Source organism: Stenotrophomonas sp. FR024, assembly GCF_047500745.2.
Classification (GTDB): domain Bacteria; phylum Pseudomonadota; class Gammaproteobacteria; order Xanthomonadales; family Xanthomonadaceae; genus Stenotrophomonas; species Stenotrophomonas maltophilia_A.
Window position 1 is genome coordinate 55739 of record NZ_JAXAXM020000012.1, and the last position, 55971, is coordinate 111709.

57 protein-coding genes, 5 tRNA genes and 1 pseudogene (2 of these 63 only partly in view) are annotated in these 55971 nt (G+C 65.1%); 20 read left to right on the plus strand and 43 right to left on the minus strand.

Going from position 1 to position 55971, the window contains the following annotated elements; all coding sequences use genetic code 11:
• From ACMZ91_RS14020 to ACMZ91_RS14050, 7 genes are all read right to left on the minus strand, one after another.
• Positions 1-21: the 5' end (the start) of a cation diffusion facilitator family transporter gene (locus tag ACMZ91_RS14020; protein ID WP_049398424.1), read on the minus strand. It extends 882 nt beyond the left edge of the window; the window shows 21 of its 903 coding nt (coding positions 1-21); it begins with the start codon at positions 19-21; its stop codon lies off the left edge, out of view.
• A gap of 28 nt (positions 22-49) precedes the next feature.
• A complete protein-coding gene (locus ACMZ91_RS14025) occupies positions 50-2338 on the minus strand; it encodes an Orn/Lys/Arg family decarboxylase (RefSeq protein WP_149908564.1) in 2289 nt (762 codons plus the stop codon).
• A gap of 20 nt (positions 2339-2358) precedes the next feature.
• The gene (gene adiC, locus ACMZ91_RS14030) at positions 2359-3711 is read right to left on the minus strand and encodes an arginine/agmatine antiporter (RefSeq protein WP_197612278.1); all 1353 of its coding nucleotides are present in this window, start codon (positions 3709-3711) and stop codon (positions 2359-2361) included.
• Between the two features lie 76 nt (positions 3712-3787).
• On the minus strand, positions 3788-5221 hold the full coding sequence (locus ACMZ91_RS14035) for a DcaP family trimeric outer membrane transporter (protein ID WP_049461603.1): 1434 nt from the start codon (positions 5219-5221) through the stop codon (positions 3788-3790).
• A 517-nt stretch (positions 5222-5738) separates the two neighbouring features.
• Positions 5739-6581 carry a thiol:disulfide interchange protein DsbG gene (dsbG, locus tag ACMZ91_RS14040; protein WP_049422839.1) on the minus strand — a complete coding sequence of 281 codons (843 nt, stop codon included), beginning with the start codon at positions 6579-6581 and terminating at the stop codon, positions 5739-5741.
• A 30-nt stretch (positions 6582-6611) separates the two neighbouring features.
• Complete coding sequence (locus tag ACMZ91_RS14045) at positions 6612-7415, minus strand: TlpA disulfide reductase family protein (protein ID WP_049461604.1); 804 nt, start codon at positions 7413-7415, stop codon at positions 6612-6614.
• Positions 7416-7495: 80 nt separating this feature from the next.
• Positions 7496-8563, minus strand: a complete 1068-nt coding sequence (locus ACMZ91_RS14050; RefSeq protein WP_032129381.1) for a GlxA family transcriptional regulator — start codon at positions 8561-8563, stop codon at positions 7496-7498.
• A gap of 186 nt (positions 8564-8749) precedes the next feature.
• Here ACMZ91_RS14050 and ACMZ91_RS14055 point away from each other — a divergent pair, with 186 nt between their 5' ends.
• From ACMZ91_RS14055 to ACMZ91_RS14075, 5 genes are all read left to right on the plus strand, one after another.
• Positions 8750-9163 (plus strand): heavy metal-responsive transcriptional regulator, encoded by a 414-nt coding sequence (locus ACMZ91_RS14055; protein WP_032129382.1) that lies wholly within the window; start codon positions 8750-8752, stop codon positions 9161-9163.
• An 89-nt stretch (positions 9164-9252) separates the two neighbouring features.
• Positions 9253-9328, plus strand: a tRNA-Ala gene (locus tag ACMZ91_RS14060).
• A 54-nt stretch (positions 9329-9382) separates the two neighbouring features.
• Positions 9383-9458, plus strand: a tRNA-Glu gene (locus ACMZ91_RS14065).
• Positions 9459-9504: 46 nt separating this feature from the next.
• A tRNA-Ala gene (locus tag ACMZ91_RS14070) sits at positions 9505-9580 on the plus strand.
• A gap of 49 nt (positions 9581-9629) precedes the next feature.
• Positions 9630-9705 (plus strand) — tRNA-Glu (locus ACMZ91_RS14075).
• 165 nt (positions 9706-9870) lie between these two features.
• Here ACMZ91_RS14075 and ACMZ91_RS14080 read toward each other — a convergent pair.
• Positions 9871-10287, minus strand: coding sequence for a GNAT family N-acetyltransferase (locus ACMZ91_RS14080; RefSeq protein ID WP_010484960.1), 417 nt, complete (start codon positions 10285-10287; stop codon positions 9871-9873).
• 77 nt (positions 10288-10364) lie between these two features.
• Between ACMZ91_RS14080 and ACMZ91_RS14085 the strand changes: the two genes are divergently transcribed.
• On the plus strand, positions 10365-11321 hold the full coding sequence (locus tag ACMZ91_RS14085) for an SOS response-associated peptidase family protein (protein ID WP_414578474.1): 957 nt from the start codon (positions 10365-10367) through the stop codon (positions 11319-11321).
• 45 nt (positions 11322-11366) lie between these two features.
• Here the strand turns inward: ACMZ91_RS14085 and ACMZ91_RS14090 are convergent, their stop codons facing one another.
• Positions 11367-11564 carry a hypothetical protein gene (locus tag ACMZ91_RS14090; RefSeq protein WP_414578476.1) on the minus strand — a complete coding sequence of 66 codons (198 nt, stop codon included), beginning with the start codon at positions 11562-11564 and terminating at the stop codon, positions 11367-11369.
• Between the two features lie 69 nt (positions 11565-11633).
• Positions 11634-12014 carry a response regulator gene (locus ACMZ91_RS14095; RefSeq protein ID WP_032129385.1) on the minus strand — a complete coding sequence of 127 codons (381 nt, stop codon included), beginning with the start codon at positions 12012-12014 and terminating at the stop codon, positions 11634-11636.
• A gap of 132 nt (positions 12015-12146) precedes the next feature.
• Here ACMZ91_RS14095 and ACMZ91_RS14100 point away from each other — a divergent pair.
• The 3 genes from ACMZ91_RS14100 (at position 12147) to ACMZ91_RS14110 (ending at position 14397) form a co-directional block, all read left to right on the plus strand.
• A tRNA-Leu gene (locus ACMZ91_RS14100) sits at positions 12147-12232 on the plus strand.
• 70 nt (positions 12233-12302) lie between these two features.
• Complete coding sequence (locus ACMZ91_RS14105) at positions 12303-12845, plus strand: GNAT family N-acetyltransferase (protein WP_032129386.1); 543 nt, start codon at positions 12303-12305, stop codon at positions 12843-12845.
• A gap of 115 nt (positions 12846-12960) precedes the next feature.
• A complete protein-coding gene (locus tag ACMZ91_RS14110) occupies positions 12961-14397 on the plus strand; it encodes a GGDEF domain-containing protein (protein WP_049461922.1) in 1437 nt (478 codons plus the stop codon).
• On the opposite strand, the gene ACMZ91_RS14115 is transcribed toward ACMZ91_RS14110, so the two are convergent.
• Both ACMZ91_RS14115 and ACMZ91_RS14120 read right to left on the minus strand, forming a co-directional pair.
• Positions 14394-16220, minus strand: coding sequence for a methyl-accepting chemotaxis protein (locus ACMZ91_RS14115; RefSeq protein ID WP_049461921.1), 1827 nt, complete (start codon positions 16218-16220; stop codon positions 14394-14396). The genes ACMZ91_RS14110 and ACMZ91_RS14115 overlap by 4 nt on opposite strands.
• Before the next feature lie 254 nt (positions 16221-16474).
• Complete coding sequence (locus ACMZ91_RS14120; RefSeq protein WP_495497667.1) at positions 16475-17077, minus strand: GNAT family N-acetyltransferase; 603 nt, start codon at positions 17075-17077, stop codon at positions 16475-16477.
• A 95-nt stretch (positions 17078-17172) separates the two neighbouring features.
• Between ACMZ91_RS14120 and ACMZ91_RS14125 the strand changes: the two genes are divergently transcribed.
• The gene (locus ACMZ91_RS14125) at positions 17173-18261 is read left to right on the plus strand and encodes a DUF5694 domain-containing protein (protein ID WP_049461920.1); all 1089 of its coding nucleotides are present in this window, start codon (positions 17173-17175) and stop codon (positions 18259-18261) included.
• A gap of 39 nt (positions 18262-18300) precedes the next feature.
• Here the strand turns inward: ACMZ91_RS14125 and ACMZ91_RS14130 are convergent, their stop codons facing one another.
• The 10 genes from ACMZ91_RS14130 to ACMZ91_RS14175 all read right to left on the minus strand — a co-directional run bounded on the left by ACMZ91_RS14130 (position 18301) and on the right by ACMZ91_RS14175 (position 28450).
• Positions 18301-18531 carry a hypothetical protein gene (locus ACMZ91_RS14130; protein ID WP_049400551.1) on the minus strand — a complete coding sequence of 77 codons (231 nt, stop codon included), beginning with the start codon at positions 18529-18531 and terminating at the stop codon, positions 18301-18303.
• A 62-nt stretch (positions 18532-18593) separates the two neighbouring features.
• Complete coding sequence (locus tag ACMZ91_RS14135) at positions 18594-20783, minus strand: PAS domain S-box protein (protein WP_414578478.1); 2190 nt, start codon at positions 20781-20783, stop codon at positions 18594-18596.
• A 207-nt stretch (positions 20784-20990) separates the two neighbouring features.
• Positions 20991-23378, minus strand: a complete 2388-nt coding sequence (locus ACMZ91_RS14140; RefSeq protein WP_049461918.1) for a Tex family protein — start codon at positions 23376-23378, stop codon at positions 20991-20993.
• A 207-nt stretch (positions 23379-23585) separates the two neighbouring features.
• Complete coding sequence (locus ACMZ91_RS14145; protein WP_005410085.1) at positions 23586-23801, minus strand: hypothetical protein; 216 nt, start codon at positions 23799-23801, stop codon at positions 23586-23588.
• A 721-nt stretch (positions 23802-24522) separates the two neighbouring features.
• On the minus strand, positions 24523-24975 hold the full coding sequence (locus ACMZ91_RS14150) for a hypothetical protein (protein ID WP_049462153.1): 453 nt from the start codon (positions 24973-24975) through the stop codon (positions 24523-24525).
• Positions 24972-25175 (minus strand): PspC domain-containing protein, encoded by a 204-nt coding sequence (locus tag ACMZ91_RS14155; RefSeq protein ID WP_014037612.1) that lies wholly within the window; start codon positions 25173-25175, stop codon positions 24972-24974. The genes ACMZ91_RS14150 and ACMZ91_RS14155 overlap by 4 nt, the downstream gene beginning before the upstream one ends.
• A gap of 67 nt (positions 25176-25242) precedes the next feature.
• Positions 25243-25617, minus strand: a complete 375-nt coding sequence (locus ACMZ91_RS14160) for a YfeK family protein (RefSeq protein ID WP_414574497.1) — start codon at positions 25615-25617, stop codon at positions 25243-25245.
• Positions 25618-25672: 55 nt separating this feature from the next.
• Positions 25673-26740: a class III poly(R)-hydroxyalkanoic acid synthase subunit PhaC gene (phaC, locus tag ACMZ91_RS14165; protein WP_049462151.1), complete on the minus strand. Its 1068-nt coding sequence runs from the start codon at positions 26738-26740 to the stop codon at positions 25673-25675.
• Positions 26737-27813, minus strand: a complete 1077-nt coding sequence (gene phaE / locus ACMZ91_RS14170) for a class III poly(R)-hydroxyalkanoic acid synthase subunit PhaE (RefSeq protein WP_049462150.1) — start codon at positions 27811-27813, stop codon at positions 26737-26739. Before phaE ends, phaC begins: the two co-directional genes overlap by 4 nt.
• Before the next feature lie 22 nt (positions 27814-27835).
• Positions 27836-28450: a CDP-alcohol phosphatidyltransferase family protein gene (locus ACMZ91_RS14175; RefSeq protein ID WP_032130352.1), complete on the minus strand. Its 615-nt coding sequence runs from the start codon at positions 28448-28450 to the stop codon at positions 27836-27838.
• A gap of 344 nt (positions 28451-28794) precedes the next feature.
• Between ACMZ91_RS14175 and ACMZ91_RS14180 the strand changes: the two genes are divergently transcribed.
• The gene (locus ACMZ91_RS14180) at positions 28795-29445 is read left to right on the plus strand and encodes a class I SAM-dependent methyltransferase (protein ID WP_049462149.1); all 651 of its coding nucleotides are present in this window, start codon (positions 28795-28797) and stop codon (positions 29443-29445) included.
• Positions 29446-29611: 166 nt separating this feature from the next.
• Here ACMZ91_RS14180 and ACMZ91_RS14185 read toward each other — a convergent pair whose 3' ends face one another.
• The 5 genes from ACMZ91_RS14185 to ppsR all read right to left on the minus strand — a co-directional run bounded on the left by ACMZ91_RS14185 (position 29612) and on the right by ppsR (position 33861).
• Entirely contained in the window at positions 29612-30976 is a 1365-nt protein-coding gene (locus ACMZ91_RS14185; RefSeq protein WP_049462148.1) for an MATE family efflux transporter, read from the minus strand.
• A gap of 118 nt (positions 30977-31094) precedes the next feature.
• Entirely contained in the window at positions 31095-31724 is a 630-nt protein-coding gene (locus ACMZ91_RS14190) for a DUF2239 family protein (RefSeq protein ID WP_049462147.1), read from the minus strand.
• A 125-nt stretch (positions 31725-31849) separates the two neighbouring features.
• Positions 31850-32338 (minus strand): NUDIX hydrolase, encoded by a 489-nt coding sequence (locus ACMZ91_RS14195; protein WP_049462146.1) that lies wholly within the window; start codon positions 32336-32338, stop codon positions 31850-31852.
• Between the two features lie 42 nt (positions 32339-32380).
• Positions 32381-32890, minus strand: a complete 510-nt coding sequence (locus ACMZ91_RS14200; RefSeq protein WP_032130357.1) for a DUF1249 domain-containing protein — start codon at positions 32888-32890, stop codon at positions 32381-32383.
• A 149-nt stretch (positions 32891-33039) separates the two neighbouring features.
• On the minus strand, positions 33040-33861 hold the full coding sequence (gene ppsR / locus ACMZ91_RS14205) for a posphoenolpyruvate synthetase regulatory kinase/phosphorylase PpsR (protein ID WP_006452040.1): 822 nt from the start codon (positions 33859-33861) through the stop codon (positions 33040-33042).
• Positions 33862-34006: 145 nt separating this feature from the next.
• Here ppsR and ppsA point away from each other — a divergent pair, with 145 nt between their 5' ends.
• The 3 genes from ppsA (at position 34007) to ACMZ91_RS14220 (ending at position 38324) form a co-directional block, all read left to right on the plus strand.
• Complete coding sequence (ppsA, locus tag ACMZ91_RS14210) at positions 34007-36385, plus strand: phosphoenolpyruvate synthase (RefSeq protein WP_049462145.1); 2379 nt, start codon at positions 34007-34009, stop codon at positions 36383-36385.
• A gap of 160 nt (positions 36386-36545) precedes the next feature.
• On the plus strand, positions 36546-37319 hold the full coding sequence (locus tag ACMZ91_RS14215) for a hypothetical protein (protein WP_049462144.1): 774 nt from the start codon (positions 36546-36548) through the stop codon (positions 37317-37319).
• A gap of 111 nt (positions 37320-37430) precedes the next feature.
• On the plus strand, positions 37431-38324 hold the full coding sequence (locus ACMZ91_RS14220; RefSeq protein WP_049462143.1) for a mechanosensitive ion channel family protein: 894 nt from the start codon (positions 37431-37433) through the stop codon (positions 38322-38324).
• An 87-nt stretch (positions 38325-38411) separates the two neighbouring features.
• Here the strand turns inward: ACMZ91_RS14220 and ACMZ91_RS14225 are convergent, their stop codons facing one another.
• The 5 genes from ACMZ91_RS14225 to ACMZ91_RS14245 form a co-directional block, all read right to left on the minus strand.
• A complete protein-coding gene (locus ACMZ91_RS14225) occupies positions 38412-39527 on the minus strand; it encodes an alkene reductase (RefSeq protein ID WP_049462155.1) in 1116 nt (371 codons plus the stop codon).
• 139 nt (positions 39528-39666) lie between these two features.
• Positions 39667-40542 (minus strand): EcsC family protein, encoded by an 876-nt coding sequence (locus ACMZ91_RS14230; protein ID WP_049462142.1) that lies wholly within the window; start codon positions 40540-40542, stop codon positions 39667-39669.
• A gap of 159 nt (positions 40543-40701) precedes the next feature.
• Positions 40702-41274 carry an oligoribonuclease gene (gene orn, locus ACMZ91_RS14235; protein ID WP_049462141.1) on the minus strand — a complete coding sequence of 191 codons (573 nt, stop codon included), beginning with the start codon at positions 41272-41274 and terminating at the stop codon, positions 40702-40704.
• A 74-nt stretch (positions 41275-41348) separates the two neighbouring features.
• Positions 41349-41873, minus strand: coding sequence for a tRNA adenosine(34) deaminase TadA (gene tadA / locus ACMZ91_RS14240; protein ID WP_032129512.1), 525 nt, complete (start codon positions 41871-41873; stop codon positions 41349-41351).
• A 75-nt stretch (positions 41874-41948) separates the two neighbouring features.
• On the minus strand, positions 41949-42308 hold the full coding sequence (locus ACMZ91_RS14245; protein WP_032129513.1) for a winged helix-turn-helix transcriptional regulator: 360 nt from the start codon (positions 42306-42308) through the stop codon (positions 41949-41951).
• A 78-nt stretch (positions 42309-42386) separates the two neighbouring features.
• Here ACMZ91_RS14245 and ACMZ91_RS14250 point away from each other — a divergent pair, with 78 nt between their 5' ends.
• The 3 genes from ACMZ91_RS14250 (at position 42387) to ACMZ91_RS14260 (ending at position 43925) form a co-directional block, all read left to right on the plus strand.
• Complete coding sequence (locus ACMZ91_RS14250; RefSeq protein ID WP_134950669.1) at positions 42387-43154, plus strand: NAD(P)H-dependent oxidoreductase; 768 nt, start codon at positions 42387-42389, stop codon at positions 43152-43154.
• Positions 43155-43222: 68 nt separating this feature from the next.
• Positions 43223-43660 (plus strand): acetyltransferase, encoded by a 438-nt coding sequence (locus tag ACMZ91_RS14255; protein ID WP_049398283.1) that lies wholly within the window; start codon positions 43223-43225, stop codon positions 43658-43660.
• A gap of 58 nt (positions 43661-43718) precedes the next feature.
• Positions 43719-43925, plus strand: a complete 207-nt coding sequence (locus ACMZ91_RS14260; protein WP_005410107.1) for a hypothetical protein — start codon at positions 43719-43721, stop codon at positions 43923-43925.
• A gap of 21 nt (positions 43926-43946) precedes the next feature.
• Here ACMZ91_RS14260 and ACMZ91_RS14265 read toward each other — a convergent pair whose 3' ends face one another.
• Positions 43947-44453: a GNAT family N-acetyltransferase gene (locus ACMZ91_RS14265; RefSeq protein WP_049462139.1), complete on the minus strand. Its 507-nt coding sequence runs from the start codon at positions 44451-44453 to the stop codon at positions 43947-43949.
• Positions 44454-44711: 258 nt separating this feature from the next.
• On the opposite strand from ACMZ91_RS14265, the gene ACMZ91_RS14270 reads away from it, so the two are divergent.
• The 3 genes from ACMZ91_RS14270 to ACMZ91_RS14280 are packed head-to-tail and all read left to right on the plus strand — an operon-like array spanning position 44712 to position 47387.
• Entirely contained in the window at positions 44712-45368 is a 657-nt protein-coding gene (locus ACMZ91_RS14270; protein WP_495497668.1) for a hypothetical protein, read from the plus strand.
• A gap of 40 nt (positions 45369-45408) precedes the next feature.
• Positions 45409-46062 carry a hypothetical protein gene (locus ACMZ91_RS14275; RefSeq protein WP_414577166.1) on the plus strand — a complete coding sequence of 218 codons (654 nt, stop codon included), beginning with the start codon at positions 45409-45411 and terminating at the stop codon, positions 46060-46062.
• A complete protein-coding gene (locus ACMZ91_RS14280; protein ID WP_414577168.1) occupies positions 46059-47387 on the plus strand; it encodes an XVIPCD domain-containing protein in 1329 nt (442 codons plus the stop codon). Before ACMZ91_RS14275 ends, ACMZ91_RS14280 begins: the two co-directional genes overlap by 4 nt.
• Positions 47388-47441: 54 nt before the next feature.
• On the opposite strand, the gene ACMZ91_RS14285 is transcribed toward ACMZ91_RS14280, so the two are convergent.
• The 10 genes and pseudogenes from ACMZ91_RS14285 to ACMZ91_RS14330 form a co-directional block, all read right to left on the minus strand.
• A complete protein-coding gene (locus ACMZ91_RS14285; protein ID WP_414577169.1) occupies positions 47442-48710 on the minus strand; it encodes a hypothetical protein in 1269 nt (422 codons plus the stop codon).
• Between the two features lie 97 nt (positions 48711-48807).
• Positions 48808-49812 (minus strand): XVIPCD domain-containing protein, encoded by a 1005-nt coding sequence (locus ACMZ91_RS14290; protein WP_414577171.1) that lies wholly within the window; start codon positions 49810-49812, stop codon positions 48808-48810.
• Between the two features lie 57 nt (positions 49813-49869).
• On the minus strand, positions 49870-50406 hold the full coding sequence (locus tag ACMZ91_RS14295; protein ID WP_010484878.1) for a hypothetical protein: 537 nt from the start codon (positions 50404-50406) through the stop codon (positions 49870-49872).
• A gap of 732 nt (positions 50407-51138) precedes the next feature.
• Positions 51139-51687, minus strand: coding sequence for a DUF4189 domain-containing protein (locus ACMZ91_RS14300; protein ID WP_080356529.1), 549 nt, complete (start codon positions 51685-51687; stop codon positions 51139-51141).
• 39 nt (positions 51688-51726) lie between these two features.
• A pseudogene (locus ACMZ91_RS14305) lies at positions 51727-52167 on the minus strand (TrbL/VirB6 family protein); the annotation flags it as partial.
• 42 nt (positions 52168-52209) lie between these two features.
• Complete coding sequence (locus ACMZ91_RS14310; protein WP_080356582.1) at positions 52210-52758, minus strand: DUF4189 domain-containing protein; 549 nt, start codon at positions 52756-52758, stop codon at positions 52210-52212.
• Between the two features lie 322 nt (positions 52759-53080).
• Positions 53081-53620, minus strand: coding sequence for a DUF4189 domain-containing protein (locus ACMZ91_RS14315; protein ID WP_080356581.1), 540 nt, complete (start codon positions 53618-53620; stop codon positions 53081-53083).
• 39 nt (positions 53621-53659) lie between these two features.
• Entirely contained in the window at positions 53660-54805 is a 1146-nt protein-coding gene (locus tag ACMZ91_RS14320) for a TrbL/VirB6 family protein (protein ID WP_010484868.1), read from the minus strand.
• Positions 54806-54866: 61 nt separating this feature from the next.
• A complete protein-coding gene (locus ACMZ91_RS14325) occupies positions 54867-55718 on the minus strand; it encodes a hypothetical protein (protein WP_010484866.1) in 852 nt (283 codons plus the stop codon).
• Positions 55715-55971: the 3' portion of a VirB4 family type IV secretion/conjugal transfer ATPase gene (locus ACMZ91_RS14330; RefSeq protein WP_414577175.1), read on the minus strand. The gene runs 2191 nt beyond the window's last position; the window shows 257 of its 2448 coding nt (coding positions 2192-2448); its start codon lies beyond the right edge, outside the window; the stop codon is at positions 55715-55717. Before ACMZ91_RS14330 ends, ACMZ91_RS14325 begins: the two co-directional genes overlap by 4 nt.

Consider the following 55971-nt stretch of genomic DNA (forward strand, 5'->3'; position numbering starts at 1 on the left):
TTGCTCGCGCGCAGTATCCATCGTTCGCCGAGGGGCCGACCGTTGCCGGTCAGGCCTTCAGCACCTCCACCTTGTACGAAACCGCATCACCCTCCTGCTCGATGATGAGCCCGTGCACGTCCGACTCGAAGCCCGGGAAACGGGCGTTCTGCTCCCGGGCGATGCGCAGCGACTGGATGATCGGCTCGTCGCTGTCACCAAAACGCTCACCCGGCATGATGGTCGGGATGCCCGGCGGGTACGGCACCAGCATGGTCGCCGCAATGCGGCCACTGATCTGCTCGATGTCGACCCGTTCGATCTCGCCCTTCACAAGGTGGTTGTAGGCATCGGCCGGGGTCATCACCGGCGTCGGCAGATCCACGTACATCTCGCGCATCACCTTGGCCACGGCGAATTCCTGGTTGAACGCGTGCAGCGCGTCGCACAGGTCACGCAGGCCCCAGCCGGCGTAGGCATTCGGATAGTCGGCAGCCAGCGTCGGCAGTGCCTGGCTCAGCGGTGCGTTGCGGTCGTAGAGTTCCTTGAACGCCATCAGCTCGGTGACCAGGGTGCTCCACTTGCCCTTGGTGATGCCCATCGAGAACAGGAACAGCACCGAGTACAGGTTGGTCTTCTCCACGGTGATGCCGCGGCCCCACAGGAACTTGCTCAGCACCGCCGCCGGAATGCCCAGCTTGCCCATGCTGCCGTCCATCGCCAGGCCCGGGGTCAGCAGGGTCACCTTGATCGGGTCGATCAGAACATAGTCATCCACCAGGTTCTCGAAGCCGTGCCAGTGCGCATCCGGCTGCAGGTACCACTCCTCGCGCTTGGCCACCATCGGTGCCGGCGTATCGCCCTTGTCCAGGCTGCGCTCGACCTGGGTCGGCTGCCACACGCTGAACCACCAGTCGTCGCGGCCGAGATCATCGCGGACATGCAGCATCGCGCGGCGGAAGGCGATGGCTTCATCGTGCATTTCCTGTACCAGCGAACGGCCGGCATCGCCTTCCATCATCTTCGAGGCCACGTCACAGGCCGCGATCACTCCGTAATGCGGGCTGGTCGAGGTGTGCATCATGAACGACTCGTTGAAGCGCTCGGCATCCAGGTCGCGCTGCGCCGAGTTGCGCACGTGGATCATCGAGGCCTGCGAGAACGCGGCCAGCAGCTTGTGCGTGGAATGCGTGGTGAAGATGATCGCATCCTGCTCGCGCGGCTTGCCCTTGGCCATGCCGTAGTGGTTCTCGTAGAACGGATGGAACGCAGCGTAGGCGTACCAGGCTTCGTCGAAATGCAGGAAGTCCACCGCGCTGCCGATCTCGTCGGCGATCTTCTCGGCGTTGTAGCACAGGCCATCGTAGGTGGAGTTGGTGACCACCGCGATGCGCGGCTTGGAGCCGGCCTTGTAGGCCTTGCTGGCCAGCGGGTTGGCGGCGATACGCTGCTGCAGCGACTCGGGCGTGAACTGGTCCAGGCTGATCGGGCCGATGATGCCATGCGCGTTGCGGCTGGGAGTGAAATACACCGGCACCGCGCCGGTCATGATCAGCGCGTGCAGCAGCGATTTGTGGCAGTTGCGATCGACGAACACCACATCGCCACGGGCCACCGTGCCATGCCAGACGATCTTGTTGGCGGTGGAGGTTCCATTGGTGACGAAGAAGGTATGGTCGGCACCGAAGTTGCGTGCGGCCTCGTTCTCGGCGTCCTTGATCGGGCCGGTGTGATCGAGCAGCGAACCCAGTTCCGGCACCGAGATCGACAGATCGCTGCGCAGGGTGTTCTCGCCGTAGAACTGATGGAATGCACGACCGACCGGCGACTTGGTGAACGCCACGCCGCCGGCATGGCCTGGCGTGTGCCAGGAGTAGTTCGACTCGGCCGCATGGTGGATCAATGCCTTGAAGAACGGCGGCAGCAGGTTCTTCATGTAGTCTTCGGCCGCGCGCATCACCTGCCGCGAGATGAAGCTCTTGGTATCTTCGAACAGGAAGATGAAACCGTGGATGTACTTGAGCAGCTTGCTCGGCACCTTCTCGATGGTGCGGCGCTCGCCGTACAGGAACACCGGCAGATTGGCGCGGCGTGCGCTCTGCTCGCGCAGGAAGGCGGTCAGGCGCTGGAACTCGCCATCCACCTCTTCACTGCCATCGATCGAGATCAGCACCGCCGAGGCCGCCACGTAGGTGCGGGCACCGGCGCGGGCATCATCCAGGTTCAGGCCGCACAGCACGCGCTGGTCGTTGCTGCGCAGCTCCTCCACCAGGGCGCGGATCAGGATGCCGCCGATGCGCGGCGACTCGTAGTCGTTGTCGATGACAATGACCGGATAGTCCAGGGACTTGAAGTACACGTTGATTCTCCTTGTCTAACTCAGGAACGCTGGGCGCCGGCGCTGATGGCCGATGCCTCGCGGGCGCGCTGCCGCTGCTGGCGGCGCTCCTCGCTGAAGAAGGGATAGAACACGGTGATGAACAGCACGAACAGGAAGGCGTACTGCACGATGGTTCCCGACGAGCCGTAGATCGCCCACAGGCAGTACACGACGGTCAGGCTGGTCAGTGTCCAGAACGCACCGGTGTGGACCAGGGTGTGCGAACGCTCGACCACGAAGTAGCAGGCCACGCACGAGTAGATGTAGGGCAGCAGGGTCAGCACCACCGCCGCCGACGTGATCACGTCGAACTGGGCCGACGCGGTTTCCGAGGTGGAGGTGACCAGCACCGCCAGGGTCATCAGCACCGCCACGATCAGCACGCCCTTGACCGGCACGTCATCCTTGTTGGTCTTGCTGAAGATGCTCGGGAACAGGCCGTCATCGGAGGCTGCCTTGGCGCTCTGTGCGGTCAGCAGGATCCAGCCGCCCAGCGAACCGGCAGCACCGATGAAGGCACACAGGCTCACCAGCGCGCCGCCCCAGCCACCGACGGCCTTGGCGGCAGCCAGTGCGAACGGCGCATCGGACACCTGCAGCTCGCCATTGGGCACCATGCCCATGATCACCGAGGAACTGGCGATGTAGGCGATCGCGGCCAGGAACACACCCGCCAGGGTGGCGCGGGCCACGTTCTTTTCCGGATTCTCCACCACGCCGGCAGTCACCGAGGCCGATTCGACGCCGATGAAGGCCCACAGGGTGAGTGCCGCGGCACTGGAGATCGCGCCGAAGTTGGATTCACCGGACACGTTGTAGGCGCCCTTGAAGATGTCGGCATCGAAGAAGAACCAGCCGAAGATGGCGATGCCCAGGATCGGCACCAGCGCGAAGCTGGTGGTGACCGTCTGCACGCGGCTGACGAAGGCCGGGCCGATCATGTTGGCGAAGCTCAGCGCCCACACCAGCACAAGCACCGCGATGCAGCGCACCAGCGGCTCGGACAGGATCGGGAAGAAGTAGCTGAAGTAGCCCACCGCCGCGATAGGAATGGCGACGTTGCCGATCCAGTTGGCGAACCAGTAGATGGTATTGGTCTGGAAGCCCATGTAGGGCCCGAACCAGTCACGCGCATAGGCATAGGGACCGCCGGCCTTCGGTGCCAGCTTGCCCAGCTTGGCGAACACGAAGGCCAGCAGCAGCGCACCGGCGGTGGTGATCAGCCAGCCCCAGATCGAGGCGGTGCCGATCTTGGCCAGACTGGACGGCAACAGGAACACGCCTGAGCCCATCATGTTGCCGGCGACGAGGAAGGTGGCTCCGACCACCCCGATTTTCTTTGCTTCTGCCATGACAATCTCCTGTACTGGCATGAGCCCGGTACAACCGGGCGTGGGGACGGTTACGCTGGCGTACGACCGCTGGCGCCTATTTGATGAAGTTGTATTGCAGACTGCCCTGCACCCGGACCGTGTCGCCGCGCGCGCCGCTCTGCTGTTCCAGGCGGCCGTACAGCAGCTCCATGCCCATCGTCCACGACGGTGCCGGGCTCCAGATCAGGTTGAACACGCCGTAGCGGCTCTGACGGAATGCGTCGGCTGCCAATGCAGCATTCCGCTCCAGGGTCAGCTGGCCGAAGATCAGGTTCGAACGCCACAGCTCGGACCAGTAGTGGGTGTAGCCAACGAACCCACCGTGCAGGTCCAGCGCATCAAGGCGGCCATCGGCACCGACCACCGCGTCCAGCCCGGAGCCGGTCAGGTCGGCGGTGTAACGGCTGAGGCCGCGCCCGCCGAGGGCACCGAACAGCAGCAGGTCGCGCTCGCCCACCGAGGCCGAACCGCTGAGTTGCAGGCCACCGGCCATACGCCGGTCGCGCTCGCCATCGCCGTCATAGGCCAGGCTGCGTGCCACCGCACCCAGCTGCAGGTGGCCCCAGTCGCGCTCCATGCGCGCGGTCACCGTCACGTCGGGCAGGCGGTTCACTGCCGCTCGCTCATCGCTGGCGCCGGCCAGTTCGGTCTTCGGATCTTCGGCGGCGACGGTCAGGGTGTTGCCCTTGCCCATCGCAAAGCTGTGGTGGATGCCTGCCACCAGCAGGTAGCCGGCACCGCCGGGACCTGCGAAATCCAATGTGTCGGGCAGGCTGTCCGGATCCATGAAACTGGAATAGCCATAGCCGGCGTAGGTATTGCCGAGCTGGCCATAGGCATGGCGCAGCCGGAATTCGTAGCCGTCACTACTGCCGAAGAAGTCGTTCTCCAGATAGAAGCGCAGGTTGCCGTGCGTGGTCGGACGCCGCGCCTCGAAACTGAAGCGGGTCTGCTTGGCATGGATGTTGAAGTTCGAGACATCACGATGACTGCCACCGACCGGCATCGACGAGGGAATGAACTGATCCTCATCCCCCGCTGCACGCGAATCGGCGATGGCATCGAGCTTGGCGTAGCCGCCGATGCGGATCACCGTGTCAGTACCCGGAATGGCGAAGAAGCCCTTCAGGTCCGGATCGGTCGGGCCGGCCGCACTGTCCGGTCGCGACGCGGCGGTGGACGGATCGGCCACCGATTCGCGCTGCGGCAGCACCGGCTGTGCCACGCCCGGTACCTGGGTGGGGTGCAGCAGGTTGGCAGTACTGGCAGGCGCGACCACGGGGGCGGGTGCCTGTGCAGTAGCAGGCGCAACGGTTGCGTCGCGCTGCTCAAGGCGGTCCAACCGCTGCTGCATGCCCTCCAGTGCCTGCCGCATGACCGCAATCTCACGACGCAGCGCCTGCGCGTCCTCCTTGTCATCCACCTGTGCATACGCCGGCGTGATCGCCAGTGCTGTCACACAGGCCAGGCTCAGTACCGCCACGCGCATTGCATCCTCCCTGGACGACCCCTGTTCGCAGCACGCAGACGGGACGCACGCATGCGCCACTCCGGCCTCGTGCTGCCGTTGCTGGAAATGCGGATACTGCGTCGACGACACCGGCCAGCCTGCGCATGGCAGGCAACAGGACGATGACACTGTCCTGCCCGCACCGATGTCGACGCCATCAAGGCCGCGCTGCCAGAGAGGTGGCGACCGCAGCGGTCTGGGTAACAAGCACAGAGTGAGAGTGTTGTGAATGGCTGTGCCAGCCGACCCTGATCAGGGCGTGGCGAGCGCGGCATCCATCGCGCATTGACGCTGTATTCCATGCGTCACAGGCTAATCCGCCTGTCGTTTTTGGCCTTGATTGGAATCAAGGCGGGATGCTTGATGTCAGTCACGATTCAGACGTGACGATGAACCACTGTTGCGCGGGCCCGCAACCGCAATGCCCGCCATGGAATGCGACAGGCCCGCATGCTGCCATGCGGGCCTGCGCAGTGTTTCATGGGGCTGGCGCCACTCAGCGCGGGCCAAGCACCGTCTGCAGATCGGCACCCTGCGGCAGACCCGCACGACGCTGCACCTGGCCCTGTGCGTCCTGGAACAGGATGCCCGGTGTGCCCTGGAAGCCCATCTCGATCATCAGCACCTGATTGGCGTCGAGCTTGCCAGCGATCTCGCGGCTGATGTTCGGCAGCGCCTTGATGCCACCGCGATCAAAATCGTGCTCGTTCTGCAGCAGCGCTGCGCTCGGGTCACGCGCGGCAAGGATCGCCGCGGCCTTGGCCGGGCTGTCCTCGCGGATCACGCCGACCATGATGTGACGCAGCTGCACCTTGCCGGCATCGACCCACGGCCGTGCCGCTTCCCAGAACTTGTGGCAGTACGGGCAGTTGGCATCGCTGAAGGTGTAGACCACGCGCGGCGCATCGGCCTTGCCATCACGCACCCAGGCGCTGGCTTCCAGCTTGGTCCACATCTTGGCCGACATCGGCGAAGCCACCAGCTTTTCAACGGCCTCAGCGGCTACATCGTTGCCCTCCGCATCGAACAGGCTGCCGACCAGTACGTGCTTGCCATCAGCGGTGACATAGGCCGCTGCCGGCTGCTGGCCGCCGACCACGCCAGCGAAGCCCCGCAGGCCACCGGGGGCATCGAATTCTGCGACGACCTCGAAACCATGCTTCTCGATGCCCTTCAGCACCGCAGGACGATCGCCCTTGTTGGCCGTGGCTGTGGCGCTCGCTGCCGGTGCCGCGGCGGTCTTGCCCGGTGGCGTCTGTGCCTGGCTGCAGGCGGCCAATGCCAGCAGGACCGGCAGCAACAGCACCGCAGGGGCGGTGCGCAGGGAAGTCGACAACATGGGAACTCCGTAGTGAGATGCCCGCGCAGGCTACCGCAGCCGGCGCAGTTTGTGTTCAAGACCGGCTGCCGTCAGTTCGCCCAGGTGCAGTTCACGCAGGCGCCCTTCGGCGTCGAAGAACAGGGTCGAGGGATAGGCCTGCACGCCCAGTACCGTGGATGCCGCAGCGTCATCGTCCAGCAATACGTTGCCCAGCAGGAGCCGTTCGCGCGCAACGAAACCCTGGACCTCCTCAAGGGTTTCACCCTGGTTGAGGAACACGAACTGCACGTCCGCATGCGCCTGCTGCGCCGCAGCCAGGACCGGCATCTCGCGCCGGCAGGGCCCGCACCAGGTCGCCCAGAGATTCAGCACCAGCGGTTTTCCCCGGAACTGCTGCAGATCAACCCTGCCCCCCTGCAGATCAGCAACCTGCAGTACCGGCAAGGGCATCTGCCGCTCCTGCCATGCGGACAGCAGCTGACTGCCGCCCGCCCATAGCAGCACACCCGCCAACGCTGCGCCCAGCACCGGGGCGCGCAACGCCCGCCATGGGCGCACCCGCCACAGCCCCCATGCCGATCCCGCAACCAGGACAACCACCAGGTGGTAGCCACCATCGGCAATCTGCAGAATGCTCCACGGCGCCTCGCGATACAGCGCGAAGTTCAAGGCCACGAAGCTGATGCGACCACACAGCAGGCCCACCAGCAGCATGTCCAGAACCATGCTGGGTGCAGAAGGCAGCGGCACGCCGTCCTTCCTGCGTGGCCATAGACGTGCCACGGCCATGGCAATCACTACGCACACGAGAATCAACACCACCGGCATCGGCACCGGCCCAACGCTCGACATCAGACCACCTGTTCAATCGTCCACTGACTGCATGGTCGAAGTGTCGCGCTCCGGTTGCAAGCGCGACGATGCCGCCGACATCAGGCCGCGCTGCGCCCCAGTTGCATCACCGACGGCGATTGCAGCCCGCGCAGGCTGCCTGCCACCGACGGCATCAAGGGCCGCTCGCGACGCTTGCTGCTGACGTGACGCCGATAGTTGGCCGGCGTCATGCCAACGATGCGCAGGAACAGCCGGCGGAAAGCACTCTGATCAGCGTAGCCGACACCCCACGCCACCTCATCGATACCCGCCCCCTGCTGCAGCAGGGTCTGCGCCTTGGCGATGCGCAGCCGTTGGCAGTATTCGATCGGCCGCAGGCCGGTGGCCTTGAGGAACCGCCGCTGCAGTGTGCGCGGCTCCAGCCCGGAGACCTCGCAGATCGCGGCAAGGGTGGCGCCGCGTGCCGCCGTGGTGTGCAGCCAGCGCTGTGCCTTCAGCACATCACGATCGCCATGTGCGAAGTTGGCGCTGAAGCGCTCCAGGTCCTGCTGGATCGTGGCGGGCACGGTGATGCCCAGTTGCTGTGCGACCGCACTGGCCACGCCCTGCCCGTGCAGCCGGTACAACAGTCGCAGGCCAAGGAAGCGCCAGGCCTGGGCCCCGCCGACCGTCAGCAGGTCACCGTCATCCACCAGCGCCCGCTCGCTCGGCACCCAGCTCGCGGCCTGCGCCTGCAGGCCTGGATGGCGCCCGAGATCGGGGCCACTGACCGTACGCCCGGCCAGCAACCCGGCACGTGCCAGCACGCTGACGCCATCACTGGCGGCGGCCAGCAGACTGCCGCCGTCATAGTGCGCACGCAGCCAGTCCAGCAGGACCTCGTCCGCGCGCAGGCACGCGCCGGCACTGATCTGGCCGGGAACCGCGATCACAGCCGGGATGGCCGCATCGAGCATTTCCGCACCCGCAATACGATGCACCCCGGTCTGGCTGGCCGGCACGATCCAGCGGGTGACCAGCACCCGCTTGAACGGCCGACGCTGCTGCTGGGCAAGGCGATTGGCAACGTGCGCCATTTCGGCCAGTACGGAGGCGGCAGACGGATCACCTCCCGGGTATTCAACCACCGCGATCTCGACGAATCCTTCGTTCCTGAATCCTTCCACAGACCACCTCCTCGGTTCGTTGCAGGCCATCGAACGGCCGGTTCAGGCGAAGGGTAGGAACTGGTCCATCGGCGGGGCTATGAAGAAAGTTGCAAAGTGCGCTGAATGCGCGCACCCGGGCCAAGCCTTGACTCTCGACCAGACTCCAGGCTTCACAATGGTCGGCAGCCCCTGCAGGAATCCGCCATGAACATTGGACAACTGGCCCGCCAGGCGGGCGTACCGATCGATACGGTGCGCTACTACGAACGACAGCAGCTGCTGCCGACCGCGGCCCGCTCGGCGGGTGGCTACCGCATCTTCGGCGAGCAGGACCTGCGCCGGCTGCGATTCATCCGCCGCGCCAAGGCGCTGGGCTTCAGCCTGGAAGAGATCGGCGAGCTGCTCGCATTGAGCGATCGCCATTCGCAGGACATGGGCAGCGTGCGCGACACCGCGCAGGCGCGCCTGCAGGACATCGCACAGCGGATGGCGGAGCTGCAACGCATGCACACTGCACTTTCGCTGCTGGTCGACGCCTGCCCAGGTCACGGCGCGCTGGACCAGTGCCCGATCCTGGCGGCACTGACCGACGACGCTGCACAGGCGAAAGGCGACTGACATCGGCTTCGCAACGCACGTGAAGAAAAGTGCAACAAATGCTTGCCAACCCCCTGGGGCAAGGCTATTATTTCGCTCCTCAGCGACGTGGGGCCATAGCTCAGCTGGGAGAGCGCCTGCATGGCATGCAGGAGGTCAGCGGTTCGATCCCGCTTGGCTCCACCAATCTTTCGGCATTAGGCCGTCGAAAGGTCGCTAAAGAACATTGATGAGAATTGCGTCCCCATCGTCTAGAGGCCTAGGACATCACCCTTTCACGGTGGCGACCGGGGTTCGAATCCCCGTGGGGACGCCAGTTTCAAAACGGACTCTGCTCCCGGCAGATCATCCGGAGTTTCATTGGGGCCATAGCTCAGCTGGGAGAGCGCCTGCATGGCATGCAGGAGGTCAGCGGTTCGATCCCGCTTGGCTCCACCACTTTCGACATTAGGCCGTCGAAAGTTCTACAACTTGAAGTTTTTCGTGCGTCCCCATCGTCTAGAGGCCTAGGACATCACCCTTTCACGGTGGCGACCGGGGTTCGAATCCCCGTGGGGACGCCAATTCTTTAAAACCCCGGCTTCGGCCGGGGTTTTTCTTTGCCTGTGATTCCTGGGAAGGCCCTATCCACGCATGGCGCGGATCTACTGCAGGGCCGGGATGGATCCGGCGGCCGGTTGGCCCAGTAGATCCACGCCATGCGTGGATGGCTTCAACTCGGCCACACCTCAGAACCGGCGATACATCCCGATCGATGCAGGTGCGGTGGGTGCGAAACCAAACTGCGCGTACAACCGGTGCGCTTCACCATCCGCCAGAAGGCTGACGTATGCCGACGGCGGCAGGTTCGCCTGCATCCAGCCCTCCAGGCGACGCATCACTTCCTTGCCCAGGCCCTGCCCCTGCAGGCGCGGCAACACAGCGATATCGCAGACCTGCAGGTGGCAGCCCCCATCGCCGACGATGCGCCCCATCGCCACCAGCTCGTTACCCTGGTAGGCACACACGCCATACAGGGTATTGGGCAGCGCGCGTGCCGCCGCCTCCTGGCTCTTGGCACTGAGGCCCGCCAGCACACGCAACTGGCAATAGTCTTCGACCGTGGGCACGGCGTCGCGGAACTGGCAGGCGACGGAATCATTCATGCGCTATCTCCCTGTAGGTCGGGCTATCCTGCCTCATCCATGTCGCAGCTGCTGCGACCCACGCCCGCAGAGTTCCCATGTGCTATTCCGCCCTCATCCGCGCCGACTACGCCAAGCTGGTGCGCGAGTTCGGCGCCATCCTGTCGCTGGAAGAATTCGCGGAGCTGTACGCGCACGATCCTGGCAAGAAGCGCCCCAGAACTCCCAAGGCGATGGATGACGGCTTCGCCGGCGCGCGCACCGAGCAGGGCCGCGACATCGTCGCGAAAATCCAGCAGTGGCATGCGCAGGAACGCCAGGATCTGGAAGCGGAGCTGGCCCGCCAGCGCGAGCGACGCGATATTGCCAATGCCACGCTGGCGACCCGCCCCACCCAGAAAGCACGCAACGACCTGCGCGTGGCCGGCAACCGCATCGATCGTGCGCAGGCTCGGCTGGAAGACCTGCACCGGGTGCAGTTGCTGCCGCGCGACAACCGCATTTTCCCCGGTACCTACGCACCGGTGATGGTCAGCGAGGGCGGCAAACGCGTGATCAAGCCGATGCGCTACCAGTGCCGGCTGCCGGACAAGCCGGTGCGCAACGACATCCTCTATCCCGGCACCTACAACGCGCGGCGCGACAGCCTGGAAGGCTATTGGCGCGGTGCGTTCGGGCTGCGCCACGGCGTGGTGGTGGTGCAGGCGTTCTATGAGCACGTGCCACGCCATGCCATCGCCGGCCGTACGCTGGGTGCCGATGAGAAGGATCAGGACGTGGTGCTGGAGTTCCGGCCCGATCCCCCGCGCGACCTGCTGCTGGCCTGCCTGTGGGCGGAATGGGAAGGACCAGAAGGTCGCCTCCTGTCATTTGCCACGATCACCGACACGCCTCCGCACGACGTCGCCGCTGCGGGCCATGACCGCGGCGTCGTTCCCATCCGCAAGGAACACCTCGATGCCTGGCTCAATCCCGATCCGGATGACCTGGCGCGGCAGTACCGCATCCTCGACGACCGCGAGGAGATCCGCTACGTATACGAAGAAGCGGGCTGAACACCGCGCACAGATGAAAAACCCCGCCTGGGCGGGGTTCATGGATCAGGGATTGCCGCCGCACATCGCCTCTTCGCAGAAGGCCTGTTCCTGCAGGCATTGTTCGACCTCTCCACCCCGCGCGATGTAGCTCTTGTAGAGCTGGAAACAGGGCTGGCCACACCACGCAGCAGAGGCCGTACCACCGAAGACCGCCATCGAAAGGACACCCGCAGCTACCATGCGCTTGATCCACTTCTTCATGCCACTCTCCTTGCAGGCCTGAGCATTCAGGCCCGGGCAGGATACGCCCACCGCTTCAGCACGCGCCAATCAGGCGCTGGCGCTGGCGCGGCCCACTGCGCGTACCAGCGCCTGGCTCAGATCTGCCGAGAGATAGGGCTTCACCAGCAGCACGCCGGCCAGCATCGGCTCGGGCAGCTGCTCGGCCTGCATCCCGGTGGCCAGCACGAACGGCACTCCGCGCGCCGACAGTGCCGCAGCCACCGGCTCGCTGGTCTCATTGCGGGCCAGGCGGTAATCGAGCAGGGCCACGTCCGGGGTCGACGCCTGCAGCAGGCGCAGCGCTTCAGCCACGCTCGCGGCCAGCCCCACCACCGTCGCACCGGCATGCACCAGCTGCATCTGCAGCAGTGCGGCACTCATCTCGTCGTTCTCGACCACCAGCACCCTCAGGTCCTGCAACACTGTCATCGGCTACCGCTCCTGGAGGCATTCAAGCCGCCGCAGTATAGCCATGACAGGGCCGAAGCCGACAGGACGCGCCCCGATCGGCCTCCCCACTATGAAAGCCGTGCCGACCTCGGTTACACTCACACGCTGCCTGCCGGTGTGGCGGAATGGTATACGCAGCTGACTCAAAATCAGCCGGGGGTGACCCCATGAAGGTTCGAGTCCTTTCACCGGCACCACTGCATCAAAGGCCAGGTCCCCGACCTGGCCTTTTGCATTTTCAGGACCGGAGCGCCGACACTGGCGACGATGCCAACGCCCGCCCTGCCCACGCTCCCCGCCACCCTGCCCGCACGGCTGCGTCCACTGCACGTGGATGATGCTGCCGCCTGGGCCGGCTATCTCTCGCTGCCGGGCGTGACCGAGCACACCAGCTGGGGCGACGTTTCCGAAAGAGCACTGCGCTGCCAGATCGCCGGTTACCTGCCCACGGCAACGGACCAGCGCTGGGCGCTGGTGGGCGCCGACAGCCAGCTGATCGGCACCGTTGGCCTGAACGGAATCGACCTGTCGCATGGCCGCGGCGAACTTGCCTATGATCTCGATCCGCGCTGGCAGGGTCAGGGACTGGCCACGCACGCAGCACGCGCGGTGCTCGAATGGGGCCATGCCGCACTCGCTCTGGTCCGAATCCAGGCGACTGTCCTGGACAGCAACGCCCGCTCGATCGCCGTGCTGGAACGCCTCGGCATGCAGCGCGAAGGCCTGCTGCGCGCTTACCGGCGGGTTCGAGGACAGCCCCGTGACTTCTGGATGTACGCCCGCGTCGAAGGCTCCGCGTCACCATGCTGAAACACAACTGCGACTTCCGGCAAGCTTTGGAATAGACGCAGCGCACACTTTTCTTGCAAGCCACACGTGCTTCTGCCTATCGTGATCCCAGCCGGAGCTGGGGGCGGGGGAATGCATGACGTTGCGTGCGGCACTGTTTTTTCTGGTCACGCACGCGCTCGTCATTGCCTTTGTTGGCCCGCAGGACCCGGTCGGCTCCTACCTGATGCTGATCACTGCGCCGTTGCTGGCTGCACTGGCCTGCGTGCGGCGTGCGCGTGACAGCCGCCAGGCGGCCTGCAAATGGCGGACGCTGGGCGCTGCCGTGGGCCTGTTCTCGCTGGCCCTGCTCGCCCTGCTGTACCGCAATGTGGCCGGCCTCGATCCTGCGCAGATGACCGTGTCTTCGCTGATCCTGTACGTGTTCTACCGCATCCCCCTGACCTACGTGGCCGCCAGCCCGGGCGGCGGCAACCGCTGCATCCGCGCGGTGGACCTGCTGATCATCGCACTGCTGTGGCTGCTGTACTTCGGGCACACGCGGGCGATGGCGCATTTCAACGCCGCATTGTGGACGCAATGCCTGAACGCCATGAGCAACCTACAGAACAGCCTGGTGTTCTGCTTCGCGCTGATCCGCTTCCTGGCCGAGGACAATCCCGACCGCCGCGATTTTTTCCGGACACTTGCGATCTACGCGCTGGGCTACTTCCTGCTGGCGTTCTACATCAACACCTGCCAGCCGCAGCTGCCTGACGGCAACTGGGGGGACCTGCTGATCAGCGGACTGTTCGTGGTGCTGGCCGTCATGGCCGCCAGCAAGCGCCGCTATCCGGCGGTGGAGGTATCGCGCAGCCTGCGCCACATCGTCGACGCCGGCGTGCCGTTGATGCTGCCCTTGCTGCTGATGATGGTGGCGCTGCTGGTCGCGCGCCTGCAGCCCACCCTGGCCACGGTGGGCTTCATTGGTGCCATGCTCGGTTATGCCCTGCGCAGCGTGCTGAGCCAGGTGGAGATCCAGCGCCAGCGCGATGAGCTGGAAACGCTGGCGCGGCGCGATCCGCTGACTGGGCTGGGCAACCGCCGCAGCTTCGACGAATCTCTTGGCAATGCCCGTGGCCGCGCACGCCGCCAGGGACTCGGGCTGGCGGTACTGATGATCGACATCGACCACTTCAAACGGCTCAATGACACCTATGGCCATCCGGAGGGCGATCGTCGCCTGCAGTCGGTCGCCGCCATTCTTGATGGCTGCCTGCAACGGGGTGACGATCTGCTGGCGCGCTATGGCGGCGAAGAATTCATCGCCGCCCTGCCCTCGCCCGATGCCGCCCACGCACTGGGCCTGGGCGAACGGCTGCGCGCTTCGGTTGAAGCCGCAGCCCTGCCCGCCCCCGAGGCCACCGTTACCATCAGCATCGGCGTGGCCTGGCAGGCACCCGGCGAAGACCGCGATCCGCGCGACCTGGTCGAACGCGCCGACCAGGCCCTGTATCGCGCCAAACATGCCGGACGCAACTGCGTACGCGGCGACACCGATAGCAAGGAAGACCCGTCCGGTCGCCGCGCCTAGACCGCGTGCAGCCCCGCTGTTCCGTGCCGGTGCCCGGCCCCGCCCTGCACGCGGAAGCTGGCCACGGTCTGCAGCAGCTGCGCCGACTGCTCTTCCATGCTGCGCGCCGCCGCCGACGCCTCCTCGACCAGGGCCGCGTTCTGCTGGGTGCCCTGATCGATCAGGTCGACCGCATGATTCATCTGCTGGATATCGTCGCTCTGCTGCTGCGAGGCCGTGCTGATTTCAGTCATCAGGTCACTGACCCGGCGCACGTTGGTCACGATTTCATCCATGGTACGGCCCGCGCTCTCAACCTGCGCCGTGCCGGCGCCCACATTGGCAACCGACTCATCGATCAGGTGCTTGATCTCCTTGGCTGCGCTGGCCGAACGCTGCGACAGCTCGCGGATCTCAGTGGCAACCACGGCAAAGCCGCGGCCATGTTCACCGGCACGCGCAGCCTCCACCGCTGCGTTCAGCGCGAGAATGTTGGTCTGGAAGGCGATGCCGTCGATCACTCCGATGATGTCGACGATGCGCCGCGACGAGGCATTGATCACCGCCATCGTCTCGACCACTTCATGCACCACAGTGCCGCCTCGAGCGGCGACGTCGGCCGCTCCACCGGCCAGCTGGCTGGCCTGGCGCGCGTTGGTGGCCGTGCGCTGCACGGTCTCGGCCAGGCCTTTCATCGACACAGCGGTTTCCTCCAGCGAGGCCGCCTGCTGCTCGGTACGCTGCGAGAGGTCGCTGTTGCCCTGTGCGATTTCGGTCGCGCCGACTGCGATGGTGTCCGCGGCGAACTTGATCTGGCCGATGATCGCGGCCATCGCCTCGACCAGCGAATTCACGCCTTCGCACAGTTCGGCGATCGACCCGTTCTTGTCGGCGGTGGCCACGCGCTGGGTCAGATCGCCCTGCTTGGCGGCAGCCACCACCTCGCGGGTCTGCGCCACGGCGCGCTGCATGGCCTGGTTCTCGTGCACCTGCGCGGTGATGTCGGTGGCGTACTTGACGACCTTGAACGGCTTGCCATTGAGGTCCAGGATCGGGTTGTAGGATGCCTGGATCCAGACCTCGCGCCCGCCCTTGCCCAGGCGCCGATACTGGCCGGCGTCATATTCGCCGCGCCCGAGCTTCTCCCAGAACTGGCGATACTCGACGCTGCTGCGATGCTCAGGCTCGACAAACAACGAATGGTGCTGCCCGCGCACTTCGTCCAGGCTGTAGCCGGTAGCGGCCAGGAAATTGTCATTGGCCGACAGGATGCGGCCATCCATGCTGAACTCGATCACCGCCTGCGATTTGGCGATCGCGGCCAGTTGCCCCGCCGAGTCGGCCGCCTGCAGCTTCTGCGCGGTGATGTCGGTCGCGAACTTGACCACCTTGTACGGCCGCCCCTGGCGGTCCAGCACCGGGTTGTACGAAGCCTGGATCCAGATCTCACGCTGGCCCTTGCCGAAGCGGCGGTACTGTCCGGCGTCATATTCGCCACGCCCCAGGCGTACCCAGAAGTCGCGGTATTCCGCGCTGCGCGCCTGCTCGGGGTCGACGAACAGGGAGTGATGCTTGCCCTGGATCTCCTCCAGCCGGTAACCCATCGCCTGCAGGAAATTGTCATTGGCCCGCAGGATGGTGCCGTCGAGCGCGAATTCGATGACGGCCTGCACGCGATGCAGCGCGGCCACCTGCGCTTCCAGCTCGGTGCGGTCGGTCATCGCCGCCTCCGTGCTGGTGCGTTGCTGCGGCGCCAGCACGCCAAGCAGCGCACGCCACGGCGACCAACGGGTATGCAGCTCGGCCGGCGCCTGCGCGCCTGCCGTGAAGCCTGGAATGAGCATTGTCTGATCCTCGGTGTCCGGTAAGCGGTTGTGACCCGACGGGCGGGATGCCCGGCGGCAACATCAGTTGCCAGGGACTACAGGTGCCAACGGGCACCTCTCGAGCGACTGCGAAGAACGTCTGCTGCGGGTGCGATCGCATCTGGAAACGGCGGAACACACTGCGCGGACCACCCGTCGGGGGCAGCCTGGGGTCCTGCGGCGGGTGACTGGAGCGGGATCCAGAGGGAGTATCGGCGACGCCGTCGGCCGCTTTAGCGGGATTCCGCGACGTCCGTCGCAACTCCGTGCATTGCAGCCGGAATGCGGTAGACGATTGCCGTGTACTTCACGCCCTGCTCACGTGCCACAGCCTGCCCACCAAGGGACTCAGCCAGTGCACGGCTGGACTGGTTCCGTTCCGCCACCGGGTAGCGGAACGCAGCACAGCGCAGGCGCCCGGAGGCCGCCGACCACACCGCCGCCACTGCCTCGCGGCCATAGCCGTGCCCATGCATCACTTCTGCGATCCAGATGCCCAGTTCGGGTTCTGCTTCACGGGCTCGATGCAGGCCTGCCAGGCCAAGGAATACCCCATCCCCGCGCCTGCGGATCACCAACGTGATGTCGGTCCCGTCGGCGATGGTAAGCAGCCACGTCCGCCAGACGGCAGAAAACGCCTCCTTCGAGGGTGGCGGCTCGAACGCCATGTAGCGGGTCAGCCCGGGTGTGATTGCCACAAATGCCTCGTCGGCATCACCGGGCGTGAAAGGCCGGAGGTGCAGCCGCGGACTGTCGATGGTCCAGTCGTCCAATGTCATCTTCTGCATCGCCTGGGCATTGCGTGCAGCATCGCTCAGCAGAAGGATGCAGCTCAAGGCAGAAAGGTTTACATGACCAATGCGGGATTCCCCAGCAGGAGAAAATGACCAGCATGAAGGTCCCGCAGGATGCTTATCGACATGGAGATCGCATGTTCCCTCGCTTTGCCAGCCTTCTCTTCCTGGCCCTGTGCAGCAGCAGCGCGCTGGCCAACGACGCCGCCTATCGACCCGCCTTCCACCCCGACCAGCTGAAGGGACCACCCGCAGGACGCCCGAACGAAGTGCTGGTGCTGGGCAGCCCGCACCTGTCCAGCCTGCCGGAGACCTTCACGCCGGCGATGCTGGAACCTCTGCTGCAGCGCCTGGAAGCCTGGCGGCCCACCGCGATCGCGGTGGAGAACCTGTCCGGCCTGCAGTGTGACTTCATGCGCCGCAATCCGGCCCGATACGCGGAGAGCGTAGCGGACTACTGCGTCGATCCGGCACCGGCGCAGGCCGCCACCGGCCTGGACGTGCCCAGCGCCAACGTGGAGATGGAACGCCTGCTTGCGGATTGGCCGAAGGCGCCAACCGCTGCCCAGCGGCGCCGATTGGCCGCCGTGTTCCTGGCCGCGGGCGAAAGCAGCTCGGCAGTCGTCCAATGGCTGCGGCTGTCCAGGGAAGAGCGACGTGCTTCGGACAGCCTGACACCGGAGCTGGTGCAGTTCCTCGACACGCGCATGGCCCGCCGCAACGAGGCCGGACTGGTGGCCGGCGTACTTGCGGCACGCCTGGGGCTGGAGCGCCTGTGGTCGGTCGACGACCACACTGCAGATTCGCCAACACCGGAATCGCAGCAGAAGGCCTACGCTGCCGCCATACGCGGTGCCTGGGACAATTCCTTCGTCAAAGCGCGCAGGGCGGCCGATGAACGACTGGAGGCCAATCTTGCTCAACCGGATGGATTGCTCGCAATGTATCGCGCCTACAACACGCCCGAGGCCGCGATGGTGGCTTTCAACAGCGATTTCGGCGCGACCCTCGTCGAGCCCTCGCCGGAAGGCTTCGGCCGCAACTACGTGGGCTACTGGGAAACCCGCAACCTGCGCATGGTCGCCAACATGCGCGACATCCTGGGCCAGCATCCAGGCACCCGCATGCTGACCATCGTCGGTGCCTCGCACAAGGGCTACTACGAGGCTTACCTCAACCTGATGCACGACGTGCAGCTGGTCAGTTCGGATGAAGTACTGCGCTGACGCAACATGACGTGGAGGATGCGGTGACCATCCACCGCATCACTCCACCGCGTTCCTGCCCGTCCGCCACAGCACGATGCTGGCGGCACCGATACAGGACAGCGTGAACACCAGCAGGGCGACCGCGCCGCCCTGCAGTACCGGCAGCAGGGCCTGCGCGTGAAGGTCGCCGCGCAGCTGTTCCGCACGCAGGCAGGCGGCCAGCGCGAGGCACCAGCCAACCATCGCCGGCGCGTAGGCCCGCATCGCAACCGGGTTCCAGACCTTCATGGGATCACCTGCATGAGTGGATGTGCGCGCAGTATTCGCGCACGCCCTCTCACAGGCTGAGATCAGCCCTCGGCGGCTTCGGAATCATCGCCGGGCAGCTCACTGGCCTCGCCCTGCACCTGTACGTTGTTGCGACCCATTGCCTTGGCCCGGTAACACTGGGCATCAGCCGCTGCCACGGCCTGGTCCACGCTCATCCCACCCGCCAATGGCGCGATACCGATGCTGGCACCCACATGCAGGCGGTCCCGGTCCCACGGAATCGACAGCGATGCCAGGGTGTGCAGCAGTTCACCGCCGATGCGCGCGGCACGACGCGGCGTACAGCCGGACAGGATCACTGCGAATTCGTCGCCGCCCAGACGCGCCACTACGTCCGAATCGCGCACACCGTGGCGCAGCACGCTGGCCACCGCCCACAGCACGGCATCGCCGGCCAGATGGCCCCAGGTGTCGTTGACCGGCTTGAAGCGGTCCAGGTCGATGTACATCAACGACGCGGCCTGGCCAGTTCGCTCGACGCGGGTGATCGCCTGCTGCAGATGCACCTCGAAGCCGCGACGGTTGCTCAGCTCGGTGAGCGGATCGATCTCGGCCAGATGGCGCGCTTCGCGCTGGCGCGCGCGCTGCTGGGTGTCATCACGCAGTACCCACACCGCACCGCGTACATGACCTTCATCATCGCGCAGCCAGGCACGGGTCAGGTCGACCGGGATCGTGGCCGTGCCCAGGCGCAGCAGAAGATCGGCGTGCAGGTCCACCGCATTGCTTTCCGGGTCCAGCAGGACCGACACATCCAGTACCGAGCCGGGCGCATATTCGGTGGTCAGTGCCAGCACGTCCTGCACCTTGTGCCCGGCCAGCGACAGCGCGCCATCACCCGCCAGGGTGCGTACTGCGGCGGCATTGGCGTAGTCGATACGGCCATCCAGGCTGACACTGAGCACCAGGTCGGCAACCGCATCAAGCGTGATACGGCTGCGCTGCTCGCTCTCGAACAGGCGCTGCTCGCTGCTGCGCTGGGCGCTGATGTCCTGGATCTGCGACACGAAATGCAGCGGTTCACCGTGCTCGGTGCGCACCAGCGACACCGACAGCCGCGCCCAGATCACCTTGCCGTCGCGATCGAGATAGCGCTTTTCCAGGTGGTAGTGGCTGCGCCGCCCGGCCAGCAGATCCTGCACCAGGGCCAGGTCGGTCTGCAGGTCATCGGGGTGGGTCAGGCGCTGGAAATCAACCTGCAGCAGTTCTTCGCGGGGGTAGCCCAGGATCCGGCACAGTGCGTCATTGACGTCCAGCCAGCGTCCTTCCAGCGACACCAGCGCCATGCCCAGCGCCGCCGACGTGAACGCACCGGCGAATTTCTCTGCCGACAGGCGTGCTTCGGCGCGCGCCTGCAGGATCTCGGTGATGTCGATGGACATGCCGACATAGCCGATCCGCGCGCCGCCGGCACCATCCATGCGGCTGATCGACAAGCGCACCTGGCGTGGCTGGCCATCCTTGCGCCGCAGTGTCCACTGCCGTGAATAGGTCTGCTCATCGGCGCGGGCGCTGAGTGCTTCAAACGCGCCCGGCAGGCTTCCGTCCGCAGCCGCCAGCGGACGCAGCCAGGCCACCAGCTCGTCCGGATCGTGGAAATCACCCAGTCGCCGCTGGCCGACCACTTCTTCCGCGCTGTAACCCAGCAGGCGTTCCGCGCCGGTATTGAACAGGGTGATGGTGCCTTCGGTATCGGTCGCGATCACCGCCACCTCATCGGACGCGTCGACCACGGCCTGCAATCGCTGCCGGCTCTCGGCCGCATCCTGCCGCGCCTGCTGCAGCTCGGTCACGTCGGCGTGCGCACCGGCCATCCACAGCGGTCGTCCCTGCCCGTCCCATTCGAACACGCGGCCACGGTCGTGGATCCATATCCACTGGCCATTCTTGTGGCGCATGCGCAGCAGGCAGACATAGTTGTCGCTGCGGCCTTCGAAGTGATCCTCGAGTGCCGCGTCGGACAGGACGATGTCGTCGGGGTGGACCAGCTTCAGGAACGTCTTCTGGCACACCGGCTCCAGCTCTTCCAGGCGATAGCCGACAATCTCCGCCCAGCGCGCATTGACCCGCATTTCGCCGGTCTGCACGTTCCATTCCCAGGTACCGGCAGCGGTGCCGTCGATGATCATGGCCAGGCGCCGGCGCTCCTCTGCCAGTTCCTGCAGGCGCCGCTCGAGCAGCCCGTTGCCGTTGTTTCCCTGGCCCGCCATCAATCCGGTCCCCGGCCCGCACAGGCGGGCAGCAGCCGCAGCACAGCGCTGCAGCCCTCAACGAAGACAACGGGTCCTGCTGGCGTCATGGCCCTCCCCAGCGACAGCGGGGAGGCCAAACGCCCCCCTCAGGCGCAAGTGTGCGCAATCACGGGGAAAATCGACAAGTCCCCCGCCACGAATCAAGCGTGACGGGGGACACGGTCCTCAACTGCGCTTGGCGCGGGCGAAGGCCTCCGCCAGGGCGTTGTTGGCCGGGGGCGCGGACTGAGCGGGACGGCCGCCATTGCCCTGGCCCCGGTTTGGCCCGCGGTTCTGGCCGCCTGCGTCGCGGCGCAGCCCCTGCCCCTGGCCGCGGTCATCACGCTGGCCCGGACGGCTGGTGGCCTGCCCGGGGGTGTCGTCCAGGCGCCGGGTCAGGGCGATGCGCTTGCGCGCCACGTCCACCTCCAGCACCTTGACCTTGACGATATCGCCGGCCTTGACGACGTCGCGCGGGTCCTTCACGAAGATATCGGAGAGCGCCGAGATGTGGATCAGGCCATCCTGGTGCACGCCGATATCGACGAAGGCGCCGAAGGCCGCGACGTTGCTGACCACGCCTTCCAGCACCATGCCCTCGCGCAGGTCCTTGATGTCCTCGACGCCCTCGGCGAAGCGCGCCGCCTTGAACTCCGGACGCGGGTCACGGCCCGGCTTTTCCAGTTCCTTCAGGATGTCGCGCACGGTCGGCACGCCGAAGGTGTCGTCGGTGAACTGTTCTGCCTTCAGGCCCCGCAGGAAGCTGCCATCACCGATCAGCGCCTTGATCGGGCGCGCGGTGCTGGCCACGATGCGCTCGACCACCGGGTAGGCTTCGGGGTGCACCGCCGAGGCGTCCAGCGGCTGGTCACCATCGGCGATACGCAGGAAGCCGGCGCACTGCTCGAAGGTCTTCTCGCCCAGGCGCGCGACCTTCAGCAGGTCCTTGCGACGCTTGAACGGGCCATTGTCGTCACGATGGCGCACGATGTTCTCGGCCACCGTGGACGACAGGCCGGACACGCGCGACAGCAGCGCGGCCGAAGCGGTGTTCACGTACACGCCCACGGCATTCACGCAGTCCTCGACCCGCGCATCCAGCGCCCGTGCCAGGCGGTACTGGTCCACGTCGTGCTGGTACTGGCCGACACCGATCGCCTTGGGTTCGATCTTGACCAGTTCGGCCAGCGGATCCTGCAGGCGGCGCGCGATGGACACCGCGCCACGCAGCGACACGTCCAGCCCCGGGAATTCCTTGGCCGCGAACTCCGAGGCCGAGTACACCGAGGCACCGGCCTCGCTGACCACCACCTTCTGCAGCTTCGGGTTGGCCGCGGCCTTGATCACCTCACCGGCCAGCTTGTCGGTCTCGCGGCTGGCGGTGCCGTTGCCGATCGCGATCAGTTCCACGTTGTACTTGGCGCACAGCTGCTTGATGGTCTGCAGCGACTGCTCCCACTGGCGGCGCGGCTCATGCGGATAGATGGTCTCGGTGGCGACCAGCTTGCCGGTAGCGTCGACCACGGCGATCTTGCAGCCGGTACGGATGCCCGGGTCCAGCCCGAGCACGGTCTTCGGGCCGGCCGGCGCGGCCAGCAGCAGGTCCTTCAGGTTGTCGCCGAACACCGCGATGGCTTCGGCCTCGGCCTTTTCGCGAGCCTGGTTGAACAGGTCCAGCAGCAGATGGGTGTGCAGCTTGGCACGCCAGGTCAGGCGGCAGGCATCCAGCAGCCAGCGGTCGGCGGCACGGCCCTGATCGGCGATGCCGGCCTTGCGCGCCACGCGTCCTTCGGCGTACTGGTGGCCGGCCTCGGCCTCGCTGCCCGGGTCCAGTTCCAGGAACAGGATCTCCTCGCGGCGCGCACGGAACAGCGCCAGCAAGCGGTGCGAGGGAATCTTCGCCAGCGCCTCGGCATGCTCGAAATAATCGCGGTACTTGGCGCCTTCGGTTTCCTTGCCCTCGGCCACGCGGGCACGGATCACGCCGGTCTCGCCCAGCCAGGTGCGCAGCTCACCGACCAGCGCGGCATCTTCGCCCCAGCGCTCCATCAGGATCGCGCGTGCACCTTCCAGCGCAGCCTTGGTGTCGGCCACGCCCTTGTCGGTGTCGACAAAGGAAGCAGCGAAGACCTGAGGGTCCTGCGTCGGGTCGGCCAGCAGGCCATCAGCCAGCGGTTCCAGACCGGCCTCGCGGGCGATCTGGGCGCGGGTACGGCGCTTGGGCTTGTACGGCAGGTACAGGTCTTCCAGCCGGCTCTTGGTGTCGGCGGCCAGGATGTCGTTGCGCAGGTCGTCGCTGAGCTTGCCCTGCTCGCCGATGCTGGCCAGCACCGCCGCGCGACGGTCTTCCAGTTCGCGCAGGTAGGTCAGGCGCACTTCCAGGTTGCGCAGCTGGGTGTCGTCCAGGCCCCCGGTCACTTCCTTGCGGTAGCGCGCGATGAACGGAACGCTGGCGCCCTCGTCGAGCAGGCCGACGGCGGCACGTACCTGGGCGGACTGGGCACCGATCTCGTCGGCGATGGTCTGGGCGATCTGCTGGGCGAGCGCGCTCTGGGCGTTCTTGGCGTCGTGCATTGCTTCAGGTCTGTGCCGCGTTACGGGAAGACCCCATTCTGGCAATCCACGACGGAGCCGGACAAGGCATTGACAGGGGGCGAGGTTCAGCGGTGAGGCCGGAGTGGACGCCGGCATCCTGGCGAAAAGAGGGCTCGGACTGGCCCTGGGCTGGGATGCCGGCGCGGGCGCGCGATGGTGGGCGCGCCCTGCCGCGTGTTGCGGAGGTCAGCGGTAGTGGCGGGCGGCGCGCTGCATGACGATCTCGTCACGCATGCCTTCCAGGGCCATCAGGCGGACCTTGCCGACACCCTGCAGTTCCATGAACCGCTCCGTGTAGAACTCCGGCCCCAGCGCGGTGTCGGCGCGGGATTTGCTGAAGCCGTAGGGCACCACGCCCTTCTCGCCATCCTTGCTACCACCGACATAAAGAACGATTGCCATGTGATGTATTCCTCCAAATTGCTACTGCGTACTGCACTCGATGAGCGATGCTGCGAGCTCATCGAGGGAGAGCTTACCGCGTCGAACCTGACTGGAACGTCACGAAGGCTAATGACGATCGGTTGCATGCAGATGACTGCGGGATCGCAGCAGAATGCTTACGGATCTTTAACTTCCGACTAACGAATCGGGGGTTTCCAGCCAACGGCGCAGCCCCTCGTGGGTGGTTTGGGATGATCGCGGAAAGCCGGTTTCCTGTGGGCTGGCCGGGTGGGTGGGGATGGCGGGGACGCCGTGAACCCGTCCATGGGGGCTTAGCCGCGGCATCCATGCCGCGGATACCCCGCCAGCCCCACCCACCCGGCCGCTGACAGATTTCTGCTGCGTCTGCCACCCACGGAGAAGAAAAAAAGATCAAAAGCAAAAGCAGCCTGGCCGGCTGCTTTGTTGCTTCCTGTGGAGCCAAGCCATGCTCGGCTCACGAGCAAGCGCAGCGCGCGACCCGCTTCTGCTGTTCTATTTCTTCTCCGTGGATGGACGCGCACGGAAACTGTCAGGGGCCGGGTGGGGTGGATTCGCGGGACCGTTGGCGCCATGGATGGCGCCATCGAGCCCCCAGGGACGGGTTTACGGCGTGTCCCGCGAACCCACCCCGCCCGGCCCAATCACATGAAACGTATTCCCCGACCAAGCCACGAGGGGCTGCGCCGTTGGCTGGAAACTACGGCCACCAGCCATGCCCGAACCGGGCGAAATGATCGGCCGCGCGTTCGAACGGGTTGCGCGCACTCACGCCACCACACAGCAGGTATACCGGCAGGTACAGCGGCCCCAGCACCATGTACTGGTATACGTGCGCGCGCTCGTGGTCGTCCAGCCGGATCAGCGGCTCCACGCCCCAGCCCGCCTGATGCGCATAGGTGCGGCAGGAAATGCCCAGGTCATGGCCGGTGTGCAGGATCACATTGCCCAGCGTGATCGCCCCACCCGGCCCCCACGGCCAGCGGTCGAACACCAGTGCGCAGTCCCGCCCGCTCCAGCGCAGCGTCGCGCCGCCGAGCATGCCGGCCAGGCCACCGATCAGGCCGAGCAGCGAATTGGGGGACGCCCATGCCGCGCCCACCACCTGCAGCGCGCGCAGCCAGATCGGCCAAGGCTCCGGAGCAGTCTTCAATCGGCCTCGTTCGGCATCAGCAGCCACAGGATCAGGTAGACCAGGATGCCGGGGAAAGCCGCCGAGCCGATCGAGACCAGCACGAACACGATCCGTACCAGCGTGGGGTTCCAGCCGAAGCGATGGGCGATGCCGCCCATCACGCCGGCAATCATGCGGTCGTTCAGCGAGCGCGACAGCGTCTTGGGCGTGGTGTTCATGGCGGCGTCTCCTCGGCTTACGGGCAGAACCAGTCGAGCATGGCTCGACTTTACACCCGGGCCGTGTCTACGGCGTGCGGTGGCGCAATGCCTGCAAGCGTGCACCGAACCAGGCCGCTGCCGTCTGTTCGGGCTGCCCCGGGCAATGGATGCGATAGGGCTTGCCGCTCATGCTGCTCTGGCTGGCGGCGCGCTCGATGAACTGCTCGGCGCTGTCCACCATGTCCTTCTTCAGCAGGTAGTCGTACTTGCGCTGCAGATGCGCGCGCGCATCGCTGCCGTCGTACCAGCTGCCATTGCGCTGGAACCGGCATTGGGAGCCGTCCAGGCTGGAGATCAGCTGGGCGATTTCTCTTCGCGCATCCGCGCTGGGGGCGGCCTGGGCAACAGGGGCTGCCAGCAGCAGCGTGGCAAGCAGCAGCGAAATCCTTTGCGACATCATCATTCTCCATGCAGTCGAGCATGGCTCGACGCTACAAAAAAAACCGAAGCAGGCCTTACGGGTCGCGCGCCTTCAGCCAGCCATCGATCGTGGCCGGCACTTCGCGCTGCGCGCGGCCGGACACGTAGATGCCGATATGGCCACCGCGGAAACTGGACTCGGTGTAGTCGTCCGTGCCCAGACGTCCGCGCATTGCGCGCGAAGCATCCGGCGGCACCAGATGGTCCTGCTCGGCGTAGATGTTCAGTACCGGCAGGGTCACCTTCGACAGATCCACCGCCTCTTCGCCGATCCGCACCGTGCCGTTCATCAGCCCGTTGCCCTGGTAGAACTGCTTGATGAAGTCGCGGAACGCCTCGCCGGCCAGGTCCGGTGAATCGAAGATCCACTTCTCCATCCGCAGGAAATCCTCCAGCGCAGCCTTGTCATCGAGGATGTCGAGCAGGCCGACGTACTTCTGCACGTTCAGGCGGAACGGCTTGAGCATCAGGTAACTGGCATTCATCAGGTCGGCCGGGATGTTGCCCAGCGTGTCGACCAGCAGGTCCACATCCACCTGCCGCGCCCAGTGCGAGAGCATGTTGTCGGCGGTGTGGAAATCGACCGGGGTGACCATGGTGATCAGCTTGCCCAGCTTCTGTCGGCGCAGCGCGGCATAGCACAGCGCGAACACGCCGCCCTGGCAGATGCCGAGCAGGTCGACCGGTCCACCACTGCGCGCGCGCAGCGTATCGACCGCGCCATCGATGTAGCGCAGCAGGTAGTCCTCCAGGGTCTGGAAGCGCTCCGAGCGATCCGGGTAACCCCAGTCCAGCACGTAGACGTCCTGCCCCAGCGCCAGCAGCTTCTGCACCAGCGAACGGTCGGCCTGCAGGTCGACCATGTACGGCCGGTTGACCAGCGCGTAGACGATCAGCAGCGGCGTGCGGCGGGTCGGTGCCTGTTCGCCGACGAAGCGGTACAGCACCACCTTGCCATCGCGCCAGACTTCCTCGCGCGCGGTCACGCCATAGTCCACGTCTTCCACCTGCGGCAGCAGCTTCAGCCCTTCCATCAGCTTGCGCTGCATGGCCAGGGTTTCCTGCATCAGGTCATCGGCGTTGAAGCCCAGCGGTCCTTTCATCGGTCACGCGTCCGCGTGGAAGTACGGGGCGCTGCCTTTGGTGCAGCCTTTTTCGCAGCCGCCTTTTTCGCAGCCGCCTTCTTTGCCGGCGCGGCCTTCTTCGCGGCCTTGCGCGCGACCGGCTTCACCTTCGCCGGCGCCGGCTGTGCCACCGGATCGACCTCGCCCGTACCGGCCATGGCCGCCACCTGTGCCTGCAGTCGGCGCAGGCTGCGCTCCAGCTCGGCGATGCGGCGGTGCGCGGCGTCCATCTCACTGCGGGTCGGCAGGCCGATCCGTTCACTCATCTGTTCCACCTCGCGCTGCAGGCCGGCGCGCAGGCGCATCTGAGCGTTGCCCAGCGCGGCATACACCTGCTGGAACGGTTCGGACATGGCGACCTTGGCGTAGGCCTCCTCGGCCACTTCGATCCACAGGTCGAACATCGCGCGGGCGCTGGTCAGCTGGCTGCCCGGCTGCTCGTGCTCGGCCAGGCGCTGCTCGAACAGCGCGAAGGCCTCGTCCAGTGCCTGCTTGATCTGATCGACGTAGGCGCGTGAATGCTGCTGGTATTCCTCCTGCGCCCGCAGCAGCGCCTGCCAGCGCGCCTGGTGCTCGCGGCCGGGCCCGAACGCCGGGCTCTGCAGCCACGGACCGGCCTGCAGCTGGAACTGCTGCAGCCAGGCGGCAAACTCCGGTACAGCGGCGCTAGCGTGGGTGCTGCCACGGGCGCCCTGCAGCATCCACTGCAGCATGCCGTCGCCCTGCCCCTGCACCGCCTCGCGCCAGGCTTGTGCTACGTCGGCACTGCTGGCGTCGCGGCCGGCGAAACGCGCGGCCACTTCCTGCATGGTGCCGTACCAGCTGCCCGCCTGTTCGCGGAAGCGGCGCACGGCATCTTCCGGCGCGCCCTGCCCCTGCTCGGGCAACAGCTGGCCCCACCAGTCGAACAACCGCTGCCAGCTGCCGGGATCGTCACCAGCCGGTGCGCCGGGCGTGCTCGCATGGCGCAGGGCATCGCCCCAGGCGCCGAAGTACTGCCGGGCCAGGGTTTCGAAATCACTGCTGCCGGCGTCGTGGGCCGAGCTGGTCATCGCAGGCCTCCGCAGGGCTGGCTCATGGCTTGGGAATGCGCAGGGTCTTGCTGATCATCAGCGACCCGGACAAGGCGAACAACAACACCATCGGGTGCAGCTGCCACGGGCCGATCTGCCACTGGCCGAACCAGATGTTCTGGCCGATGGCATCGGTACCGGCGGCGATCGCCAGCACAATCACCAGCACCAGGCTGGTCGGGATCGGGGTGCCCTCGAAATACGCGACCTTGCCCTCGTCGCCGGCCAGCGCCTCTGCGGTGACGTTGTAGCGCGCCAGGCGGCTGACGCCGCAGCAGACGAAATAGCTCAGCACCAGCCAGTCCCAGCCGCCCTGCATGCCGCAGGCGTAGGCCAGCGCCGCCGGGGCCACACCGAAGGAGATCACGTCGGACAGCGAGTCCAGCTCGCGGCCCAGGGTGGAGCTGGACTTGCGCCAGCGCGCGATGCGCCCATCGAGGGCGTCGAAAATGAAAGCCAGCGGGATCAACGCCATGCCGAACAGCAGGTAGCCGCGCTCGCCGTCCTGCAGGAAGCGCATTGCGGCAAAGACCGCACCGGTGCCGCAGAAAGCATTGGCCAGGGTGAACCAGTCGGCCAGCTGGAATTCGCGCAGCATCGAGAAGTGACGTTTCATGGGGTCTCACGGAGCATCAAGGCCCACAGGTTACCGCGAGCGCCGCCACTGGCGACAGCGCTGGCAGGCCCCAGCCTTCACCGCTCCCTCACCTGTCCTCACCGGCGGTGAATTTTTCGCCACCCATCTTGACAGCCTAGGGGGGTGGCGCCTGTCGCGGCTTATCCACAAAGTTGCCCACGCGTAATCCACACCCCCTGTGGACAACCAGATCTCACCGACTGCGACGCTGGACATTTCCTCATCACCCCGAAGCGGGGTTTCCCTACTTCCCAAGCCACAAGGTCGGCGCTATGGTCACCGGCGGACCCGCCGCCGCCACGTCCGAAACTCTGCAACGGACGATGATGATGCTGGATGCTCCCACTCTGGCCGCACAGCTGCGGCAGCCCCATGGCGAGGCCGCGCTGGCGGTGGCTGACTCGATGAACCGCAGCAACGGCGCACTCAACCTGGCCGCGATCGGGCTGCTGGCCGTCGGCACTGGCGAACGGGTCCTGGAGATCGGCCCCGGCAATGCGGCCTTCGCGCCGCTGATGCTGCAGGCCACCGACAGCCACTATCTGGGTATTGAGCTGTCCACCGCCATGGTCGAGGCCGGCAACCAGCGCCTGGCCAGCGCCGGGTTGGCCGAGCGTGCCGCGATGCGACACGGCGACGCTCATGCGCTGCCGGTCGCCGATGCCGCGATGGATGCCGCGCTCGCGGTCAACACCCTGTACTTCTGGCCGAACCTGGCGCCGGTGCTGGACGAGCTGGCGCGGGTGGCGCGCCGGGGCGGCCGCCTGTGCCTGGCCTTTGGCGACGCCAGCTTCATGCGCAGCCTGCCATTTGCTGCCGACTTCCAACTGCATGAGCTGGACGCGGTGGAGCTGGCGCTGCGGGTATCGGGCTTCCGCGTCTCGGCCTGGCGCAGCCACCGGGAATCCGCAGCCGGCAATGACGGCCAGATCCGCGAAAAGCACTTCCATCTGCTGCTGGCACAGCGGCGCTGAAGTGGCAGAGCCGGCCTGCACCCGCCGCCAGCGAGCAACACAGAACACCTGCATCACCAGTGGCCAACCCACCGCAGCCGCCGCAACGACTGTGATCCGACCGAGTGGTAGAGCCGGCCGCTGGCCGGCTGCCCCGGCATTCCGGATTGCCGGCCAGCGGCCGGCACTACCCAGCCTGCACCCGCCGCCGCCAATGCGCGAAGCAGAACACCTGCATCACCAGCATCGCCAGCAGCCCCAGTGGCCACGCCCACCACAGGCCGGCCAGCCCATGCCGCGCCTGCAACCACATCGCCAACGGCAGCTCCAGCAGCAGTACCGCTGCCATGCCCAACAACGCTGGCAACATCACCGTGCCACTGCCTCGCATCACTCCGACCAGCACCGCGCTGCCTCCCATCGCCAGCACGCCCCATACCACCGTGCGCAGCTGCGATGCGGCCAATTCGCGCACCTCTGCGGCCGCCAGAATCAGCCCGGTCAGCCAGGGCGCCAGCGCCATCACCAGCAGCACCACCACGCTCAGCATCGCCAGCCCAAGCAGCACACCGGTGCGAGCGATGGCGGGCAGCCGTGCCGTACGCCCCGCGCCCATCGCATGCGCCGCGAGGATGGTGGCGGTGATCCCCAGCGACATCGCAGGCAGTTGCACCCAGCTCATCAACTGGTTGACCGCACCGTAGGCGGCCGTGGCCGTGTAGCCGTAGCGGTTGATCCAGCCCAGCAACACGATTTCGGCAATGGCCAGGCTGAGCATCTGCAGCGATGACGGTACGCCGATGCGCAGCATCGCGCGGATGAGCACGCCATCGAAACGGATGGCACGCAGCAGCTCACGTCCCGGCGCCAACGGGTGCTCCATCCTCTGCCACCGCCACATAAGCCAGGCCAGGGCCAGCAGCGAGGCAAATGCCGCCGAGACTGCCGCACTGGCCGAACCCAGCTGCGGCGGGCCGACCCAGCCGAGGATCAGCAGCGGCGTGCACAGCAGGCCGACCACCGTGGCCAGCAACAGCGCATGCAGCGGTGTCTTCGCATCGCCCACCGCGCGGCTCACCGCAGTGGCCAGCCACAGCAGGAAGAACACCGGTGCCGTCAGCAGCAGCACGCGTGCGTAGACAATGGACTCACTGAGGACCGCTGCCGGCGTGCCCAACGCCGCCAGCAGTTGTGGCGCGAAACCGCCGCCCAGGGCCATCACCAGCACCGACAACAGCAGGATCAGCGCCACCGCGCTGCCAGCCACGGCGCGTGCCTGCTGGGGGCGGCCCGCGCCCCAGGCCTGGCCGATCAGCACCATCGCACCGGTCGCCAGGCCCATTACCAGGGCCAACAGCAGGAAGAAGACCGGAAAGAACGCAGCCGCTGCAGCCACTGCCTGTGTGCCGAGCAGATGGCCGAGGTAAATGTTGTCCAGCGTGCCTGCGGCCAGCTGCAGCGCATTGGTCAGCAGCATCGGCAGCAGCAGGGTCAGATAGGTGCGCCACAGCGGGGGTGCTGCCGGAGGTATCGGATGTACAGGGGTGCTCATGGGGTTCTCTGGGCAAGGCGCCGCCCTGCCCGGCGTTTCCGCCAGCAAAGCAAGCACAGGGAAAGCAGGCCGTGGCCCGCGGTCAGGTGGCGCCGTCGCTCAGCAACGGCGCGATGGCTCAGCCGTCGATGTGGTCCGCAGGATCGTCGAAGGCCAAGCGCAGAGCGTGGGCGCGCACATCCGCGGGCCAACTCCGCAACGCCGCTTCCAGGCCCGCGCGGTCATGCGCGAACAGGACACGGATCGCCTCCTCGAAACCCGGCAGGTCACCGGCGATGGTCTGCAGGAAGTGATAGGCACGCTCGCTGTCACGACGCTGGCGGTCCTTGTCGGCACCGGCACGGCTGGCCGCTTCCACCAGCCGGCGAAGCACCACCGAGGCCCCACCCGGCTGATCGGCCAGCCACGCCCAATGACGCGGCAGCAAGGTCACTTCTCGGGCGACCACACCCAGCTTGGGGCGGCCACGGCCTCGCGGGGCAACAGGCGCGTCTTCAGGAGCGATTCCGGCGTCCGCTTGCACGGCCGATGGGAACGCGGCAGCAACCCGCGAAAGCAGTTCTGCGTCGCTGCCACGCGTATCGAAATCACGGGTGCGACCGGTGGCGTTGTCGAACACCAGCAGCGGACCGGCAGCGTTGTCGGCACGCAGCTGCTTCAGCGCCAGCGCGGCCACTTCCGGCGTACCGGAAGCGACCAGGCGATGGCCGTCGAAACAACTGAAGGGAGGAAGTCGGGACGCAGGCATGGCAACGGCATCAGAGGCGGTGCGCGAATATTGCCCGGGTAATTCTCTCCCGTCAATATTGCCCGGGTATTAATTTACCAGAAGAGCGTGCCGACCAAAGATTGGCAGCTACCCGATTTCCCGGCTCACAGGCGGCTGAAGGACCAGCTCACCATGCGCCCGTCCTTGTACGGCATCACGCCGTGGAACGGGCGCGGGTCGGCGTCGAACACCAGCGGCAGGAAGTTGCGGTCGCCCTCCCACATCGGCAGGGTGTCCAGCTTGTCCAGGTCCACCCACTCCAGCGTGCCTTCGTGGTTGCCGCCGTGCGGGGTGCCCTCGAATCCATCGATGACGAACACGAAACCCAGCCAATCCTCGCCGTGCTTGCCGAAGCCTGGCCAGCTGATGGTGCCGCGCAGGCGCATGCCGGTGCAGTCGATGCCGGCTTCCTCGGCGATCTCGCGGCGCATGCTGGCCGCCACATCCTCGTCCGCTTCGATCTTGCCGCCCAGGCCGTTGTACTTGCCCAGGTGGTGGTCACCGGGACGGGTATTGCGGTGGATCATCAGCACCTGGCGACGATCAGGCGACAGCACATAGCCCAGGGTGGCGACGATCGGGGTGTACGGCATGGGGCAGCATCCAGCGGCAGGTCAGCCGTGGATTATGGCCGATCAGCGCACCAGCGACAGGCGGCGCTCGGCAGGTGCACTGGCGCCGTCGGGATCGCGGCGCAGGGTGGCGACGCCGTGGCCACGCTCGGCCAGGTATTCCAGCCACTTGCCGAGGAAGGTGTTCATCCGCATGCGGTGGCTGATCAGCTCCGCCGGCGGCGGATACAGGCCCATCGTGTCCTGCCAGCGGCGGCCCACGTAGCAATGGGTGGTCTCGGCCTGGCGCGCGTCACGGTACAGGCGCACATAGGCCGACGGATCCGGCTCGCCGGTGACCGGGTCGGCCAGGTCGTAGGTCAAGCGCAGTTCCACCGTGTAGCGGTGGCACTCGATCACGTCCAGGCGCACGTCCAGGCCGTCGCCGATCGAGGAAATGTAGCTGCCCGCCACCAGTCCGGCCGGTTCGAACAGACGCACCAGATGGCGGTAGTTTTCCGCGTACAGGCCCATGAGCCAGCTCAGCCGGCTCAGGCGGGGAATGCGTTCGGTGCGGGGCAAGGCTCGGGCCATGGGTCGATCCTACACGTTGGTGCTTCAACGTGGGGGCGCGCACGTGCAAGCCAACCCCTGGGTAGTGGGGGGGGGGGGGCGGGGGGCCCCCCATCACGGCCGAGGGTTCATCGAGCAGCCGGCCAGCGGCCGGCTCTACCAGATGAGGATCAATACAGCTCGCGCTGCAGCCCCAGCGTGGCCAGCACCTTGCTGGAAATCTCCTCGATCGAGGTATGGGTGGTGCTCAGGGTCGGAATCCGCTCCATCTGGAACATCACCTCGGCCGCAGCCACCTCGCGCTTGCAGGTGTCCAGGTTTGCGTAGCGCGAGTTCGGGCGGCGCTCCTGGCGGATCTGCTGCAGCCGGTCCGGGTCGATGGTCAGGCCGAACAGCTTGCGCCGGTAGTTGCGCAGGCGTGGCGGCAGGCGGTCGCTTTCCAGGTCTTCGTCGGTCAGCGGGTAATTGGCCGCGCGCACCCCGTAATGCAGGGCCAGGTAGATGCAGGTGGGCGTCTTGCCGGCGCGTGACACCGCCACCAGGATCACGTCGGCATCGTCGTAGTTCACCGCGATGCCGTCGTCATGGGTCAGGGCGAAGTTCATCGCGTTGATGCGGCGGTGGTAGGTGTCGAAATCGACCATGCCGTGGGCCTGGCCGACCCGGGCCAGGCGCGGACTGGCCAGTTCACGCTCCAGCGGCTCGATGAACGGCGCGAACACATCCAGCATCAGCGCGCCGCTGTCGGCCAGGATCAGGCTCAGGCTCTGGTCCACGCAGGAGTTCACCACGATCGGCCGGACCTGGTACCGCTCCCCTGCCGCCTGGATCCGGGCACAGGCTTCACGCGCTTTTTCGGGGTCGTCGACAAACGACATGCGGTCGGTAATGAAGCTGAACCCGGAGAACTGGGTAAGCAGGCTATGCCCAATGGTTTCAGCGGTGATACCGGTTCCATCGGAAACGTAGAACACCGGACGGATGGTCGACATGCGCGCTTTTACCCCCTACGAAGCCTAAAAAGGCCGCCAGCACAAGCTTGTGCCGACGGTACTCTGCCCGGCATCATATCGGCTTCTTCCTACGGACGCGGCCATTCCAGCCCGCCTCGGGCGATGGCCAAACGGAGCATCGCGCTTGAACGAGAACATCCTGTGGTTGCACGAACTGCGTCTGGCCGACTTGGCCCGCGTAGGCGGCAAGAATTCGTCGCTGGGCGAGATGATCGGCAACCTGGCCGGTCTGGGCGTTTCGGTGCCGGGCGGTTATGCCACCACCGCTGAAGCCTTCAAGGACTTCATCGCGCACAACGATCTGTCCAAGCGCATCTTCGACAAGCTGGCCACGCTGGACGTCGAGGACGTCAACGCGCTGACCGCAGCGGGCAAGGAAATCCGCACCTGGGTGATCGACGCCCCGCTGCAGCCGCAGCTGGACCAGGACATCCGCACCGCCTACGCCCAGCTGAGCGCGGACAACGGCGGCGGCGACGTGGCCGTGGCCGTGCGTTCGTCGGCCACCGCCGAGGATCTGCCGGATGCCTCCTTCGCCGGCCAGCAGGAAACCTTCCTCAACGTCACCGGTGCCGACGATGTCGTGCGCAAGGTCAAGGAAGTGTTCGCCTCGCTGTACAACGACCGTGCCATCGCCTACCGCGTGCACCACGGCTTCAAGCATGAAGACGTGTTCCTGTCGGCGGGCGTGCAGCTGATGGTGCGTTCGGGCGTCGGTTCCTCCGGCGTGCTGTTCACCTTGGACACCGAGTCCGGCTTCCGCGACGTGGTGTTCGTCACCTCGTCCTTCGGCCTGGGCGAAATGGTCGTGCAGGGCGCGGTCAACCCGGACGAGTACTACGTCTACAAGCCCACCCTGCAGGCCGGCAAGCCGGCGATCCTGCGCCGCTCGCTCGGCAGCAAGGCCATCCGCATGGTGTATTCGGATGTTCCGGGTGAGCGCGTCAGGATCGAGGACACTCCGGTCGAACTGCGCACCACCTTCTCGATCAGCGACGAGGACGTGCAGGAACTGTCCAAGCAGGCGCTGGTCATCGAAAAGCACTACGGCCGCCCGATGGATATCGAGTGGGCCAAGGACGGTGTCAGCGGCAAGCTGTTCATCGTGCAGGCGCGCCCGGAGACGGTGAAGTCGCGCAGCCATGCCACCCAGATCGAGCGCTTCGCGCTGACCGAAAAGGGCGGCAACGTGCTGGCCGAGGGCCGTGCCGTTGGTGCCAAGATCGGCTCGGGCGTGGCCCGCGTGGTGAAGACGCTGGACGACATGAACCGCGTGCAGCCGGGCGACGTGCTGATCGCCGACATGACCGACCCGGACTGGGAACCGGTGATGAAGCGTGCCTCGGCCATCGTCACCAATCGCGGTGGCCGTACCTGTCATGCCGCGATCATCGCGCGCGAGCTGGGCGTGCCGGCCGTGGTCGGTTCGGGCAACGCCACCAAGGTCATCGAAGATGGCCAGCTGGTCACCGTCAGCTGCGCTGAAGGCGATACCGGCTTCATCTACGAAGGCAAGCTCGGCTTCGAGCGCACCACCACCGATCTGGGCAACATGCCGCCGGCACCGCTGAAGATCATGATGAACGTGGCCAACCCGGAACGTGCCTTCGACTTCGGCCAGCTGCCGAACGCCGGCATCGGCCTGGCCCGCCTGGAAATGATCATCGCCAGCCACATCGGCATCCACCCTAACGCGCTGCTGGAATACGACCGCCAGGATGCGGCGACGAAGAAGAAGATCGACGAGAAGATCGCCGGCTATGGTGATCCGGTCAGCTTCTACGTGGATCGCCTGGCCGAAGGCATCGCCACCCTCACCGCCTCGGTCGCCCCGAACGCCGTGATCGTGCGCCTGTCGGACTTCAAGTCCAACGAGTACGCCAACCTGATCGGCGGCAGTAACTACGAGCCGCACGAAGAGAACCCGATGATCGGCTTCCGCGGCGCGAGCCGTTACGTCGACCCGAGCTTCTCGGCCGCCTTCGCGCTGGAGTGCAAGGCCGTGCTGCGCGTGCGCAACGAAATGGGCCTGGACAACCTGTGGGTCATGATTCCGTTCGTGCGCACCCTGGAAGAAGGCCGCAAGGTCATCGAGGTGCTGGAACAGAACGGCCTGAAGCAGGGCGAGAACGGCCTGAAGATCATCATGATGTGCGAAGTGCCGTCCAACGCGCTGCTCGCCGATGAGTTCCTGGAGATCTTCGACGGCTTCTCGATCGGCTCCAACGACCTGACCCAGCTCAGCCTGGGCCTGGACCGCGATTCGTCGATCGTCGCGCACCTGTTCGACGAACGTAACCCGGCAGTGAAGAAGCTGCTGTCGATGGCGATCAAGTCGGCACGTGCCAAGGGCAAGTACGTCGGCATCTGCGGCCAGGGCCCGTCCGATCACCCGGATCTGGCCGAGTGGCTGATGCAGGAAGGCATCGAGTCGGTGTCGCTGAACCCGGACACCGTGGTCGATACCTGGCTGCGCCTGGCCAAGCTGAAGGCCAACGGCTGATCCGGCTGTAAGGCTGAATAAAGAAACCCCGCCTCGGCGGGGTTTCTGCTTTTGGGGACCAACTGGACCGATATGTCATTTGCAACTATTCCAGTAGGCGCCCTGAAATGGCCGACGCACACTGGAAGGACTGGAATCACTTGCCGGCAAGGTTCGCCCCATGACCATCCCGTTCGCACTTGGACTGTTCAACTACTCCGGCCCACTGGCAGGAGCGCAGGATTTCCAGAAGTTTCACGAGTTGGCTATATCCATGCTCGAAAAGCGTGGAGTAGAGGTCACCTACTTTGCGTCTGATGGAAAGGGCCACAGTAGCAAGTTGGCGAAGCTGGGCAATGCAGCACATCGAAGACTTCTGGCCAGTAGCTTCAAGGAGCTGACCCTCCTCAGCGTTGTCGCTGTACCCAAAGGAAGTGACGCGCCCGCGTATGATCTGACGGCATCAGTGGATTTCGCTTCCAGTCGTGAGCTTGGAACGGAATTCGTTCTGTTCTCCAAGGACGCTCGCTTTCCTCTGGAACCGCAGTCCTTCCGGGAGCTCCTGGTGGGGCTGATCGCTCTGTATGACTGGGACTTTGGCTACGTCACCCACCCGCCCTTCGAGCGGAGCCCGCAGGCCTACATCATGAGCTACTGCGATGGCACACAGCCGCAGGACGAAGAAGACCGCAACCAGATCTGGTATGACGCCCCGCCAGAGGTGCGCATGCACAAGGCCCGCAACATCTTCCCGCTTAGCCTGCTGAATCCAGTGCAGTTGGGTGTGTCCGTCGCGCCCGGCAAGACACTGGCGGCGATACTGCAAGGTACTCCCGGCTGCACGTTGGACGAACTGGTGCCCGGCCGCCTCTGGCTCAGTACGGTAGAACCGCACCTGGTACAAGGACTCCGCTCGCTGCTCAAGGGTACGGGCGCGTTGATCGAAGGCGGCTGACATCACGTTCATCCTGCGATGCCGATAATCTGCCCGCATGCAACCCCGCCTCTGCGGGGTTTTCATTTTTTGGCGTTCTTGAGCGCCGCGCCCGTTCGACAAGGAGCCCGCATGATTGCCACTGCCCCACCCGCCCCCGCCGCAACACCCTGGTTCCACTCGCTCGATTGGGAACGCCTGCTGGAGACCTACGGCGTGCCATTGCTGGCCGCGATCGTGGTGCTGCTGGTCGGCATGTGGGTGGCGCGACGCCTGTCCAACGCGATGCCACGCGCCACCGCGCGCATGGGCGTGGACCCGATGCTGGGCAACTTCCTGCGCAACGTGGTGTACGCCGCGTCGCTGGTGATCGTGGTGGTACTGGCGATCGGCACGTTGGGCGTGCAGATCACCCCGCTGCTGGCTGTGCTCGGCACCGCCGGGCTTGCGGTTGGCCTGGCACTGAAGGATTCGCTGTCCAACATCGCCTCCGGCGTCATGCTGGTGACGCTGCGCCCGTTCCGCGTCGGTGATGTAGTGACGGTGGCCGGACAGACCGGCACGGTGCGCGAAGTGCGCATCTTCCAGACCGTCATCACCGGTGCCGACAACCAGCACACCACCATTCCGAACACGCTGATCACCGCTGCGCCGATCATCAACCTCACCGCCGAGCCGACCCGCCGCGTCGAACTGGTGGTGGGCATCGGCTATGAAGACAACATCCAGCTGGCGCGCGACACCGCGCTGGCGCTGATGAAGGCCGACCCGCGCGTGTTGCAGACGCCGGCACCGGACGTAGTGGTGTACGAACTGGGCGCGCACGCGATCAATCTTGGCATCCGCTGCTACGTGAAGTCGGCCGACTGGTTCGGTACCAAGGTCACGCTGCTGGAACAGCTCAAGCTGGGCTTCGACAAGGCCGGCATCAACATCCCGTATCCGCAGCAGGACATGCACCTGTACCTGCATGGCAAGGATGGCGGCGTGGTCGAGGCCGACGCGCTGGTGCGCGACAAGCCCTGATCCCAAACAGAAATGCCGGCCAGCGGCCGGCACCCACCCCATCTCCATACATCGGTAGTGCCGTCCGCTGGCCGGCAGCCTCCGAGATCAGGCGGTGACGCTTTCTTCCAGCGTCGCGTAATCGGTGAACCCGACCGCACCACCGCCGAAGAACGTTGCGCGATCCGGCGGGTTCAGCTCCGCCCCCAGACGCAGGCGCTCGGGCAGGTCCGGGTTGGCGATGAACGGGCGACCGAAGCCGATCAGGTCGGCCCAGCCTTCAGCCAGTGCCTGCTCGGCGCGCTCGGCGGTGTACTTGCCGGCGTAGATCAGGGTGCCTGGGTAGACCATGCGCAGCGCCTGCTTGAACGCCACTGGCATCAGCGGTGCGTCATCCCAGTCGGCTTCGGCGATGTGCAGGTAGCCCACGCCCAGCGCACCCAGCAGGTGCGCCGCGGCCAGGTAGGTAGCCTGCGGCGTATCGTCCACCGCGCCCTGCAGCGTCGTCAGCGGCGCCAGACGAACACCGACGCGGTCACCACCGGCTACTGCAGTCACCGCCTGCACGACCTCGCGCAGGAAACGCAGCCGGTTCTGCAGCGAGCCGCCATAACCGTCGCTGCGCTGGTTGGCCTGCGAGTCGATGAACTGGTTGATCAGGTAGCCATTGGCTCCGTGCAGCTCAACGCCATCGAAGCCGGCGGCCAGCGCATTGCGGGTGGCCTGCGCGTAGTCGGCGATGATGCCCGGAATCTCGGCCTCGGCCAGCGCGCGCGGCATCGAGTGCTGGATCATCTCGCCCACGCCCGCTTCCGGGCCGGCGCCGGTGGGGTCGACAAACACCTTCACGCCCTCGGCCAGCAGCGCCGACGACGACACCGGCGCGGCACCACCGGGCTGCAGCGCGACGTGCGAGACCCGACCCACGTGCCACAACTGGGCGTAGATGCGACCGCCGGCAGCGTGCACGGCGTCGGTCACCTGGCGCCAGCCCTGCACCTGCTCGCCACTGTGGATGCCCGGGGTCCAGGCATAGCCCTGGCCCTGCGGGCTGATCTGGGTACCTTCGCTGACGATCAGGCCCGCGCTGGCCCGCTGCGCGTAGTAGGCGGCCATTTCCGCGGTGGCAACGTTGCCGTCGGCAGCGCGCGAGCGGGTCATCGGCGGCATGACGATTCGGTTGGGCAGGGTCAAGGCGCCCAGGCGGTGGGAGGTGAACAACATGGCGGACATCTCTTGCGGGGGGGGTGCCAGCAAGAATGGGGACCGCCTGCGAAAGGCAACAGGCGTGTTATGGCAAAACAGTTGTGCCCGGCAGGCAAGGATGGCCTGGCATGAAGGCTCATCCATGCATGGCGTGGATCTACTCCAGGCGGGGTTCTATCCTGATCGTGCCATGCGCTACGCGGTCATAGCAGGTGCGCACCACGTCTTCGCCGTACTTGCGCTCCAGCCGGCGCACGATGAAGTGGCCGCGCGCCATGTCCTGGTAGTAATCGGTGAACATCGTATTGAGCGTCGCACCGGCAGCGGCACCCACGATCGGCACCGCCTGTGCGGCGAATTTCTCGGTGACCACCACGCCGAAGCGCGCCGCCACCTTCTCCACCATCTTCGCCAGCAGCTTGCCGGCTTCCTTCGGCGCTACGCCCAGGGTCAGGTCGCGGCCGGTCACCACGCGCCCGGCCAGCTCGGCCGACAGATGGCGCATCACATCGGTGGTGAAGCCCCGGGCCAGGTAATAACCAGTTTCGCTGGCGTCATCGCGCGGCGAGTTGCCACCCAGCGCGAACACCTCCAGGCAGGCCTGGCGGGTGCTGAACTCGGACAGGTCGAAGCCCTCGCTGCGGGCCACGTCGGCCACCGCGCGCATCATGATGGTGGTCGACACCGGCAGCTCGATGAACAGCGCGGCAAAGCCAAAGGCGCCGCCCACCGCACCGGAGGTCGCTGCGGCCAGCTTGTGCCAGCGGGTGGACGCCCCCTTGCCGGGGGTGTTGTCCATGCTCCACAGCGCCGCCTGCGCCGACTTGGTCAGCGCCGCCTGCACCGCGCCGTGGATGCGGTTGGAGACCGAGCTGGGCAGCGCCTTCACCGCGAACTCCAGCGGCGTGCCGACCAGATTGGCCATGCGCGCGGTCAGGGTCGGCGCTTCCAGCAGGGTCACCGCCCGCTGCAGGTCAGACCAGTCGCGGGCGTCGTGGGCAATGTCGCGGGGAAGCAGGATGGGCTCGTTCATGGCGCCGATCTTAGCGCCAGGGAGTTGAACGGAGGGTAGTGCCGGCCGCTGGCCGGCAACCTGATACACCTCACGAAGGCCGCTGAATTGCCGGCCAGCGGCCGGCACTACCAGTTCGCGTGTCACCCGGTAGCGCCGGGCCATGCCCGGCGTCGTTGTTCAGGCAACCGGCAGCCCCGACAGCGCGCCCATGAACTGGCGGTAGTGACGCAGCTCGGCGATGGAGTCATGCACATCGCTCAGCGCGGTGTGGTTGCTGTTCTTGCCGACGCCGGCGGCCACGGTCGGCGCCCAGCGCTTGGCCAGCTCCTTCACCGTGGACACGTCCAGGTTGCGGTAGTGGAAGTACTTCTCCAGCCGCGGCATCTGGCGGTGCAGGAAGCGGCGGTCCTGGCAGATGGAGTTGCCGCACATCGGCGACAGGCCGGCCGGGATCCACTGCGCCAGGAAATTCACCGTCTGCGCTTCAGCTTGGGCAAGGGTCACCGTGCTGTCCACCACACGCTGCCACAGGCCCGAACGGCGGTGCTGGTTGCGGTTCCACTCGTCCATCGCTTCCAGCGTTTCCAGCGGATGGTGGATGGCGAATTCCGGACCTTCGGCCAGCACGTTGAGCTGGGCGTCAGTGACTAGGGTGGCGATCTCGATGATCGAATCGTTGTCGGTATCCAACCCGGTCATTTCCAGGTCGATCCAGATCAGTCGTTCGTTGGCCGCGCCGTTGTCCGCCATGTGTCGCCTCGTTGCTGGGCAGGCGCGCGGCCTACCGGTGATGGAAAGAGGCACCCATCATACCCGTTCGCCCCTCAGCCCTCGCTGGCGTGGTCTTCCAGCAACAGCGGCGGCTTGCCACGCTTGGCGCGGAAGTAGTTGGTCAGGCGCATGCTGGCTTCCTTGGCCAGTACCCCACCGTGGATCTCCACCCGGTGGTTGTGGCGGGCATCGCCAATGAGGTCGAACACGCTGCCGCAGGCACCGGTCTTGGGGTCGCTGGCACCGTAGACCAACCGTGCAACGCGCGCGTGCACGATCGCCATTGCGCACATCGCACACGGCTCCAGGGTCACATACAGCGTGCTGCCAAGCAGGCGATGGTTCGCCAGCAATTTTCCGCCCGCCCGCATGGCCACGATCTCGGCGTGTGCGCTGGGGTCATGCGAGGCGATGTTGAGGTTCCAGCCCTCGCCCAGCAGTTGACCGTCGGCACCGACCAGCACTGCACCCACCGGGATCTCGTCGAACTCGCGTTGTGCGCGCTCAGCCAGCGCCAGCGCGTGGCGCATCCAGTGTTCGTCGGTGTCGTGCACCGGCACACCCAGGGCGTCGGTCATGGCGGTTCTCGCGTGTCTGCAGGGCCAGGATGGCCGCCGGGGCCGCATTGTACGCCCGCAGCCGTGCAGGCGCCGCTAGCGCGCGTCGAAGCGCTCGCGGGCAGCGTCCAGCGCCGGGAAATTGTGCTCGGCCCAACGGTCCAACGCGGTCAGGGTGTCTACCAGACTGCGCGCAACCTCGGTCAACCGGTACTCCACGTGCAGTGGCTTGCCGCCCAGATCGCAGCGCTCGATCAGACCGTTGCGCTCCAGCTGCCGCAGGGTCTGGGTCAGCACCTTCTGCGAGATGCCTTCGATCTTCCGCAGCAGCGCACCATTGCGTTGCGGGCCCTCGGCCAATGCCGGCAGCAGCAGCATCACCCACTTGCCGGAGATCAGTGCCAGCGCATCGCGCGCCGAGCAGTCGGCGGCATAGACATCACCGGGAAAGGCCATGGTTACCTCAAAGTGCGTAATTGCCGGAGCATGCCGGCATCGCGAGGATGGTCGCACACTCCACGAACACCTTGCCCCATGCGCGCCCTGATCCTGCTGGCCCACCCCGAACCCCGTTCCTTCAATGCCCACCTGGCCATGCAGGCGGCCGAGCAGCTGCGGCACAACCATCTGCAGGTGGACATGGTCGACCTGTATGCAGAAAGCTTCGATCCGCTGGAAGCGGCCTGGCACCATCCACGGCGCCTGCAGCCCGAGCGCTTCGATGCCCAGCGCGAACAGCGCTACAGCGCCGAACACGACCAGTTGCCCGCCGATGTGCGGCATCACCTGCAGCTGCTGCAGGCCGCGGACCTGGTGATCCTGCAGTTCCCACTGTGGTGGTTTGCGGCGCCGGCCATCCTCAAGGGCTGGCTGGACCGCGTGCTGGTTTACGGACCGATGTACAACAGCCGGCAGCGCCACGAGCGCGGCGTGATGCGCGGCAAGCGTGCGCTGCTGAGCGTCACCACCGGCTCATCGGCACGGGCGTGCGCGCTTGATGGCCGCGAGGGTGACACCCGGTTGCTGCTGTGGCCGTTGATGTACAGCCTGCGCTACGTCGGCTTCGAGGTGATGGAACCGCATGTGGTGCATGGCGTGCGCTCAGGGCTTGCAGCGGAACGCGTGCAGGCCCACGACGAAGCATTGGTTGCAGCCACCCTTTCCTACCGCGAGCGACTGTCGCGATGGCGGCAGTGGCCGACCGTGCCCTTCAACAACAGTGAGGACTTCGAGGATGGTGTGGCGCTGCGCGCGGAAGCGACTGCCTACAGTCCCTTCATCGGCCATCGCAACGCCGGATGAATCCGCACCTGCAAGCACGGCCGGAAAGCTTCATACTGCGCATTCCTGTCAAGCACCTTGGTGAACACATGAGCACCCTCCGTCCCTCTCGCGCCGACGACGGCGCCGCCCTTGTCGATCTCTGGCGCCGCGCCGTCGACGCCACCCACGACTTCCTCAGTACCGAAGACCGCCAGGCCATCGATGCCGAAGTGGCCGCTTTCCTGCCGCAGGCGCCGATGACCGTCGCCGTCAATGCACAGGACCAGCCGCAGGGATTCATGCTGATCGACGGCACCCACATGGAAGCACTGTTCATCGATCCGGACGTGCGCGGCACCGGTATCGGTCGGCAGCTGCTGCAGCACGCACTGGCCCTGCACCCGCAGCTGAGCACCGACGTCAACGCACAGAACGCGCAGGCCGTGGGCTTCTACCTGCGCATGGGCTTTGTCGAAACCGGTCGTTCGCCGCTGGATTCGCAGGGCCGCCCGTATCCGCTGATCCACCTTCGGCATAAGGCCTGACATCCGTTGGCAGCAGCTGCGTGTTAGCGTGGCTGCTTTCGATCAAGGAATGCCGTACATGGATGGTGCAAAAGCCCTGTTGACCCTGTTTGCGCTGGGCATCAGCCTGGTCTGGATCCTGGTGCCGTTCGCCATCTTCGCCGTGCGCAACCTGCTGCGTGAGGTACTGGTCGAGCAGCGTCGTACCAATGAACTTCTCGAGCATATCGGCGGCTACCGCATTCCGAAACCGCAACCCGAACCGACCGTCTGGCGCGCGCCCTGAGCGGGGCACGCCCGCCGTGGCTCAGGCTGTCGCCTCGAAAGCCGGTGAGTACTGCACCTCGCCCTGAGCCAGCGGAGGCTGCAGGCAAAGCGCCTGGAAGTACTCCGCCGGCACGCCCGGCAACACCAGGCCCGGCTCGGCACGGAAGCCGAAGCGCCCGTAATAGGCCGGCTCGCCCAGCAATACACAGCCATGCGCACCCTGCTGACGCAGTGCTTCAAGTGCGGCGCGCATCAGGGCCGCACCGATGCCCTGCCCCTGCCACGCGGGCAGTACCGAGATCGGGCCCAGACCAAACCAGCCCGTGCTGCCATCGCTGACCGTCACCGGCGACAGGGCAATGTGACCGACCACCTGGCCCTGAGTTTCGGCGACCAGCGAAATGCTCAACTCCCCGCGGGTGCGCAGGGCGTCGACGATGAACTGCTCGGTGTGGCTGCTGTGCGGGGCTTCGCGGAAGGCGGCCTCGGTGAGTGCATGGATGGCGGCATGGTCGGCCGTGGTTTCGGTGCGGATCATGCAGTTCAAGAGAACGCCTTTGATAACGTGATGAATGCGTGAATTATTGATTTACGTCGCAGATTCAACCGCGAACAGGCCCTGCCAGCAAGGCCAACGCGACACCCGGATCCCCTGTGCTGCAGTCGATTCGCCGGAATACACCGCATCGGGCGCGTCAAAAAGCCGTCGCGGCGGTGGCACTGCGTTCCCGACACGCTCCATAATCGAGAAACCTGTCACCCAGGAAGGATATATGGACATGGACGCACGATGCAGGATCAGGCCATGGGAGTAGCGCTCCCTGAAAGGAAAAGGCAGCCGCTGCTGGCGTTGCTCGCCCTTATCCCACTGGCCGCATGCTCGCCCTATGCTGATGCCGAGCGCGACGTCGCCGCTGGTGGGCGCGGCCTGGCCAAACTCAACCCATCACCGCAGCAAGGCTACGAGCTGGTGCTGACACTGAAGGATGCCCCCGGTCCCTTCGCGGTGGTCGAGGGCGTTGCCCAGTACGACGTCGGCAACCACAAGGACTGCGGCCGGGTCCTGAGGGCGACCGGTACCGCCAGCCGTATTACCAGCCAGGAGCTCGTCACGCTGCGCAAGGTCGGTGAGAACGAGTACCGCGGTACGTTCTACCTCGACCGCATGCAGGACCAAGACTATTACGATCGCGGCGTCTGTCATTGGACACTGACCGGAGTCGGTGCGATGTTGCGCGCTACGACCGGCGAGGCGGATACGCGATTCCTGACGTTCATCGACAAGGAGCGCATGGAGAGCGACTCACCTCTTACGCTTTATTACCCAAACCTTATCTATCCGCGCGCCGCCACTGTCGCCAACTTTGGCGCCAGTGGCGAGGAAGATCCGTCGGGGTACAGCGAAGATCTGCGCAACGCGCTGTTCTCAACCACCACCACTGTGCAGAAACTCGTGCCATGAGCTGCCAGTTCAACCATCCCTACCCCCAAGGAGGCCGACATTGCGCCACAAGATGATCCCGTGCCTTGCTCTGCTTCTATTGACCGCCTGCAATCCGGAGACCGCCATGAACCAGGAACGTGCCGCTGCTGAAGCCGATGTCGCCCAGGGTGGGCGTGGCCTCGCCAAGCTCAACCCCAGCCCGCGCAAGGCCTATGAACTGGTGCTGCGCCTGAAGGATGCCCCCGGTGATTTCGCAGTGGTCGAAGGCGTAGCGCAGTACGACGTCACCAACGAAGACCAGTGCGGCCACATCGAACCAGCCACCGGTACCGCCGCACGCATCACCAGCCAGGAGCCGGTGGAACTGCGCAAGGTCGCTGATGGTGAGTACCGGGGCACTGTATACATCGACCGCATGCTGGACGAGGATTACTACGGTCGCGGTGTCTGCAAGTGGGAGTTCACCGGTGCAGGCGCGATGCTGAAGGCGACGGGGGCCGAGGGCGAGACGCGCTTCCTTTCATTTATTGAAGCAGCGCCATTCGTCAAAGGCGAGACCGAGACTCGCCACTATCCTCGTTCGGACTATCCGCGCGTGAACGAGATTCCGGACTACGGCGCAAGCGGCCAAGAAGACCCCACCAAGTTCCGCCCTGAGCTGCAGAATTCACTGTTCTCGGCTTCACTTGAAGCCAATGAGGTCCGCCAATGAGCCTCAGCAGCCAAGACTACGCGGGCATTTCCGACGACGTGTACAAGGACCGTGCGGTCGGTCGACGCGCTCCTGGCAAGGAAGAGCTCGTAGCGATCAACGGGCATGAGTACAAGATCCTCGAGCACGTCGATAATCGACTGAACGGCTATCAGGGAACGATCTACCAGCGAGTCGACACCCATGAAATTGTCGTCGCACATCGCGGCACCGAACAGATCGCACGCGATGCAATTCTGACCGATGGTGGCATGGTCGTTGCCCGCACCAACGTGCAGGCTCCGGACGCCATCGCGCTGACTCAACGCGCCCTCGCCTATGCCAAGAAGGAAGGGCAGGATCTCGGACAACGTCCGCCCGAAGTTACCGTCACAGGCCACTCCCTCGGCGGTGCCCTGGCCCAGATCACCTCGCACCACTTCAACGTCAAGGGCGAGACCTTCAATGCCTACGGCGCGGTCAGCCTCAGCTACCGCATTCCGGAAGGCGGCAACACCATGATCAACCACGTCATGGCTTCCGATCCGGTCAGCGCCGCCTCGCCGCACTTCGGCCAGGTCCGCATCTACGCCAAGCCCGATGAGATCAAGACGCTCGCGGCAAATGGCTTCAGCAATCACGCCCTGCGTGATCTGATTCCAGACCGTCCGATCATCGCGGCCACCAGTTCATTCGGCGCGCACAAACTGGGCAACTTCCTCGACGAAGGCTCGGTGCTGAAGCACCCGGAAACGCAGAAGCTGGCGAAAGACAACGCCAAGATGATCGAGGAGTACCGCGACGACGTGGAATCACTGCGTCGTGGCGTCACCCGCGCGGCACGCGGCATCCCTGGCGGCGCCATCGATCTGTACGACCACATCCGCGGCCCGCTGCAGCCCGGTGAACCAGCACGCCGCGAAGCAGAGAAGAACGGCCATCACACCAGCATGCTGCGCATGGACGATGCCAATCACCTGGGCAACCCGCTGTTCAACGACGCGATCCGTGGCGTGCATGCGCAGGACGTTCGCGTCGGCCGCGTGCCGGATGTGATGAGTACGCAGTTGGCCGGTAGCCTGGCGGCGGAGATGCACGCTGCAGGCGGCAAGCGCATCGACGAGGTGGTGATGAATGCCGATGCTTCGCGCAGCTTCGCGGTGCAGGGCCTGGGCGGCGACCCGGCGCATCTGCGCGTGTCGGTGGACACGGCCGTGGCGATGAACACCCCGCTGGAGCAGAGCAGCCAGCGCATTGATCAGCAAGCCGCGGGACAGCGCCTGGCACAGGACCGCGATCAGCAACTGGAACAACAGCAGAACCAGACCCGCAGCATGCAGGCCTGATGAACAGCGCGGGAGCCGGTCATTCCGGCTCCCGCGTCACTTCGGCCCTCTGCCTCAGGGGCTGGAGGCCGCGACCGGCGCGGACGCACCGGCGGTCACGAACAGATCCGGCCCGGAATCCGGGAAGCCACCACAGGCGCGATCGCCCGGTGCTACCGGATCACAGGGCCACTGCGCCCGCGCGACCTTTTCGCGCAGCTCGAAGCGATCCCCAGTCCAGACCACGAAGGCCAGGTGCTCGCGGTTCCAGTCACTGTAGGCACGCGGACCGCCCTTCTGCGCTGCCTCCGGGTACTGCACGAACCACCGCATGGCCGGGCCGTACTGCAGCTTGCTGTGGTCCAAGCTGATCCGGCCGTCGCGCGACAGCTGCCGCGCACGATCGGCCTCCGTCACCTGGGGCATGGCCGGCATGGCGTCCGCGGTCACATCCCTCGGCGCGGCGTCCCCGCGAACCTGGTACACACGCTGGCCCACATAAGCCTCGCGGCAGTCACCCGCTGGCACACGTACCGGCTCTGCGCCGTACTCATCACGGTTGGCGACCCGGTCGCTGCAGGTGAACGGTGCCGACACCAGGTAGAACGTGCTGTCGGCGTCGCGTCCTTCCAGCGAGCGCACCCAGATGTCGCCCATCCGCGCGATGAAGTCCGGGCGCTGGCCGTAGCCCGGCACCGCCTTGAACCAAACCTTCTGTTGCACCTCACGCTCGCGCCAGCTGCGCGGCAGGTGGATGTCCTGCTGGGGCAGCGCGACCAGCAGCGCGGCCAGATGCGCCGGCATCGTGCCCTGGCAGGCGCCGATCAGCAGCTCGCCCTGGGCCGCCAGCCGCCCAGCCAGATCCACCGGGCAGCGGGCACCAAGCGCACGCTCGGTCGCCTGCTCGGGCGGCAACGGCATGATGACCAAGGCGGGTGGCGCGGGAGCTACCACCGGGACGGCTGGCTCGACGACGGCAGGCGGTGCAGCGACAGGCGCCGCCGTTGCGGGTGCAACCGGCACAGGCGTCGGGTCCGCAGCCGGCGCCGGCTGCGCGTCCACCACAGGTGTCACAGGGGGAGTCGCGGCAACCCGTACTTCGGGAGCCGGTGCCGCGACAACAGCTTCGGCCGCCATGGGTACTGCAACGGGCGCCGTCCCTGCAGGCGCTTCAACGGCCGCCTCGGCAGCGGGGGGCGTCTCCACGACGGGTGACGCGGCCTCCTGAGCCTGTGCCGACGCTGCGGCGAGTCCAAGTGACAGCAGCCAGAGCGGCGGCAGGCGGCGCACGGATGCACTGCAGTGGGCGGCGGCGTGCCGGGCATTCGGGGGAACGATTCGCATGTGGTGTCCTTACGAGTGGGTTTCCATGTCGGCGCCACAGGGCGCCACGCGTCGTACGTAAAGCGCCTGCGGGCACCCTGCCCGCAGGCATCAGGTGCTACAGGGATCGAGAACGCTGCTCCTGCTCGCGGGCAAGCGCAGCCGCCGGGTCCTGCTGGGCGACGCTGGTAGCCAACTGCTGGCTGCTCTGCGCCAGTGGCTGCTGCGCCGCCTGTTCGCGATCGACCGATGCGCGCAGCATGGCCGGATCGCCCAGCCCACCCTGTACCGCAAACAGCGTGCGACCGTCATTGCCGGCCAGGAGATGATCGATGCGCGACAGGCCGGCTTTATGCGCCCCCAGCGCCAATGCGCCAGCGGTATTGTCGAGCTCTTGTACGCTGCGCAGTCCACTCTGTGCTCCCATCTGCTGCAGGCGTCGGCGTGCATCCTCGAACAACGCGTTGCCGGGCTCACCGGTCTGCGACATGTCTCGGGGAACACTCTGCGCCGGCGCACCGACCTCACCCCGCTCCAGCCGCGCCATCACATCCGGCGTCAGCTTCTGTTGCCAGACCTCGAAGCGTTGCCGGCGAGCCTCAATGCCATTGAACGCGCCATTGAGCGCATGCGTTGCCTCGCGCACATCCTCGCGCGCCGCCTCCGGTACTCGCGTCTGCCACTGCCACACCGCAATACGGCCTGCGTGCTCGGGCTGCGCGGCCAGTTCCGGCTGATTCACCAGATCCAGATCCAGCGCTTTGCCGGCACGCTCGTAATTCTCCTTGCCGACCAACGGCAGATAGCCGCGGCCGTGGTACTTCAATGCGTCGCCGGGCACATCATTGCCCATGCGTCCGCCGTACATCAGCTCAGCCAGGTTTTCCGGGCGGCCACGCAGCGCTTCCTGGCGGGCGCTCTCCAACGCAGCGTTGCCATTGCGCCACGCAGCTTCCACCGGGATCTGCGAGATTCCCCGGGTGAAGTTGAAACTTTCATTGAGCCGGCTCAGGCCGCGCGACTCGTGCCCTGCCTGGGCCATGAAATTGGCCAGTTCAAGCGGGGAGTCGATGCCGGCTTTGGTCGCCTGCCGCAACAGCTGCGACTCTCTATCGGTCGACACAGTGCAACTCCTGAATCTTCATCAGCGCGGATTCCCTTCCGCCGGTTGGAGCTTGGCTCATGGAAGCGACACCTCCGCGACACTGGACGGGTCGAAGTCCTCGAACCGCACCCTGCCCAGCTCCGCCACCGAGTAATCCCGGATGTTGGTCGCTTCGGTCTCGATATCCACGACCTTGCGTCTCACCCCGTCCACCCAGCAGGCCTTGTCCGCGGGCGCATAGCGGAACCGGTAGGTGCTGCTCCAGCGCTCGCGGCTACCGCCGTTGGTGATCACGCTGAAGGTGCCCTCCTCGACCATTGCATACGCAAAAGGGTCGCCGGCCAAGCCACCTCGGGTGGAACACGGCACCAGCTTGTCGTTGCGCGCGGCCAGCTGCCAGCGCCCGCGCCCGTCACCGCGTAGCAACAGCAGCACCCGGTTCGGTCCGTGTTGGCCGGGCACCAGCCCTTCCGGCGTCGGCTGGTCGATGACCAGCAGCTGATACTCGATGCCATCGCCGTTGAGCTCGCCCCTGACGGCTTCCAGCAGGTTCGCACCGGACGGAACAAATGCCAGGGCATCGTCCATGTGTGCGCCAACCCTGTCTTCCATCCCCTCCCACTCCTTCAATATCGTCCCGCCGATGCTCGCGTCGTAGGCGGGCATAGTGGCGTTGCCCAGTCGCGCCAGTCACCCTGCAGGTGCGGATGATAGCTCCGGGAGCACCATGGCAGCGTCGGTGGCATGCGTCACCCGTTGAGCGGAGGGACAGGGTCCTCATGGACGGGAAAGCTCCTGCAATCGTAGCGCCGAAGCGCCATTTTTCCGGCGCCAGGAGAGCTTAGCGCGAGGAGGTCGCTTGCGTCGAAGAGCGAAAGCTTGAAATGGCGCTACCAGTCACAGAATCGGGGACCGCATCCACGAAGCAAGACGGGCGCAGGCGGCGCAACACCCCAAAATCGCCTGTAGCTTCACATGCAGTTGTTGAATGCCAGAGGACAGGCTTTCGCATCGGCGTCGATACATTCTCCCACTGCCTTTTCCTCCGCCTCGGGCAGCGTCCGGCCGCGTACGCCTGATATCTCTTGAAAAGTGGAATAGCACACGCGACGTAGACGGATCTGCATTGTGCTCCCGCCGCAGCTCTGCAGTCGCGCAAGGCAGTCCAAGTTGCCCAGCTTACCGTACTAGCATTAACGTATTTCGTCCCAGTGAACATCAGCGCAGTAGAAGAGACTGATGAGACACATTCAGCCGGAAGTAGGCGCGCAGCATTTTATGCAGCGGCTCTCCAACGACAACATTCTTCGAGACTATACCAGCGTGCCCGCCGACACATTTACATCAAAATTCTTCAAAAATAGGTTTGGTACAGTTTTCATACAGCACCGCGCACTTCCCGCTCACATCATTCTTGCACTTGGAGTGCGCCATTATCAGCGCCATTTCCGGCGTAGCACCACGCCCCAGCGCCGACATTCCACGACCCGTCTTCCCACTTGGAATGACCCAAGCCACACACTGATTTCGATACGCCAAACTGACGGAGCAATCGGCGGCACCCGTTGAACTGCACTTCCGCAACGCCTCTTGCTCTGCCGCTAGCTGTGATCGAAGGCCGGTCGATGCTCCTGCGTCCTGAGTAGACCGGGACTCGGCGATTGCCCCCCAAGTCTTTATCCACCGCCCAGTCGGAGAGTTTGCGGGCAACTCGGAAATCCCGCCACTCGATGTGCTACTCGGTGCGCCACTTGGAATGGGGGCACAACCTCGGGCGCCCTGACCTCCAATCGGGTAGTACCCTGGCGGACAATTGCCTTCAGCAAAGGATTGATACGCCACGCCCAAGATCAAAGTACTGGCGAGAATCGCTTGCGATACAAGAATTTTCATCGCCCGCCACCTCCACCTTTATCGTGCATATCGAACTCGCTATGCAACGCTGCCATTCGCATTTCCTCCAACCCCAGACGATGGTGGCGGAGAGTCAAGGCACCCTGCAATCTCGGAGTGACTGCAGAACCTACACCCATCGGTTGAGATTCGTGAGTCGCCGGTGCGTTCGGCTTGTATTGCCCCCCCGCCCGTCGAACCCGGCGGCTGACCATTCGGGCCCGGCGATGCCGGTACTGCACTACCGCCAATCTGCGAATATGCCATGAAGCTGCCCAATGTTCCCTGGAAGAACATCGCCGCCATCGGGCGGCGCAGTCAGAGAATCAGCATGGTCAGGATCAGGCCCATGCCGCCTTGCTGCAGTGCCATGCTCGACATACCTTCGCTGAAATTCTCACCCATCAGCGTACCCGTCAACGTGCTTCCCCAAAAGGCGAACGCAACCTTGGACACCATCTTCATCGCGATGCCGGTCACATCAATGGACCGGAATATCAGGGCGCGACATAAGCCTGCAACTTAGAACTCATCAAATATCGGTTTACTGCAGTCCGAATAGATCTCTTCGCAATATCCCGGCTGATCATTCTTGCACATGGCTTGCGCGTTGAATTTTGCCCTTTCGGGCGTGGGACCAGATCCAATCCCGGCACGACCTGCGCCAGAACGCCCCCTTGGAATGACCCACGAGACACACTGATTTTGATACGTGAAGCTAACCGAACAATCAGCGGCACCAGCTGATCCGCATTTTGAAATTGCCTCACGAGAAGCCTCCTCCTTGGATCGCTTACCGACAGAGGTGCCCGCGTCCTGAGTCGTTTTCGATTCAGCAATCGCCCCCCATGTCTTGGTCCATCGCCCAGTAGGAGAGTTTGCGGGCAATTCGGAAATCCCGCCACTCGATGTGCTACTCGGTGCGCCACTTGGAATGGGGGCGCAACCTCGGGCGCCCTGACCTCCAATTGGATAATACCCTGGCGGACAATTGCCTTCAGCGAACGCAACTTCGGTCAATGAGACGAGAAGAAAGAAGAAAAGAATCACCCATTGCTTTGCTCCATTCATGAAACTGTCCTCACCCCCTTCTCATTGGACCAGCTAGACGGCACCGCGATTGACATTTCCTTCGTCTCATAGATCGACTCAGAACAAGCGGAACAGGCCGCTTTACATTGCACTCCATCAGAGCACATACCGCGCGAAGCCGGCAGCTCCAGTCGCTCGATGAAACACACAAGGCGCTGCCGCTTGAGTCGTAACGCGGTACAGCACCACACGTGGCGCCCCTCACGCCCTATCGCTCGTAGAAGGCGAATCGCCAATAGCGCCCACCAGCGGCTATTTGGCATGGCAATTTCCGAGGCCATCAATTAACTATTTAAGAGAACTAGAACTCCTCAAAAATCGGTTTCGTGCAGTTGGCATAGAACTCCACACATTTTCCTGGCTGATCATTCCTGCACATTAACTGGGCCACAAATAGCGCTCGCTCCGGCGTGGGCCCACCACCCACTCCCGACTGCCCGCCCCCAGAACGCCCACTTGGAACGACCCAAGAAGCGCACTGATTAAAGTAGGCCAAATCGACCTTGCAGTCACGCGCTCCTCCCGATGCACACTTGGAAAGAGCCTCTTGCTCTGCCAGCTCTTTGGCTCTCTTTCCCGTCGACACTCCTGCGTCTTGAGTGTTCTTGGAAGACGCTATCGCCCCCCAGGTTCGCACCCACTTGCCAGTAGGACTGGCAAGCTGAATCTCCGCTGTGGTACCACCTCCACTAGCGGCCCCGGGTATAGGCGCACACCCCCGTGCCCCTTGCCCCCCAATCGGGTAGTAACCAGGAGGGCAATTACCTTCGGCAAAGGATTGATATGCCACGCCCAAGATCAAAGAACTGGCGAGAATCGCTTGCGATACAAGAATTTTCATCGCCCGCCAACTCCACCTTTATCATGCATATCGAACTCGCTATGCAACGCTGCCATTCGCATTTCCTCTAAGCCCAGACGATGGTGGCGGAGAGTCAAAGGCACCCTGCAATCTCGGAGTGACTGCAGAGCCTACACCCATCGGTTGAGATTCGTGAGTCGCCGGTGCGTTCGGCTTGTATTGTCCGCCTCCCGTCGAACCCGGCGGCTGACCATTCGGGCCCGGCGATGCCGGTACTGCACTACCGCCTATCTGCGAATATGCCATGAAGCTGCCCAATGTTCCCTGGAAGAACATCGCCGCCATTGGGGGCGCAGTCAGAATCAGCGTGGTCAGGATCAGGCCCATGCCGCCTTGCTGCAGTGCCATGCTCGACATACCTTCACTGAAATTCTGACCCATCAGCGTGCCCGTCAACGTGCTTCCCCAGAAGGCGAACGCAACCTTGGACACCATCTTCATCGCGATGCCGGTCATCGCTGCCAGAACCGCCATGGAGAACATCGTGCCTATGCCGTAGAGCAGCCACTTCTGGAACAGCTGCTTGGTCTGGTCAAACAGCAAGCACAGGATGAATAATGGCCCCAGGCCGATGAACAATGCCAGCGCGACCTCATACAGCAAAAGCATTGAGCCAGCCGTGACTGCCGGACCACCCGTGCCCATGCCAATGAACCACATGGCACGGGTCTTGGCGTTGTCCAGCGTCACGTCGCTCATCACGTCCAGCGCGTCAACGCTGGATAGCGCCAGCTGCATGTAGCCCAGGTTCTCATCGATCAGATCCTCCGGCGAGTCCTTCTTCCCGGTCACGACGTAAGTAATCTCGTTCTTCACGTCATTGATGAGAAAGCCATGCATCTCGCGACCGAACATACCCATGGTCGTGGCAACCGACACGATCAGCGCAGCCTTGGCCATGTTGGTCACGAGCACCATCATCGAATCGCGGCTGCGACCGGTGGCGATCCGGAAACCCTGAATCAGCACCCAGAGCGTCATGAGAGTCAGTGCAATGCCACCGACCCACGCCATCATGCGTCCAAGCAGCTTGACGCCGTACTCCGCGATTTCCTTATGCAGGTAATCGAGGATCAGCCGGAAGAACACAAAGTCACCAATTGAGGATGACGCGTGCAGATTCTGCAGCATGTGCAGGGGGCCTTGCCCCAACATGCCATCCATCAGCCCAAGATCCATAACTTCACCTAGAATGTGATTGCAGCTCGACCGGAGCAGCGTCTAATCAGTTGGAGAGCGCTGCCTTCAGTGCCGCGGCCTTCACTACGGTACCGAGAGGTGACTGACCGGTACCCTTCAATGCGCGCTGCGCAAGAATCTGCTGCATCTTGGTCAGCGCCTGAATCTGCTTGTCATACCCTTCAGTCTTCTTTTCCCAGGTCGCAAAATCCGCCTGCATATAGGCGTCAGAAACGACTGCATTCGCGGAGGCCTCTGCCATCGCACCCTCGCCGCTCCACAGATCGCGGATATCCTTGATCCTGTCCAGCACCTTGCGCATGTCGGGCATCGTCTTCTGCACAACTTCCACGGTCTCGTTGTACTTCTGATTCTCCATGACCTGGATTGCAGCGCAGATGTTGCGCTGCTGGGCGATGATGTCCCCACCCGGGCTCAAGTCCAACGCAGTGAGGATACCGCTCAGGCTCATGATATTGCCGGCGCCGCAGCGCTCGGCAACATTCCACTCAAGCGGAACCGGCTCCAGCTTCACGCCTTGAGGCATCAGTGGCGAGGCGATGATCTGATTGAACTTCGCCAGCTTCTGCGCCCAGTTCTGAGTTGTTTCCAGAAACCGTTGCGCCTGGGTACTGTACTCGAGCAAGGCTTCCCCCTGAGCGGCAAGCGTATGGACCTCAGTCAGCGTGCTGTTGAAGGTATTCAAGCCAACCTCAACCACCGGGATGGTGTATCCCTTCACGGGGAAGCTGAGCAATGCGGCGACGGAAATCGCCATGGCGGTGGAACGGAGCCGGGAGACTGCACTCGGCGTCTTGGCAGTACGGGCAGTGGTTTCCATGTTCTTCTCCATCGAATTCAAGGGGCTTGCTGCGTTCACGTCCGTTGCGACAGTCATGCTGCAACCTCCTTACTGTTGGATGCGGGCTTTCCGGAGCCCTTGCGGTTCTTGTAGAAATCTTCCAGCCACTGTTCCGGCGTCAGCTCATCCACCGTCACACGTGCACGCACGGCGGCGGTCTGCAGGACACGATGCATGATGTCGATGTTGTCGGTCGACGCCGAGATCACCGACAGGATGTCGTCCATGCCGCGCAGGTTGAGCTGGCAGACACTGGACGCATGACCCTGCTTGACCAGGAAGCAACGCG

Coding starts and splice junctions, on each gene's coding strand:
- ACMZ91_RS14325 (WP_010484866.1), bottom strand. CDS start 55,718: ATGACTGTCGCAACGGACGTGAACGCAGCAAGCCCCTTGAATTCGATG.
- ACMZ91_RS14145 (WP_005410085.1), bottom strand. CDS start 23,801: ATGGCAATCGTTCTTTATGTCGGTGGTAGCAAGGATGGCGAGAAGGGC.
- ACMZ91_RS14180 (WP_049462149.1), top strand. CDS start 28,795: ATGATGATGCTGGATGCTCCCACTCTGGCCGCACAGCTGCGGCAGCCC.
- ACMZ91_RS14055 (WP_032129382.1), top strand. CDS start 8,750: ATGAACATTGGACAACTGGCCCGCCAGGCGGGCGTACCGATCGATACG.
- phaE (WP_049462150.1), bottom strand. CDS start 27,813: ATGACCAGCTCGGCCCACGACGCCGGCAGCAGTGATTTCGAAACCCTG.
- ACMZ91_RS14035 (WP_049461603.1), bottom strand. CDS start 5,221: ATGCGCGTGGCGGTACTGAGCCTGGCCTGTGTGACAGCACTGGCGATC.
- ppsR (WP_006452040.1), bottom strand. CDS start 33,861: ATGTCGACCATCCGTCCGGTGTTCTACGTTTCCGATGGAACCGGTATC.
- ACMZ91_RS14310 (WP_080356582.1), bottom strand. CDS start 52,758: ATGAATGGAGCAAAGCAATGGGTGATTCTTTTCTTCTTTCTTCTCGTC.
- ACMZ91_RS14215 (WP_049462144.1), top strand. CDS start 36,546: ATGACCATCCCGTTCGCACTTGGACTGTTCAACTACTCCGGCCCACTG.
- ACMZ91_RS14270 (WP_495497668.1), top strand. CDS start 44,712: ATGGGAGTAGCGCTCCCTGAAAGGAAAAGGCAGCCGCTGCTGGCGTTG.
- ACMZ91_RS14190 (WP_049462147.1), bottom strand. CDS start 31,724: ATGCCTGCGTCCCGACTTCCTCCCTTCAGTTGTTTCGACGGCCATCGC.
- ACMZ91_RS14230 (WP_049462142.1), bottom strand. CDS start 40,542: ATGAACGAGCCCATCCTGCTTCCCCGCGACATTGCCCACGACGCCCGC.
- ACMZ91_RS14155 (WP_014037612.1), bottom strand. CDS start 25,175: ATGAACACCACGCCCAAGACGCTGTCGCGCTCGCTGAACGACCGCATG.
- ACMZ91_RS14140 (WP_049461918.1), bottom strand. CDS start 23,378: ATGCACGACGCCAAGAACGCCCAGAGCGCGCTCGCCCAGCAGATCGCC.
- ACMZ91_RS14285 (WP_414577169.1), bottom strand. CDS start 48,710: ATGCGAATCGTTCCCCCGAATGCCCGGCACGCCGCCGCCCACTGCAGT.
- ACMZ91_RS14280 (WP_414577168.1), top strand. CDS start 46,059: ATGAGCCTCAGCAGCCAAGACTACGCGGGCATTTCCGACGACGTGTAC.
- ACMZ91_RS14255 (WP_049398283.1), top strand. CDS start 43,223: ATGAGCACCCTCCGTCCCTCTCGCGCCGACGACGGCGCCGCCCTTGTC.
- orn (WP_049462141.1), bottom strand. CDS start 41,274: ATGGCGGACAACGGCGCGGCCAACGAACGACTGATCTGGATCGACCTG.
- ACMZ91_RS14090 (WP_414578476.1), bottom strand. CDS start 11,564: ATGAAGAAGTGGATCAAGCGCATGGTAGCTGCGGGTGTCCTTTCGATG.
- phaC (WP_049462151.1), bottom strand. CDS start 26,740: ATGAAAGGACCGCTGGGCTTCAACGCCGATGACCTGATGCAGGAAACC.
- ACMZ91_RS14315 (WP_080356581.1), bottom strand. CDS start 53,620: ATGAAAATTCTTGTATCGCAAGCGATTCTCGCCAGTTCTTTGATCTTG.
- ACMZ91_RS14195 (WP_049462146.1), bottom strand. CDS start 32,338: ATGCCGTACACCCCGATCGTCGCCACCCTGGGCTATGTGCTGTCGCCT.
- ACMZ91_RS14220 (WP_049462143.1), top strand. CDS start 37,431: ATGATTGCCACTGCCCCACCCGCCCCCGCCGCAACACCCTGGTTCCAC.
- ACMZ91_RS14250 (WP_134950669.1), top strand. CDS start 42,387: ATGCGCGCCCTGATCCTGCTGGCCCACCCCGAACCCCGTTCCTTCAAT.
- ACMZ91_RS14115 (WP_049461921.1), bottom strand. CDS start 16,220: ATGCTCATTCCAGGCTTCACGGCAGGCGCGCAGGCGCCGGCCGAGCTG.
- ACMZ91_RS14135 (WP_414578478.1), bottom strand. CDS start 20,783: ATGGCGGGCCAGGGAAACAACGGCAACGGGCTGCTCGAGCGGCGCCTG.
- ACMZ91_RS14085 (WP_414578474.1), top strand. CDS start 10,365: ATGTGCTATTCCGCCCTCATCCGCGCCGACTACGCCAAGCTGGTGCGC.
- ACMZ91_RS14125 (WP_049461920.1), top strand. CDS start 17,173: ATGTTCCCTCGCTTTGCCAGCCTTCTCTTCCTGGCCCTGTGCAGCAGC.
- ACMZ91_RS14185 (WP_049462148.1), bottom strand. CDS start 30,976: ATGAGCACCCCTGTACATCCGATACCTCCGGCAGCACCCCCGCTGTGG.
- ACMZ91_RS14295 (WP_010484878.1), bottom strand. CDS start 50,406: ATGGAAGACAGGGTTGGCGCACACATGGACGATGCCCTGGCATTTGTT.
- ACMZ91_RS14245 (WP_032129513.1), bottom strand. CDS start 42,308: ATGGCCTTTCCCGGTGATGTCTATGCCGCCGACTGCTCGGCGCGCGAT.
- ACMZ91_RS14200 (WP_032130357.1), bottom strand. CDS start 32,890: ATGGCCCGAGCCTTGCCCCGCACCGAACGCATTCCCCGCCTGAGCCGG.
- ACMZ91_RS14130 (WP_049400551.1), bottom strand. CDS start 18,531: ATGAAGGTCTGGAACCCGGTTGCGATGCGGGCCTACGCGCCGGCGATG.
- tadA (WP_032129512.1), bottom strand. CDS start 41,873: ATGACCGACGCCCTGGGTGTGCCGGTGCACGACACCGACGAACACTGG.
- ACMZ91_RS14260 (WP_005410107.1), top strand. CDS start 43,719: ATGGATGGTGCAAAAGCCCTGTTGACCCTGTTTGCGCTGGGCATCAGC.
- ACMZ91_RS14320 (WP_010484868.1), bottom strand. CDS start 54,805: ATGGATGGCATGTTGGGGCAAGGCCCCCTGCACATGCTGCAGAATCTG.
- ACMZ91_RS14105 (WP_032129386.1), top strand. CDS start 12,303: ATGCCAACGCCCGCCCTGCCCACGCTCCCCGCCACCCTGCCCGCACGG.
- ACMZ91_RS14110 (WP_049461922.1), top strand. CDS start 12,961: ATGACGTTGCGTGCGGCACTGTTTTTTCTGGTCACGCACGCGCTCGTC.
- ACMZ91_RS14095 (WP_032129385.1), bottom strand. CDS start 12,014: ATGACAGTGTTGCAGGACCTGAGGGTGCTGGTGGTCGAGAACGACGAG.
- ACMZ91_RS14300 (WP_080356529.1), bottom strand. CDS start 51,687: ATGAAAATTCTTGTATCGCAAGCGATTCTCGCCAGTACTTTGATCTTG.
- ACMZ91_RS14175 (WP_032130352.1), bottom strand. CDS start 28,450: ATGAAACGTCACTTCTCGATGCTGCGCGAATTCCAGCTGGCCGACTGG.
- ACMZ91_RS14045 (WP_049461604.1), bottom strand. CDS start 7,415: ATGTCGAGCGTTGGGCCGGTGCCGATGCCGGTGGTGTTGATTCTCGTG.
- dsbG (WP_049422839.1), bottom strand. CDS start 6,581: ATGTTGTCGACTTCCCTGCGCACCGCCCCTGCGGTGCTGTTGCTGCCG.
- ACMZ91_RS14080 (WP_010484960.1), bottom strand. CDS start 10,287: ATGAATGATTCCGTCGCCTGCCAGTTCCGCGACGCCGTGCCCACGGTC.
- ACMZ91_RS14160 (WP_414574497.1), bottom strand. CDS start 25,617: ATGATGTCGCAAAGGATTTCGCTGCTGCTTGCCACGCTGCTGCTGGCA.
- ACMZ91_RS14225 (WP_049462155.1), bottom strand. CDS start 39,527: ATGTTGTTCACCTCCCACCGCCTGGGCGCCTTGACCCTGCCCAACCGA.
- adiC (WP_197612278.1), bottom strand. CDS start 3,711: ATGGCAGAAGCAAAGAAAATCGGGGTGGTCGGAGCCACCTTCCTCGTC.